Raw genomic sequence first — 55,221 nt, forward strand, 5'->3', positions numbered from 1 at the left:
CTCGCGGCGCTGGTCCGCTCCGTCTACAATGTGGAGCGGGCGGTGGGCGGGGACCCGACCGCGCTCGCGCTCACCGAACAGCTCAACGGGGGCGCCGGACGCTACGGCACCGGCGCCGAGGCCGCCTCGCTCACCCTGGCCGTCGTGCCTGGCTGACCAGCCGTAAGACTGTCGTCGGGCAACTGGAGGATGCGCACGCCGGGCCCGGATCGATCGCTGTCACGGGCGTCGCGGCACCCGCTTCCTCCGCACGTCGGCGACCGCGACGAGACGCGCCCCACAGTCCGGCCGCGCGGGCTCTGATCGATGTCCCGCGATCGGCGGGCAAACGCGCGTGGCATTCGAACGGACGGGCGGATTCGTGTTACCGTGAAGACCCGTGGGTCAAACACGGATTCAGGCGCGAACGGACACGAAGCACATCTTCGTCAGCGGTGGTGTCGCCTCCTCATTGGGTAAAGGTCTTACCGCCTCCAGCCTCGGTCAGCTGCTGACGGCGCGTGGGCTGCGCGTCACGATGCAGAAACTCGACCCGTATCTGAACGTCGATCCCGGCACGATGAACCCCTTCCAGCACGGCGAGGTGTTCGTTACGGAGGACGGCGCGGAGACCGACCTGGACGTCGGCCACTACGAGCGCTTCCTCGATCGGGACCTGTCCCGCGACGCGAACGTGACCACCGGGCAAATCTATTCGTCGGTCATCGCCAAGGAGCGCCGCGGCGAGTATCTCGGCGACACGGTGCAGGTGATCCCGCACATCACCGACGAGATCAAGAGCCGGATCCTCGCGATGCGCGGCCCGGATCTGCAGGGCCAGACGCCGGACGTGGTGATCACCGAGATCGGCGGCACGGTCGGCGACATCGAGTCGCAGCCGTTCCTGGAGGCCGCCCGCCAGATCCGCCACGACGTGGGTCGGGACAACGTCTTCTTCCTGCACGTCTCGCTGGTGCCCTACCTGGCGCCCTCCGGGGAGCTGAAGACCAAGCCGACCCAGCACTCGGTGGCGGCGCTGCGCAATATCGGCATCCAGCCCGACGCGCTGATCCTGCGCTGCGACCGTGAGGTCCCGCAGGGGCTGAAGAGCAAGATCGCGCTGATGTGCGACGTCGAGGTCGATGCCTGCATCTCCACGCCGGACGCGCGGTCGATCTACGACATCCCCCGGGTGCTGCACCGGGAGGGCCTGGACGCCTACGTGGTGCGCAGGCTGGGCCTGCCGTTCCGCGACGTGGACTGGACGGTGTGGGGCGACCTGCTCGACCGGGTGCACTCGCCGCGCGAGACGGTCGAGGTCGCGCTGGTCGGTAAGTACGTCGATCTGCCCGACGCGTACCTCTCGGTCACCGAGGCGCTGCGCGCGGGCGGATTCGCCTCGCGGGCCAAGGTGAACATCCGCTGGGTGCCCTCCGACGAGTGCGAGACTCCCGCGGGCGCGCAGCACGCGCTGCGCGACGTGGACGCCGTGCTGATTCCCGGCGGCTTCGGCATCCGCGGCATCGAGGGCAAGGTCGGCGCGATCCGCTACGCGCGTACCCGCGGCATTCCGCTGCTCGGCTTGTGTCTCGGCTTGCAGTGCGTCGTGATCGAGGCGGCGCGCACGGTAGGGCTGGCGGAGGCCAACTCGGCCGAATTCGAACCGGACACGCCGCACCCCGTCATCTCCACCATGGCCGACCAGGAGCAGGCCGTGGCGGGTGAGGCCGATCTCGGCGGCACCATGCGGCTCGGCGCCTACCCGGCGACCCTGGAGAAGGGTTCGGTCGTCGCCAGGGCATACGGCAGCGAGCACGTCTCCGAGCGTCATCGCCACCGTTACGAAGTGAACAACGCCTATCGCGACAAGGTCGCCGCGAGCGGCTTGAAGTTCAGCGGCACCTCGCCGGACGGGCACCTGGTCGAGTTCGTCGAGCTGCCCGCCGACGTGCATCCGTTCTTCGTCGCCACGCAGGCGCACCCTGAATTGAAGAGCCGGCCGACCCGCCCGCATCCGCTGTTCGCGGCGCTCATCTCGGCGGCGCTGAAATACAAAGCGGCCGAACGACTTCCGGTGGACATTCCGGGCGAAGAACTGGCGGGTGCGGCGGAACAGGCGTAGTGGCATGACCAACGGGGGCGCTGCCGAGCCGGGCAGCCACGACTTCGAGATCGAATCCAGCAAAACCGTCTACAGCGGCGCGATCCTCGCGTTGCGGCTCGACCAGGTGCGGATGCCGGGTGGCCGGGTCGTCGAGCGCGAGGTGATCGAGCACCACGGCGCCGTCGCGGTCGCCGCGATCGACGACGACGGCAACGTGGTGCTGATCAACCAGTACCGCCATCCGATCGGCAGGCGGCTGCTCGAACTGCCCGCCGGGTTGCTCGACGTGCCCGGGGAGGACCCGCTGCTCGCGGCGCGCCGTGAGCTGGCCGAGGAGACCGGGCTGGCCGCCCGGGAATGGGCGGTCCTGGTGGACGTGGCGCTCTCGCCCGGGTTCACCGACGAAGCGTTGCGGATCTACCTGGCTCGCGGGTTGTACGAAACCGATCGACCGGAGCCGGAATTCGAGGAGGCGGACCTGGAAGTGGTCCGCATGCCGGTCGACGCGGCGGTCCGCGCGGCGTTGAGCGGGGAGATCGTCAACGCCACCGCGGTCGCGGGCGTGCTCGCGCTGGCGGCCGCGCGGGCGGGCGGCATCGAACTGCGGCCGCCGGACGCGCCATGGGACGGGCAGCCGACGAATTTCCTCCGCCGCAAGGCGGCCCAGAAGTCCGAAGACTGACCGGAGGTGCTCGGTCGCGAGCTCGACACCTATCTCGACCACCTCACCGTCGAGCGCGGCGTCGCGCCCAACACCCTGAACGCCTACCGGCGTGATCTCGGTCGGTATCTGGACTTCCTGACCGGGCGCGGCATCGGCTCGCTCGACCGGGTCGACGAGTCCGACGTCGCGGAGTTCACCATGGCGCTGCGCTCGGGCGGTCCCGGGCACCCGCCGCTGGCGGCGAGTTCGGTGGCCCGCGCGCTGATCGCGGTGCGCGGCTGGCATCGCTTCGCCGCCGCGGAGGGTTTGACCGACACCGATGTGGCGCACGCGGTGAAGCCGCCCGCGCCGGGGCGCAGGTTGCCCAAGGCGCTGCCCTACGACCAGGTGCTGAAACTGCTGGAGGCGGCGGGCGGCGGCCAAGGCGATCCCGCTGCGGGCGTAGACGGCGGACCGCGCGGCCTGCGTGACCGCGCGCTGCTGGAATTGCTGTACTCCACCGGCGCCAGGATCTCGGAAACGGTCGGGCTGGACGTCGACGATCTCGACATCGAGGAACGGGCGGTCGTCCTGCGCGGCAAGGGCGGGAAACAGCGTCTGGTGCCGATCGGGCGGCCCGCGCTCGCCGCCGTGGACGCGTATCTGGTGCGGGGAAGGCCCGTGCTCGCCGCACGCGGAAAAGCCAACGCGGGAGCCCTGTTCCTGAATGTACGCGGCGCCCGGCTGTCCCGGCAGAGTGCCTGGCAGGTCCTGCACACCGCCGCCGAACGCGCGGGCATCGCGGCGGCGGTGTCGCCGCACACGCTGCGCCACTCCTTCGCCACGCATTTGCTCGACGGCGGCGCCGATGTGCGGGTGGTGCAGGAATTGCTGGGCCACGCCTCGGTGACCACGACCCAGATCTACACCTTGGTGACGGTCAACACCCTGCGCGAAGTCTGGGCCACCGCGCATCCCCGCGCCCGGTAATCCGTTGCGGGTCGGGAACTTCGCGTGCGCGATGCTTCCGCTGCCCGGCGGCGGCTCCTTCCGGCTGTTGGAGGACAGCGAGAACTTCCGAAGGGCTCTTCGGCGCCAATGGCCGCGGGTGCGGACGGCACCCGGCCGCACCATCACACGAAGTCGGCCGAGATCTTCCATGTGCTGGGCGGCACAATGGATTTTCTCGTCGACGGCGCCAGGACCGCGGTGAGCGAAGGTGGCCTGGTGGTGGTTCCGCCGGGCGCGGTGCACGCCTTCGGGGCCACCGCCGACGGACCCGCCGAGTTTCTGGCTGTGCTCACACCCGGTATCGTCCGCTTCGAGTACTTCCGGCAACTCGGCCGGATCGCACGCGGGGAGGCGGACTGGGACAGCATGAACGAGTTGCGCGACCGGTTCGACGTTCATTTCGATGGCGGACCGCAATGGCGCTGACCAGCGCGGCACGAACACGCCGCGCGCAGGCGCGGCACTCGAGTGCCGTCAAGCGGTAGCGTCTATCGAGAGCTGGACCGCACGAAAGCGAGGTCGGCACCGATCGGCCTCGCTACGCTCGGCGAGGCAACCGGCAAGGACGTATAAGGAGCAGCGGATCGTGACGACAGCCGGCGCGGCAGAGCCGCCGATGGGTGCTGGGGCGGAGCCGCTTACGGGCTCGCGACCGGGTCCGTACTCGGACGCCGCGGCGGAAACGCTGTGGGGCCATGGAGTGGAGCCGGTCCCGGAGGACGCGACGCTCGGCCCGACCGGACGGCCGTTGCGGCTGGTGCCGGACCCGCCGCCGGTCGGCCAGCACGGTGACGCGCTGATCGTGGCCATGTGCAATCAGAAGGGCGGCGTCGGCAAGACCACCTCCACCATCAATCTCGGTGCCGCACTGGCCGAATACGGTCGTCGCGTCCTGCTCGTCGACCTGGACCCGCAGGGCGCGCTGTCGGCGGGTCTCGGCGTCGCCCACCACGATCTCGACCTGACCGTGCACAACCTGCTCATCGGTTCCAAGGTGTCGATCGACGACGTGCTGATGCAGACCAGGGTCCCGAACATGGACCTGCTGCCCAGCAATATCGACCTTTCCGCCGCCGAGATCCAGTTGGTCAACGAAGTGGGCCGGGAACAGTCGCTCGGCCGCGCGCTGGAGCCGATCCGCAACCGCTACGACTACATCCTCATCGACTGCCAGCCTTCGCTCGGTCTGCTCACGGTCAACGCCTTGGCCTGCTCGGACGGCGTGATCATCCCGATGGAATGCGAGTACTTCTCGCTGCGCGGGCTCGCGCTGCTCAACGACACCGTCGAGAAGGTGCGGGACCGGTTGAATCCGCGGTTGAGCCTGTACGGAATAGTGGTCACCATGTTCGACTCTCGACTGCTGCATTCCCGCCAGGTCATGGCGCGGGTCGTCGAGGTGTTCGGTGACCTGGTCTACGACACCGCCATCGCGCGCACCGTCCGTTTCCCGGACGCCAGCGTCGCGGGCGAGCCGATCACCACGTGGGCGCCGAAATCCAGTGGCGCCGAGGCGTATCGGTCGATGGCTCGGGAAGTCATCCACCGATCCGGCCGGTGACCGGCCACTCGGACCCTTCGTCTGCGTCCCACCACAACCCGTCCGGCCAGGGGTCTTCCGCGGCCGGACCGACATCCACGCCCGACGACCGCGAGCTTGATACCGGTGGGCCGGACCCAGCCGCACCTGGGCGGGGTCCCGCACTCGGAAACGCGGCCGCCGCTTTCATCGCGGCGGGGCGGGACGCTGCCCCCCGGCGCGCGAACCCGGCCGTCCTCGGAGGCGCTACGCCCCGGCCCGCATCGGAGGCGGAGGCCTCCCCGCCACGGGGCAGCGCGGACGAACCGTCTCCGAAACCATCCACGCAGTCCACCGAGGGTGTCGCGCGGGAGGACTCCGAGGAGGTGGGCGATCGGCCCGCTGACATGCCGGACGCACAGGGCGATCCGTCAGACCTGCCGGATGCAGGTGGCCGTTCGTCGGCTACGCCCGGCGGTTCGGACGCCTCCGGCTTTCCGCCGGACACATCGGACGCATCCGATCCATCGCCCGGCGCGTCGGAGGCGAAAGACCAGCCGACGGCCGAGCCGCAGGCGTCCGGATTCCGGCTGCGACTGAGCAACTTCGAGGGGCCGTTCGACCTGCTGCTCACCCTGATCAGCTCACGCAAGCTGGACGTGACCGAGGTGGCGTTGCACAAGGTCACCGACGAGTTCATCGCCTACACCAAGGCGTTGACCGCGAACATGGCGCGGCAGAACACCTTGCGCGCGGACAAGATCCTGGACCAGACCACGGAATTCCTGGTCGTCGCCGCCACCTTGCTCGATCTGAAGGCGGCGCGCCTGCTGCCGTCCGGGGAGATGACCGACGCCGAGGACCTCGAACTGCTCGAGGCGCGCGACCTGCTGTTCGCCCGGCTGCTGCAGTATCGCGCGTTCAAGCAGGTCGCCGAACTGCTCGGCGAGCTGGAGGCGGCCGCGCTGCGCCGCTATCCGCGCGCGGTCGGCCTGGAGGAGCGCTACGCCGGTCTGCTGCCCGAGGTTAGGCTTGGTGTCGGGGCGGCCGAGTTCGCCGCGATCGCCGCGGCGGCCTTCCGGCCCCGTCCGGTACCCAAGGTCGGGCTCGACCACTTGCACACGCACGCGATCTCGGTGGCCGAGCAGGCGGCACTGGTGCTGGAGCGGCTCAAACAGCGTGGTGCGGGTGCGTGGACATCCTTCGGCGAGCTGGTCGCCGACTGCGAGGTACCGGTCCAGATCGTCGCCCGCTTCCTGGCGCTGCTCGAGCTGTATCGCGGCAAGACGATCGAGTTCGATCAGCCCGATCCGCTCGGTCCCTTGGCGGTCAGCTGGATCGGCGACGAGGCCGCGCAACAGGTGGACACCGTGACTATCGAGGAGGACTACGGGTGAGCGAGCACAGCGCGCGTTCGCGCACGGCGGAGGCGAACTCCGGTGAGGCGCGGTCGTGAGCGAGGCAGTGGTGGAACTCACCCCCGAACCGCTCGCGGACGCCGACTTCCGTTCGGCGCTGGAGGCCATGCTGCTGGTCGTGGACGTTCCCGCGCCGGTAGACCAGCTCGCGGCCGCACTGGGCGACAGCACCGAACGCGTCGAGCGGACCCTGCGCGAGATGTCCGCGGAGTTGTCGGCGCGGTCCAGTGGGATAGATCTGCGTTTCGTCGGTGACGGCTGGCGCTTCTATACTCGCAGCGAGTACGCGCCGTATGTGGAGCGGATGCTGCTCGACGGCTCCCGATCGAAACTGACCCGCGCGGCCTTGGAGACGCTGGCGGTGGTGGCATACCGTCAGCCGGTGACCAGGACCAGGGTCAGCGCGGTGCGCGGCGTGAACGTCGACGGGGTGATGCGCACGCTGCTGGCCAGGGGTCTGATCGCCGAGGCAGGCGTGGACCCGGAGACCAACGGGACGCTGTACCGCACCACCGAGCTGTTCCTGGAACGGATCGGACTCGCTTCGCTGAGCGATCTGCCACCCCTGGCGCCCCTGCTTCCGGGCGTCGACCTGATCGACGAGATCAACGAGAGCCTGGAGACGGATCCCCGGTACACCAGGTTGAGGAAACCCGCCGAGGCCGATTTGGACCTCGGCACCGAAGAATGACAGGACACCATGAATACGCCCGCTCGCCGAGATGGCACACCGGATCGTAGGAAACGCGGCGCACAGCCCGAACGAGGCGGCGCGAGCCGCAACTCGAGCTCACGCGACGCCCGTTCGGCCCAACGGGGTATGGCTGCCCGCGGCGCCCAGCAGGGCGGCGTGGGCCGAGCGGACCGACGCGGATCCACCCCGGCTCCGAACCCGCAGCGGCACGCGGCCGCGGCGAACAAGAAGAAGCCCAAGCCGCAGCGGCAGGTCGCGCCACCGCCGCTGCTGAGTAACGCCAAGCCCGCGCGCCACCAGAACGTGGAGCCGGACTCGTCCGGCGGCCACACCAAGCTCCCGTGGGGCGAAGGGGAGCGGTTGCAGAAGGTTCTCGCCAAGGCGGGCGTGGCCTCGCGCCGGGCCGCCGAGGAGATGATCGCGCAGGGCCGCGTCGAGGTCGACGGCATGATCGTGCGCGAGCAGGGCCTGCGCATCGACCCGCAGCACGCGGTGGTGCGGGTCGACGGCACGCGCGTGGTGGTGCGCGAGGAACTGGTGCACGTCGCGCTGAACAAGCCCAAGGGCTGGCAGTCGACCATGTCCGACGATCTGGGGCGCCCCTGCGTCGGCGACATCGTGGCCGAGCGGATCGCCGCGGGTCAGCGGCTGTTTCACGTCGGGCGACTCGACGCCGACACCGAGGGCCTGCTGCTGCTGACCAACGACGGCGATCTGGCGCATCGGCTGATGCACCCGTCCTTCGAGGTCTCCAAGACCTATCTGGCGACGGTGCAGGGCGAGGTCAACAATCGCGCGGTCGGCAAGCGGTTGAAGGAAGGCCTGGAGCTGGAGGACGGTCCCGCCAAGGTGGACCGTTTCCAGGTGCTCGAACTGGGGGAGGGACGTTCCCTGGTGAAGGTGGTGTTGCACGAAGGGCGCAAGCACATCGTGCGCCGCCTGCTCGACGCGGTGGGTCATCCGGTCATCCGGCTGGTCCGCACTCATATCGGCCCGGTCGCGCTGGGCGACCAACGGCCCGGCACGCTGCGCGTACTCGGCCGCGATGAAATCGGCAAACTCTACGAGGCGGTGTCGTTGTGAACGGTGTGGAGATCCCGGTGCAGGCGCCGGCGCGGTTGGCCGGTCCGAGCCCGCTGGTGGTCGCCATGGACGGGCCGTCGGGTACCGGGAAGTCCAGCGTGTCCCGGCACCTGGCCACCCGGCTCGGCGCCCGGTACCTCGACACCGGCGCGATGTACCGGGTGGCGACGCTGCGCGTGCTGCGGGCGGGCATCGAACTGACCGACTCCGCGGCCATCGGCGCCGCGGTGAAGGAGCTGCCGCTGTCCATCGGCACCGATCCCAGCCGCGAGGTGATCGAGCTGGACGGCGAGGACGTGCGGTCGGAGATTCGCGGCGACGCGGTCACCAAGGCGGTTTCGGCGGTCTCCGCGGTGCCCGAGGTGCGTGAGCTGCTCGTCGCCATGCAGCGCGATATCACGGCGACCGCGGGGCGGATCGTGGTGGAGGGACGCGACATCGGCACCGTCGTGCTGCCCGCCGCCGACGCCAAGATCTACCTGACCGCGTCCGCCGAGGCGCGGGCACACCGGCGCAATCAGCAGAACATCGCCGAGGGCCGGGGCGACGACTACGCGGGCGTGCTCGCCGACGTGCAGCGCCGCGACACCCTCGACTCGACCCGCAAGGTGTCCCCGCTGCGACCCGCCGAGGACGCGGTACCGGTCGACACCAGCGAACTGTCCATGGACGAGGTCATCGACGAGCTGTATCGCGTTGTCGCGCAGCAGGTCTCGACGTGTGGAGCCGGAGGGGACCGATGAGTGGGGACGTACTCGCAGGCGACGGCGTCTGGAGCGACGAAGCCGACTGGGAACTCGCCGACCTGGAGGGCGAATTCGAGGACGCGGCGCACGTCGCGATGCCGACGCTGGCCGTGGTCGGCCGCCCGAACGTGGGCAAGTCGACGCTGGTGAACCGCATCCTCGGCCGCCGCGAGGCGGTCGTGGAGGACATTCCCGGCGTGACCCGCGACCGCGTGTCCTACGAGGCGAACTGGGCGGGTCGGCGGTTCCTGGTCCAGGACACCGGCGGCTGGGAGCCCGACGCGAAGGGCCTGCAGCAATCGGTGGCCCGCCAGGCCGAACTGGCCATGCACACCGCCGACGCGATCCTGCTCGTGGTCGACGCGGTGGTGGGCGCCACCGCCACCGACGAGGCGGCCGTGAGGAAGCTGCGCCGCTCCGCCGTCCCGGTGATCCTGGTCGCCAACAAGGTCGACGACCAGCGGGTGGAAGCGGAAGCGGCGGCGCTGTGGTCGCTGGGACTCGGCGAGCCGCGCATGGTCAGCGCCGCCCACGGCCGTGGCACCGGCGACTTGCTCGACGACGTGCTCGAGGTGCTTCCCGAGACTCCGCGCGAGGGGACCGGCGGCGTAGGCCCGCGTCGCGTGGCGCTGGTCGGCAAGCCGAACGTCGGCAAGTCGAGCCTGCTCAACAAGCTGGCGAACGACGAGCGCTCCGTGGTGCACGATGTCGCGGGCACCACGGTCGACCCGGTCGACTCCCTCGTCGAACTGGGCGGCAAGGTCTGGAAGTTCATCGATACCGCCGGGTTGCGCCGCAAGGTGGCCAATGCCAGCGGCACCGAGTTCTACGCCTCGTTGCGCACCAAGTCGGCGCTGGAGGCATCGGAGGTGGCGATCATGCTGGTCGACGCCTCGCAGCCGATCACAGAACAGGATCTGCGGGTGATCAGCATGGTCGCCGATTCCGGACGAGCGTTGGTGCTGGCGTTCAACAAGTGGGACCTGGTCGACGAGGATCGTCGGCTGCAACTGGAGCGTGAGGTCGACCGCGACCTGGTCCGGGTGCCGTGGGCGCAGCGAGTGAACATCTCCGCGCACACCGGCCGCGCGGTGCAGAAGCTGGTGCCCGCGATGGAGACCGCGCTCGAGTCCTGGGACAAGCGCATTCCGACGGGCAGGCTCAACACCTGGCTGAAGGAAGTGATCGCCGCGACCCCGCCGCCGATGCGCGGCGGCAGGTTGCCCCGCGTACTGTTCGCCACCCAGGCGACCACCCGGCCGCCCACGTTCGTGCTGTTCACCACCGGCTTCCTGGAGGCAGGCTACCGGCGCTTCCTGGAGCGCAGGTTGCGCGAGGAGTTCGGTTTCGACGGCTCGCCGGTCCGCATCTCGGTGCGGGTGCGGGAGAAGCGGGATCGTTCGAAGAAATAGGCGACGACGGTGAGGCCGCGGGATCCCCGTGGCCTCGCCGTACCAACTGCCCGGCAGGCTCGATGTGGCCCGCCTCGCGCGACTCGCGCGGACACCCTGCGCCGGATGTGTACCTCCGGGGCAACCCCTCATTGAGAATGAAAGCTAATTGTTAGCGGACAAACGTATGTGATCGATAATCGGGCCAAAATGCCTAATAAAACGCGATATCTTCTCGTGTAGATGACGATATGGGCAGTGCTACTCACAACTGCGGCAAATAGCTGGCATCATCCGGGCATGGGCATTCCCAGCGTGCTGCCGGAACCGCCGGCCGTCCTGACTCCGTTCGAGACGGGATGGCCCGTGCGCCTCGCCGACACCGATCGTGACCAGCGCCTTCGACTCGACGGTGTCGCGCGCTATCTGCAGGACGTCGGCTACGACCATCTCGAGGTCCTCGAGGACGGCGATATCCATCGCCTGTGGGTGATCCGCAGGACGGTGATCGACGCGCTCAAACCGCTCGGATTCGGTGAGTCGGCGACGTTGCGGCGATGGCCTTCGGCGACGTCGACCCGGTGGTGCACGATGCGGGTCCAGATCGGCGGCAGCGCTGGTGGGCTGGTGGAGACCGAGAGCTTCCTGATCCATTTCGGCACCGAATCGGGCGTACCCGCGCGGATGAGCGACCGGTTCCTCGCCCCCATGCTGGCCTGTACGACCGAGCACCGGCTCCGCTGGAAAGCCGAGCTCACCGATCCCATGCCCGCGGCGGGCGAGCCCGGGGTGCAGATCCGGCCCTTCCCGCTACGGGCCACCGACATAGACCTGCTCGACCATATGAACAACGCGGTCTACCTCACCGCGCTCGAAGAAGTCCTGGCCGATTACGCCGAACTGAAATCGGGTCCGCACCGTGTGGTGGTCGAGTACGGGAAACCGGTGCGATGCGGCGAGGACGTCGAGCTCGTCGCCCGACGGACCGATTCGAGCCTGCACGTGTGGTTCGCCGTCGGCGCGGACTGCCGGGCGGTCGCCCGCGTCACCCCGCGCTAACCGGCCAACTGTTCGACGGTCGCGTGCGCGCCCCTGGTGCGCAGGCTGTCCAGCGCCGCCAGATACGCGGTCACGAACCGGGGGTGGTCGATCAGATCACCGAACAAGGATCGTTCGCCGAGGAAAGCGGTGGGCTGCTCGCGCTGCCGCCGCGCGAGGGGGACCAGCCGGTCGCGAAGCCGGTCCACGATCTCGATCGGGAGCCCGTGCTCGTCCACGCCCTCGGCGTAGCGTGCCCAGCTGGCGACGACCGCCGCCGCGCATTCGATCGGGCCGCCGCTGCCGAGTTGCGCCCGGACAACCGGAAGCAGCCACTTCGGGATCCGGTCCGAGGACTCCGCGCACAGCCGGGCGATGGTGTCGCCGATCGCGGGATTGGCGAACCGGTCGAGCAGCGTCCGCTTGTAGTCGCCCAGGTCGACCCCGGGGACCGCGCGCAGCGTCGGCGTCGCCTCGGCGTCCATGTAGCGGGTCAGGAACCGCCGGAAGACCGGATCCTGTGCCGCTTCGTGCACCAGCCGATAGCCGCTCAGGTACGCGAAGTAGCACAGCGCCTGGTGGCTCGCGTTCAGCAACCGAAGTTTCATCAGTTCGTAGGGGGTGACGTCGGCGACGACCTGCACGCCGACCTCTTCGAAGTCCGGACGGCCGAGTCCGAACGAATCCTCCAGCACCCACTGCGCGAACGGCTCGGTGACCACCGGCCAGCGGTCGGTGAGCCCGTAGCGCCGCTCGATCTCGCCGGTCGCTCCGGGCGGGGTCACCGGGGTGATCCGGTCCACCATGGAATTCGGGAAGCGCACCTGCTCCGTCACCCAGGCTCCGAGCCCAGGATCGCGCAGCGTGGCGAACGCGCCGAACATGCGGCGCGCGACGTTCCCGTTGCCCTCGATGTTGTCGCAGGACAGCACGGTGAACGGCGCGATATCGCGGGATCGGCGGCGGGCCAGCGCCTCGGTGACGAGCCCGAAAACGGTACCGGGCGGAGCGCTCCCGGTCAGATCGGCGCGGATTCCGGGGTCATCCGGGTCGAATTCGCCGGTAGCGGCGGCGATGTGGTAGCCACCCTCGGTAATGGTGAGTGAGACGATCCGGGTCGACGCATCGGCGAGCTTCGCCACGACGGTCTCGGGATCGTCCGGCGCGTACCGGTAGTCGACCAGCGAGCCGATCGCGCGCGTGGTCCACGTGCCGTCCGGCGCGACCGTCGACAGCGTGTACAAGCCGTCCTGCGCCCGCAGCACGTCGCGCATGCGTCGATCGCCGGGCAGCACGCCGACTCCGCAGATGCCCCACTCGTCCCCGAGGCCGCGTTCGAGCAATCGGTCGACGTACATCGCCTGGTGCGCTCGATGGAAGCCGCCGACGCCGAAATGCACTATGCCGGTGGTGATCCGGGATCGGTCGTAGCCCGGCGTCGAGATCCGAGCGGCGAAGTCGGGCATCGTGGCCGCCCGTAAGGGCGTGGCGGTCCGTTCCGGCATACCGCGCCTCCCGTGTTGTGTGGATCACACCATAGTGCAGCAGGTGTCCGGAACCGGTCAGCCCTGCGGGGGCGGCAGCAGCGAATCCATGCCGTGCCGTCGAGCGCCGAGTACTCGGGCACAGTTCGCTCGCTCGAGGTCGGCGGAGAACTGCTCGGTGTCCCGGCGCGCCCGTGCCGGAGTCGGCGTCGCCGATGAAACGGCCGCTACGTCCATGTGCTCTTTCTCGGTCATACCGCACGGTGCCCGGAAATCGGTCAAGCCAGCAACAATAGTTGCCGATATGGCAAAGATCTGTGAGTGATCGCTCATCCCCGGGGCAGGTGACGGTACGCCCTCCGAGCCGGAGGTCACCGCCGTTCTCGTGCTCTTTCTGTCCGCTGCGCGACCGGCGAGGGGCCGGGGCGCACACCCCGTTTCGTCCCGCTGTAGAAGCTACCGGGGGGTTTATCGCCGCAGAGCTGGGTAGACCGTCGGTGTCCCGATCGATGGCAGAAAGGTTCAGCGCGATGTCCCAACCCATCACCAGTACTTTGAACCCGGAGCAGCAGCGCGTCGCGGGAGAAACCCTCCAGGGGACGGTGGTCGACCTGATCGACCTGTCGCTGATCGCGAAGCAGGCGCACTGGAACGTGATCGGCTCCAACTTCCGGTCGGTGCACCTGGCGCTGGATGAATTGGTGACCGTGGCACGGGAGTTCACGGACTCGGCCGCGGAACGCGCTACCGCCGTGGGAGTCAGCCCGGACGGGCGCGCCGCGAGCGTGGCCGAGGATTCCGGCGCGATCGGCATCGGCGAGGGCTGGCAACAGGACACCGACGTCATCGACACGATCGTCGGCAATCTCGCCGCCGTGATCAAGCGGCTGCGTGAACGCATCGCGGCGACCGAGAAGGCCGATCCGGTGACCCAGGATCTGTTCCTGGCGATCGCGGCGCGGCTGGAGCAGTTGCACTGGATGTGGCAAGCGCAACTCGCCACGGTGTGATGCGGGTGATCACGTGCGCGTTCGGCGCGCTCGCCACCGAGACCGCCACGGTCACGGTGCGGATCCCCGCCGACGCGCGACACCTCGCCTTGATCCGCGCGATGACCGACACCGTGTGCCTGGTCGCCGAGGTTCCGCTCGACGCCGCCTCGGACATCCGCTTGTCGATCAACGAGGCTGTCACGATGCTGCTGGCGGACGCCATGCCGGGCTCGATGCTCGGCTGCGCGTTCACCTACGGCCTCGGCCGGATGAGCGTGCGTGTCGACGCCGTCGCCGTGGTCGGCGACGAGTTCCGCAGCGATCCGTTGAGCTGGGAACTCGTGCGCATGCTCACCCGCTCGCTGTCGATTTCCCGTGACCCTTTTGATTCCGAACTCGGCGGGTACCCGACCGTTATCGAATTCAGTTGGGAACGAGGACCATTTGATGACACGTGAGTTCACGACCGACGGAAATGGCACGGCGAGGCGCACCCGGGGTGACAGCTACGACAACATCGAGCCGTGGTTCGAGAAGATGGCCGCGATGGACGAGGGTGATCCGCACCGCGCTGCGCTGCGCGAGGAGGTGACCCGGCGGTGTCTTCCGCTCGCCGAGCACATCGCCAGGAAGTTCTCCGGCCGCGGCGAGAACTATGAGGATCTGCTGCAGATCGCCCGAGTCGGGCTCGTGCTCGCGGTGGACCGTTTCGACGTCTCGCGCGGCAGTTCCTTCCTCGGATTCGCGGTCCCCACCATCATGGGCGAGGTGCGCAGGCACTTCCGCGACAACACGTGGTCGCTGCGAGTGCCGCGCAGGCTCAAGGAGATACAGCTGCGCGTCGGCCCGGTCACCGAGACGTTGTCGCATCGTCTCGGCCGGATGCCGACGGCCAGGGAGATCGCCGAGGAGCTGGACGTCGACCTCGGTGAGGTGACGCAGGCGCTCATCGCGGGCAACGCCTACCAGGCCAATTCGCTGGACGCGGCAGGCCGAGAGGACGGCGACGGTGCGCCGCAGTCGCTCGCCGACACGCTGGGCTCCGAGGAACCGTGCTACGACCTGCTGGAGCAGGCGATGGCCGTGCGTCCGCTCATCGCCGAGTTGCCGCCGCGCGATCGGCAGGTGCTGGTCATGCGCTTCTACGAGTCGCGGACCCAGAGTCAGATCGCCGAAGAGCTTGGTGTGTCCCAGATGCAGGTGTCGCGGATTCTCGCCAGGATTCTCAAAGACCTGCGCGAACGCGCGCTCGGCCCGGAAGAACTCGTTTCGAGCGCGGCCTGAGTTCGCTCACGTGCGTGGACGGGCGGCCGCGCCGGTCATCGGTGTGGCGGAGACCTCGCCTGTCCAGCCGCAGGGCAGGGCGCAGCTGGCGATGATCTTGGTCTCCAGGTCGCCGTTGTCGTAGCGCAGCGTGGTGCTCGCCGCGTAAGCGGGATATCCGCACGCTCGGCATTTGCCGAAGAAATCGAGGATCTCCTCGGCGCGGGCGTGCGCGATTCGTCGTGCGGGCTTGTCGTCCATAACTTCTCCAGCCGGCGTGGGGTCCTGCCGAGCGGGCGTCTGTGACGTTAGGTGGGAGGTCGCCGCCCGGCGGGAGTTCGGAGGATCGTTGGGCTGATTCACAGGTGCCGCGCGAGTGATTTGGGTCGGTTCCCAGGTTCAGGTGAATGCTGCGCAATCGCAGCGTATTTCCTGCGTATCGCTGGTAATGGCGACGAAGCCCTGGCTACTTGACCTCGCTTGTGACTGACGTTACAAAGGAGCTACCCGCCGACCCGAAGTTCTTCGAACCGGCCGACGAGAAGTGCACAAGTTGGTTACCGATGTCATCGACGTAGTCGCCGAATTCGCGATCGCCCGCAAGACCATCTGGGATCTGCTGCTCGAACCGCAGACATATCCGCGCATGTTCACCGGTATCGGCGCGTGCGAGCAGATCCAGTCCGCCGACGGCGATGTGGTCTGGCAGATGCGCGTCGGCACCTACGGGTCGGGCATACGCACTCACCAGATCCGGCTCAGCGTGGGCCGGTGGTACGAGAGCTTCGAGATGCAATACGCCGCACTCGGCAGCTTCGCGTCGGTGCGACTGCACGGAGACGAGGACCGCACCAAGGTCACCGTCACGTATTTCGCGCCGAGCCGGGTACACCCGCGGGTGGGCGAGCTGTCCAATGGGGCGATCGGCGAGTGGACCAAGGCCGGACTGAAGCGGGTGGCCGACGTCGCCAAGGGCGCGCGGACCTCCTTGGTCGTCAACGGCGAGGATTCGCCGATCCGGCGCAACGCGGGTGTGGCGCGGCAGATGGTGGCCACCGGCGTCGTGTTGCCGGTTCGTTTCGATCGGAGTCTCAAACAGCTGCGCTCACTGGCGAAATGGGGTTTCAACCTGGCGGGCGGATACGCCGCGGGCGCGGCGTACGCCCCGGAGCGGACCGCGATCATCGACGACCGCGGCACCCGGTCCTTCGCCGACATGCACGAGCGCACCAACGCGCTGGCCGCGGCGATGGCCGCGCACGACCTCGGCCCGGGCGACGCCATCGGCCTGCTGGCGCGCAACCACGCGGCCATGGTCGAATGCATGGTCGCCGCAGGCAAACTGGGTGTGGACGTGGCACTGCTGAACGCCGGGCTGGCGGGCCGCACCATCGAGGAGATCGTCCAGCGCGACCGTCTGTCGGCGCTGTTCGTCGACGGTGACCTCGAGGAGTTGGTGCGCTATCTGCACGCCGACATCCCGCGCTACAACACCGACGAGCGTCCGCCGGTACCCGACCGGACCACCGTGGACCAACTGGTGGCGGAGGGGCACACGACTTTCCGTACGCCTGCCCAGCCGGGACGGCTCGTCGTGCTCACCTCCGGGACCAGCGGGACGCCCAAGGGCGCGCGCAGGCCGCATCCGAAGGGCTTCGGGTCCATCGCGGCATTGCTGTCGCGCATCCCGATGCAGGTGAACGAGACCATGCTGATCCCGGCGCCGCTGTTCCACACCTGGGGGTTGGCCGGCCTGCAACTGAGCACCGCGCTGCGCGCGACCGTGGTGCTGGCCGAACGGTTCGACGCGGAGGACTGCCTGCGCCGCATCGCCGAGCACCGGGTCAACACGGTGATCGTCGTGCCGACCATGGTGCAGCGCATCCTCGACCTCCCCGCGCACGTGCGTGCTCGCTACGACACCTCCAGCCTGCGGCACATGATCAGCTGCGGTGCGCCACTGGCAGGCGCGACCGTCGAGCGGTTCATGGAAGCCTACGGCGACGTGCTCTACAACGTCTACGGATCCACCGAGGTCTCCTGGGCGACCATCGCGACCCCCGAGGACCTGCACACCTCGCCGACCACGGCGGGACGCCCGCCGCTGGGCACCAAGATCGCCGTGCTCGGGCCGGATCACCGCAGACTCCCGATCGGCGCTACGGGACACATCTTCGTCGGCAACCACATGCTGTTCGACGGCTACGTCAACTCCGCGCCACCGGACGAGGCGCACGGCATGCTCGACACCGGCGACCTCGGCTACCTCGACGCCGCGGGCCGGTTGTTCATCGCGGGACGAGACGACGAGATGATCATCTCCGGTGGCGAGAACGTCTTCCCGCGCCCGGTCGAGGAGGCGCTCGCGCACCTGCCGCAGGTCAGCGACGTCGCCGTGGTCGGTGTGCCGGACCGCGAGTTCGGCCAGCGGCTCGCGGCGTTCGTGGTGAAACGCGAAGGGTCCGGCCTGGATTCGGACATGGTGCGCACCTACATCCGCAACCGCTTGAGCCGCTTCTCGGTGCCGCGCGACGTCACCTTCCTCTCGGCATTGCCGCGCGGCGACACCGGCAAGATACTCAAGCGTCTGCTGGCCGGTCCCGGCGCGGCCGAACCGGAGCTACCGCCGTCGATCAACGGTCTGGGCACCGCGGGATCGCCCTGACCGTCCGGCGGCGGCGCCCGGCGGTCAGTAGACGGTGTCCTCCAGGTCGGTCAACGCGGATTCCAGGTGATCGAGCAGCCTGGCCACGTCCGGCACGCTGCGGCGGCAGGCGACGATGCCGATGTCCAGGCTGTCGGCATTGCTGGTGAGGGTGATGTTCACCGCCTGCCCGTCGAGCGGGATCGACAGCGGATAGCTGGCCGCGACGCGAGCTCCATTCCAGTACTGCGGTTCACGGGGTCCCGGAATATTGGAGATGACGATGTTGAACGGCGGGCTGGTCAGCGCGACCGTGGCGGGAAGCAGCAGTGACAGGGCGAGGGGACTGAGCGTCAGCGCCGACAACGAAACCGCTTGGACGGGGGACAGCGCGCGGTAGATCTCTTTGCTGCGATGCATCGAGGAGCTGATCGCCGCCAGCCGTGCGGCCGGGTCGGGCAGGTCGGTGGCCAGATTGCACAGCAGCGCCGCCACGGCGTTGCCCCCGCCGTCACCGTCGTCGGATTCGGGACGCAGCGAGACCGGCACCATGGCGATCAGCGGCTTGTCCGGCAAGGCGACGTGTTCGAGCAGGTAGGTGCGCAGCGCACCCGCCGACATTGCCAGCACCACGTCGTTGAGCGTGGTGCCGGTCATCTTCTTGACCTGGCGGATCCGGTCCAGCGGCCACGAGCGGGCGGCGCAGCGGCGGGCCCCGCCGATCGGGACGTTGAACATGGTGCGCGGTGCGGCGAAGGGCAGCGTCAACTGCTGCTCGAGCAGCGCGGTACGGGCAAGGCGCAGGGCCGAAGGCGCCGAGCCCGCCGCGGCGAGCAGGGCGCGCGCCCGGGTGCCGAGCGTTTGCCTGTGCGGGGGATTCGGGCGGTGCCCGGTCGAAGGCGGGAGATGCCAGGGCACCAGCGCTTCGCCGGATTCCGGGTCGGTGGTGAGCGTTCGCTGCAACAGGCGCTGGGCGCCGACGCCGTCGATGAGGGCGTGGTGCATCTTCGCGTACAAGCCGACCCGGTCGCCGGCGAGCCCTTCGACCAGATGCGCTTCCCACAGCGGCCGGTGCCGGTCGAGCAGGGTGCTGTGCAATCCCGCGGTCACCTCGGTCAGGGCGTCCAGGCCACCCGCTTCCGGCAGCGCCCACCGCTGGACGTGGTAGTCGAGCTCGACGGCGCTGTCCACGGTCCAGGCCAGCTGGGGAGTGCCGAACAGGCGAGCCGGGCGCTTGCGGAACGTGGGGTGGAAGTTCTGGTCGGCCGCCAGCGTGGCGTACGCGCGCCGGGCGAATTCGGGTCCGGTGCCCTCCACGGGGTCGAAGATGGACAGCGAACCGACGTGCATCGGATGCTCGCGTGATTCCGCGATGAGGAACAGGGCGTCCACCGGCGAGATGAATTCCATGGGCAGTTCCCTCCTGGCGACGCCGCGGCCTCGCCACGGTCTGGTTCCGGACGTGGGGGCGGCCGCCGGACGGCTCATGGCGCCGGGAGATCTACGCCGGTCGAACGACGATCCACCAACCGATGATTCGATGCCGAATCCGGACCGGCTGGGCGGTTCGTCGCGAAATTGTGCGCGCGGGCCTCAGGACAGGCGGCTGACCGGCCAATCCTGCGGCAGTGCGAGGCGTTCGCTGATCATACTGATCGCGCTGTGCAGGGCCTGGATCTCATCGATGCCGCTGGCCAGCGACGCGCCCTGCTTGCTGATATGGAACCGGCACAGGTGTTCGCGCCGGTCGGCCGCGAGATACGGCCTGCCGATGATGATCGACAACGAGCTGTCGGCTTCGTAGAGGGTGCGGGCCGCGATGAGCGCCTGCGGCTCGTAGGCGACCGTCGTGGCGGCGCGCGAGGGACGGGTGGGCGCGGCAGGGAAGCCGGGGTCGGACGGCTCGGTCACCGCGAAGTGCGCGCCGTGGCTGTTCGCCTGCCGCAGCTCTTGGGCGATGTCCTGGAACGCACGGTAGAGCGCGGCGATGGAATCGACGCCGTGCGCCCATCGTTCGCCGATTCCCTGGATGCGGAAACCGCACACCACACCGGTGTCACCCGGTGCCATCTGCGGTTTCCCCACCTCGATGGAGACCTCTCGCGTGGCATCGGAGACGGTTCGGGTGGCGATCACCTCCCTGATCCGCCGCCATCTCATGCTCGCGATCGCACCGCCGTGTTCGGATTCGCGCACTGCGGACGTGGTCGTGTCACCAGTGACCCGCGCCGGTATCGCTCTCATGATGTCTGGAGTACCCAAGTTGGACCCCCGTTTACCCTGCGGTTCGAGGTGAGCTGGAACGCAGTGTGAAGACACGCCGTATCGGCAAAAGGGCTACCGGACGGTTAACGCGCCTCGCGTTTGGCAGGCTGTCGCCGAGGGTGTGATGGTGGGGCCGCGACGATGAGGAGGGGCGGACGAAGTGGTAACGATTGCGCAGTTGCGAGCGGTTCTGTCGATCTTGCGCGTCGACCCGGACGAGGTCGGCGCACGGGCGGGTGAGACAGGTCTGCACGGTCCGGACGCCGAACGTGTCCTACTGATCGGTTTGCTACACCGGATCGCGAGCAGCGAGCTGCGCGACGTCGTCACCACCACGATGGACGACGAGGAGGCCGCACGGGCCGCCGCGGTCAGCACCCTGCCGGTGAACGGAGAGAACCCTACGGAGCAGGCGCGTTTCGACGCGCACTGGCTGCACGACCGTATCGGCGCGCTGGCGGCGGGCATCACCGTGGAACCGGTGCCGGTGCTGCTGGACGCCGCCGCGCGGTCGGCGGACGCGGCCGAGGTCCTGCTGCTGCTCAGCCGCAATCCTCGTGGCCAAGACGCGGACACCAGATGGGAGCGTGCGCTCGACGATCTGGGCCGCGCCTATCACTTGATCAACGACGAGCGCGTGGGTCGCTCGAACACGACGACCGCGCCGCTCTAGCGACGCGGTCGATCGGAAGCCCGCCCGGCGGCGCGCTGCGCCGCCGGGATTCGGCTACTTGGTCTGGACCGGAGCGGTTTGGACGGGCTTGTCGGCGAAGCGGGTGGTGCCGTCGGCCGCCTGCAACGTGGTGAGCAGGTCGACACCCGCCACGACGAGCGTGGGGCCGCCGACCGCGATGGTTCCGAGGATGCCACCGAGGCTCGCGCCGGTCAGCAGACCGGCCACGCAGCCGAGGGCGATGGTGACCAGGCAGCCGATCGTGGCTCCGATCGCGGTGCCGACGAAACCGCCTATGGCGGTGGCGAGCCCGAACTGGCTGGCGAATTCGTCACGGGCGCGCTGGTTCTCGGTCATGGACGCGACCGGCTTGGCCACCAGCGGCTCGGTGATCGCGATGCCCTCCGGCCTGGACGGCTTCAGCTCGAGCACGGTGCTGTCCTTCTTCAGCTCCGGGCGGACCGGAATGGCGGTCCCCGCGATCCGGAAGTCGAGCGGCAACGTCATCGCGACGTGGCCGTCGCGGTCCCGGATGTCGACCACGTCGATCACTTGCGTGATGTCGGCCGGGGCGCCCGCGTGATCGACGAGCACCCCGTCGCGCTCGGTTAGTCGCGCGTTCTCGTCGCCCGCGGGCTGATCGCGCAGTGCCTTGGACAACTGGAAGGTTCCGCCCCGGAGCGCGGCGACCACCGTCCGGTCGATGATCTTGGCCGAGTAGGTGATGTCGGGAGCGGGCTCGCCATGGGCGACGCCCGCGCCGACGGTCAGCGAGCCGATGGCGAGTATCGCTGCCGCAGTGATGCCGCGGAGTTGCATGTTACGTCCATTCCTTCATCGGGTTCACACCTGCGTCCAGCACGGCCGGACCCGCGCACTCCGGCGGCGCAAGGGCAGTCGTCTAGGGTCGCTGAGCAGCCTAGCAGCGCCCACAGCTACCGATGAGCGTTCCGGCTCGACCGGTCGGAGATATCGAAAAATTCTCCGACCGGCCGAGTTTCGGATCCGGCGTTCAGCGCGCCGTGGCCAGTTCGCCTGCCCGCTCGGCGCGCAGGATCGTCGCGCTGGTGCCGGGCGGCCAGTCGAGTCCCGCGTCGAGCCGGTCGAGCACCTCGGTACCGGGCCGCGGATTGCGGGACCGCTCGATCTCGCTGATCACCTTGGCCGGCGGGCCGCCGTTGCCCGCCACATCCGCCTGGGTCCACTTCATCTCGCGCCGCCGCGCACGCACGCGGGTGGCGAGCCCGTCGAGATCGAGCACGATGGCCGTCTCGACCTCGTCCGGGGGCGGCGGCGCCGGTCGCGCCGGTGCGCCGTGCTCTTCCTGCTGGTGCTTCTCCCGCAGCATTCCGGCGGTGATCAGCCTGGACCGTTTCCGCCTACCCATCTTCGCCACACGCTCTCCCATCCTCGGTCGAGTCGATCGATTGCGTCGCACTGCTCCGGCGGGCGGGCGGCGCCCATCGCGCCGGGAACGCTGAACATCATGGGGGAGGGTGGCCGCGGACCTCGCTCGACGCGCCGGGTCAGTGCGGCCGGTCCTCCGGCTGGAGAATGAGAACCGGGATCTCGCGCTCCGTCCAGGATTGATAGGTGTCGAAGTCCGCGTAGAGGGCTACGAGCAAGGGTCACAAGCGATTCTTCTCCTCCCGGCTCGCCACGCGGGCGCGGACGCGTCGATGCTCGGCCCCGACCTGTACCCGGGTGACGGGATGTGCCAGGAGGTTGAAGTACCACTGGGGGTGATTCGGCAACCCGCCTTGCGAGGCGACCACCACCAGGTCGGCGCCGTCGACGAGGTACAGCAGCGGGGCGGTGAACAGCTTGCCCGACCTCCGGCCCCGATGCTCGAGCAGCAAGGTGGGTACCGGCTTGCGGAAGCCGGCGCCGATCCGCCATCGTGCGCCGACGCGCCCTCCGCTGCGGCGGTACGCCCAGGTCTGCGCTCTGGACATGTACTTGATGACGGTCGTGACCAGTGGTGAATCGAGGTGGCGTGGCCGCTTCGGCATCAACGATCACCCCGCTCGGGCCGGGGTGCGGCGGTGAAATCGACGAGTCGCGCTATGTGACCGGTTTGCAGATGTTCGTCGACGGCGGCGCGTCGCTGAAATTGGGCCTGGCCTGAAGTGGCGCGGAATGCGCCGCGTCACTTCAGGATGAGCAGCGCGGACCGCTCGATGCGGTCCGCGATGTCGGAATACGATTCGTAGCCCATCCCGGCGTGGACAAGCGCACCCGCGTAGAGCAATTCGAGGGATTTCAGAATATCCGCGTCGGGATTTCCGGACAGCGCGTGCGCGAGGCGGGTGCGAATTTCCAAGCCGATGCGCGAACGCAAATGCTCGACGTCGGGATCGCGCCCGAGCAGCGCGCTGGTGACCGCGCCGGACAATTCCGGTTCGTCGGCGACCAGCAACGCGATGCTGCGGAGTTCGGCGATCACCCGCACGGTGGTGTCCGGATCCTCGCTCACCGGGGAGGGTTGTGCGCGCAGCCTGCGCCAGAAGATCTCCGCGACCAAGTGCTCCTTGGAGGAGAAATAGGTGTACGCGGTGGCGGTGCCGACCTTGGCGTTGGCGGCCACCATCCGGATGGTCATGCCGGCGAAACCCGCCCGGGAAAGCACTTCCAACGCCGATCGGGTGAGCTTGTCGACGGTGTCGGCCTGCTTTCCGGACAAGCGCCGCCGTGTCGCTTCGACGGTTCTGGAATTGCTTTCGGACATGTGTCTAGATGGTAGTGTCGCTATTTCGTTCGAGCAACTTCCCTGCTCTCGTCCCGGCTCCACAGCGCCCGTATCGCCGCCAGGTATTCGCGCAGCACGGGGCGCCGCTTGTTCGCGGGTACTCCGTGATCGGCGAGTTCGTCGGTGTTCCAGCCGAATCCGGCCCCCAGCACGACCCGGCCACCGGAGAGGTGGTCCAGTGAGGCGATCGTCTTGGCCAGGGTGATCGGGTCGTGCTCCACGGGGAGCGCGACGGCGGTGGCCAGCTCGATGCGTTCGGTGACTGCCGCCGCCATGGACAGTGCGACCCACGGGTCCAGTGTGCGCAGGTAGCGGTCGTCGGATAGCGACGCGTCGCCGGTCTGCGGGTGCGCCGCGTTGCGCACGACCGGGATGTGGGTGTGCTCGGGGACGTAGAAGGAGGCGAACCCCGCCTGCTCGGCCGTTCGGGCCGCCGCGGCGGGAGTGATGCCACGGTCGCTGGTGAACAGGACGATGCCGAATCGCATGGAATCCTTGTCTGGTCGTTCGACGAGCTGCCGTGCGCTCCCCGCGTGACGGCATCGGCGAAGGTGGCCGCTTGCTCCGAACCGACGCGTCTGGACAGCTGTATGGAATCTAGTCCGATCGCTGAACTGTCTACAAGAACGTGTTCTTGGTTCGGGGTGTGCATCGGCCGGGTGATCGGACGGCGGCCTTTCTTCTCCCGAGATGGCTCGTGCGGGATTGTCCTGAAAAACAGTCAGTGGTACCGTCCAGACACATGTCCAGCTATGTGTCTCTACTGAGCGTCGCGCGGACAATCCGTGTTGAGAACTTGTTATCGGTTTGGGAGTGTGGGCGATGACGGCTGTGGTGGGGCCGCTGGTGTTCGACCCGTATGACTATGGGTTGCATGAGGATCCGTATCCGACGTATCGGCGGCTGCGGGAGGAGGCGCCGCTGTATCACAACCCGGGTCTGGGGTTTTGGGCGTTGTCGCGGCATGGGGATGTGGTGGGGGCGTTGCGCGACAGTGTGCGGCTGTCGAGTGCGAATGGGGTGTCGTTGGATCCGGCCGCGTGGGGTCGGCATGCGCATCGGGTGATGTCGTTTCTGGCGATGGACGATCCCCGGCATATGCGGATGCGGCGGTTGGTGTTCAAGGGGTTCACGCCGAAACGTGTCGCGGGGTTGGAGGAGCGGATCCGGGAGTTGACGCTGTCGTATCTGGAGCCCGCGTTGTCCGGTGCCGCCGCCTTCGACTGGATCGATGAGGTGGCGGGCAAGTTGCCGATGGATGTGATCTCGGAGTTGATGGGGGTTGCGGTGGTGGATCGGGTGGAGATTCGGCGGTTGGCGGATCTGGTGGTGCATCGTGAGGACGGTGTGCTGGATGTCCCGATGGCCGCTGTCGAGGCATCGATCGAATTGCTGGGCTACTACACGGAGATGGTGGCCGAGCGTCGGCGCGCCCCGAAAGAGGATCTGACCTCGGCCTTGCTGAGCGCCGAGATCGATGGTGACAGGCTCACCGATGCGGAGATCATCGGTTTCCTGTTCTTGATGGTGGTGGCGGGTAACGAGACCACCACCAAATTGCTGGGTAATGCGCTGTATTGGGGTGCGCGTTATCCGGGGGAGTACGCGAAGGTCGTCGCCGATCCGGATCTGGTGTCCGGCTGGGTGGAGGAGACCCTGCGTTATGACACTTCCAGTCAGATGGTCGCCCGCACCGCGACCGAGGACCTGGCGTATCACGGCGGGGTGATTCCGGCGGGGGCGAAGGTGTTGTTGCTGATCGGTTCGGCCAACCGGGATCCGGCGGTGTTCGGCGATGGTGACAGTTTCCGCCTCGATCGTGCCGACAGGTCCGGGCTGGCCAGTTTCGGGGCGGGTGTGCATTTCTGTCTGGGGGCGCACCTGGCTCGTTTGGAAGCGACGGTGGCGCTACGGGAGTTCGCGTCCCGCGTCGCCGCCTATGACGTCCTCGATTCCGGTATCGCCCGGGTTCATTCGTCCAATGTGCGTGGCTTCGCGCACCTACCCATCACCGTGGAGACCCGATGAGCCGTCCATCCCAACGGATCCGCATGCCGGGAGCGCCGCGCAGGCCCGTGCGGAGCCGGTCATGAGAATCCGCGCCGATCTCGATCTGTGCCAAGGGCACGCGGTCTGCCAAGCCGAGGCACCCGAGGTGTTCACGGTGCCCAGACGCGGGCAGGTCGAAATCCGGCACGACGTACCGGACGCCGAACTCCGGCCCGCCGTAGCGGACGCGATCCGTTATTGCCCCACCCAAGCCCTGTCGATCGCCGACGAAGGCGCGACCGACTCCGCTCCGAAAGGTACCGACTGATGCCGGGTTTCGACCGCGCCGAGCTCGACGAGATGATTCAGCGCTGGATCGTGGAGAACCAGCGCTGCGAGGAGAAGGGCGACTGGAAGCCCCTCGCGCAGATGTACACCGAGGACGCCACCTACGGCTGGAACTACGGACCCACCCAGGAATTCATGGCCGTCGGACGCGACGAGATCCGCGATCTGGCCCTCGGCCAGGAGATGGCCGGGCTGGAGGGCTGGACCTACCCGTACCAGGAATTCGTGGTCGACGACCGCACCGGCACCGTCATCGGGTTCTGGAAGCAGATCAGCGAGGCGACACGTCCGGATGGGCGCAATTACTCGCCCGAGGGCATCGGCGGTAGCTGGTTCCGCTACGGCGGCGACTTCCAATGGTCCTGGCAGCGCGACTTCTTCGACTTCGGCAATGTCTCGGCGCTGTTCGTCGAGATGATCACCGACAAGGCGCTCACCCCGGGGATGCAGAAGCGCATCGAGCGCTCGGTCTCCGGCGCGCCGCTGCCCGGCTGGTATCGCGTCGGCGAATCGCCCGCCTCGCTGTGGTGACCGACATGGCCGGACCACAGAGCCGTTTCGCCGAACTGGACCGCGGCGCCCTGGCCGCGCTGCTGCCCGAACTGCTGCTGTGCGGGCACCTCATCGACCGCTCCGGCATGGCGCACTCGATCGCCGCGTTCGGCCGCGAGGGCATGACCGAGATCGCCATCGAGGAGTGGCAGGTGGCCAGCCCGGTCTACACCCGGCGCATGCAGCGGGCGCTCGGCTTCGCGGGTGACGGCGTGGAGACCATCTTCAAGGGACTGCAACTGGACATCGGCGCTCCACCGCAGTTCATGGACTTCCGTTTCCGGGTCGACGACCACCACCACGGCGAGTTCTGGCTCGACCACTGCGGTGCGCTCGCCGACGTGGAACCGATGGGCGAGGACTTCGTCGTGTCGATGTGCCACGACATCGAGGACCCGACCTTCGACGCGACCGCGCTGGCCACCGATCCGCATGCCCAGGTCCGGCCGATCCACCGCCCGCCCCGCCGTCCGGCCGATCGCAAGCCGGTGTGCGCGTGGACGGTCGTGATCGACCCGGCGCACGTACCGCCGCCGGTGCCCGCCAACGCCGACCTGGTCGCCGGGTCGGTGGCGGCCGGACTGGATCTGGCCGCGATCGACCCCGCCGACGAAGGGCGGCCGGACTACTCCGGCCCCTTGCTCAGCGATGTGCGTTTCGCGGACTTCTCCCGCTCCGCGCTGGTTCGGCTCGCCGACGAGGTATGTCTGCAACATCACCTGCTCACCCTGGGTTTCCTGATCGCGGTGCGCGCTCGGGTGGACGCCGACGTGGCGCTGGAGATCGGACGTAAACAGTTCGCGGGCATCGCCGGGCTCACCAGTGAACGCCTGCGCGATTGTCTCGGTCTCGGTGACGACGCCGCGGCGCTGGCGACGGTACTGCGGTTGCACCCCGCCCTGAATCCCTTGCCGTACACCGGAATCGAGATCGGGGCCGTCGGCGACACGGTCACGGTGACGTTCCCGGCCGCCAGTGGCGCGCACACCGACGGCACGTGGCCTTCGATGCTCGACCCCGAGCACCTGCAGCCGCTGAACGCCCTGGTCCGCGGTGTGAACCCGCGTTTCTCCGCCGAGGTCGTCGCCGCGGGGGAGGAGGGCTGGCATGCCGCGATCACGCTCGGCGACACACCGTTCCGGGAGGCGACGGAGGTCGCGCTGACCCGGTTCAGCACCGGCGCGGCCTTCACCTTCACCGACCGGGGGATACCCCTTCCGCTCACCGTCGTCTGACCGCACCACCCAGAGATGGAACGACATGGCCAACAACTTCGCCGACCTCTTCGAGCACTCCGTGGACGCCATGCCCGAGCGGGTGGCTCTCATCCAGTCCGGCCGTCGCGTGACCTACCGCGAACTCGACATCCGCGCCAATCGGCTCGCGCACCATCTGGCGAGCATCGGTGTGGGCGCGGGAACGCATGTTGGTTTCCAGATGCACAACAGCATCGAGACGATGGAGACGCTGATCGAGTGCTTCAAGCTCGCCGCCGTCCCGATCAACATCAATTACCGGTACGGCGTCGCCGAACTGGCCTACGTCTACGAGAACGCGGATCTCGAAGTGATCGTGCACCACTCCTGTTACGGCGCCGCCGTCCGGGAGGCCGGGCAGCGAACGCCCGGATTGCGGCACATGATTCGCGTCGCCGACGAATCCTCGCCGGACCTGGACGATGTGGCGACGTCGTACGAGTCGGCCCTCGCCGCCGGAGCGACGGACCGTCCGGTGGTCGAACGCAGCGCCGACGACCTGTTCATGATGTACACCGGCGGGACGACCGGCATGCCGAAAGGCGTCATGTGGCGGCAGGAGGACATGTGGCGCGTCCTCGGCGGCGGCATCGACTTCTACACCGGTGAACCGGTCGCCGACGAGTTCCAGCAGTCCAGCACCGGCGCCCGGATCGATCCGAGCGCCTGGCTGGTGCTGCCGCCGCTGATCCACGCCGCCGCCATGATGCCCACCTTCACGGCGCTGTGGTCGGGCAACACCGTGATCTTCGAGTCCCGCTTCGACGCCGGACGCGTCTGGCGGACCGTCGCCGAGCAACGCCCGCAGGTCATGGTGATCACCGGCGACGCCATGGCCAGGCCGCTGATCGAGTCGTATCGGAGTGAACCGGTGGACGCCTCGTCGCTGCTGGCCATCGCCTCCGGCGCCGCGCTGCTGTCGCAACCGGTGAAGAACACGCTGCTGGAGATGTTCTCGTGGGCGGTGGTCTCGGACTCCATCGGATCGTCGGAGACCGGGTTCGGCGGTATCGGGTTCGCCCAGAAGGATGACGATCCGGCGCGCGGCCCCCGCGTGCGGACCGGCCGCGGTGCGGTGGTCGTGGACGACGACGGCCGCCCCGTCGCGCCCGGTTCGGAAGGCTGGCTGGCCAAGACCGGCAACGTGCCGATCGGTTACTACAAGGACCCCGGCAAGACCGAGAAACTGTTCAAGTCCGTCGACGGCGTGCGCATGGTCGTCACCGACGACCGGGCCCGCGCCGAGACCGACGGGTCGATCACGCTGATCGGCCGCGGCAACATGGTGATCAACACCGGCGGCGAGAAGGTGTTCGTCGAAGAGGTCGAAAGCGTGGTGAAAGCCCACGCCGCGATCTTCGACGCGGTGGTGATCGGCGTGCCGCACGAGCGCTGGGGGCATCAGGTCGCCGCGGTGGTGTCGCTGTCCGGGCCGGTCGAATTCACCGACCTGCACGCGCACGTGCGCAAGTTCTTGGCCGGATACAAAGTGCCCAAACAGGTCTGGGTCGCCGACACCATCGTGCGCGCGCCGAGCGGCAAACCCGACTACCGGTGGGCCAAGCAGTACGTGGCCGGTCGAGGGCCCGACCACAAGGCGGACTGACATGATCCGGGTGATCCAATGGGCGACCGGCGGGGTCGGACGGGCCGCCATCGAGGGCATTCTCGACCATCCCGAGCTGGAACTGGCCGGAGCCTGGGTGCACAGCGCGGACAAGGACGGCATGGACCTGGGCGAGCTGGTCGGCCGCCCGCCGGTCGGGGTGCGCGCGACCACCGATGCCGACCGCTTGCTCGCCACGCCGGCCGACTGCGTGCTCTACAGCCCGTTCATGGCCGACGCCACGACGGTGCGCGCGATCCTGCGGTCCGGCAAGAACGTCGTCACACCGCTGGGCTGGTTCCATCCGCGCCGCGCGGAGCGGGAACGGTACGACGAGCTGTGCCGAGCTGCCGGAGTCACCCTGCACGGGACCGGAATACACCCCGGCGGCATCACCGAGAAGATCCCGCTGGTGGTGTCGGCGCTCTCGGGGTCGATCACCGCGGTGCGCGCCGAAGAGTTCTCCGACATCCGCACCTACGGCGCGCCCGAAGTGGTCCGGGACTGGATGCTGTTCGGCGCCACGCCGGAGCGGGCCGCGACCAGCGTCATGGCGAACGTGCTCGCGGGCGGCTACAGCCAGTCGGTGTGGATGATGGCCGAAGCGCTGGGTATCGCGCTCGACGAGCGGTTGCGGGTGACGCACGACATGGCGGTGGCCACCGCGCCGATCGATTCGCCCATCGGCCCGATCGCGCCCGGGCGCGTCGCCGCGCAGCGCTTCCGCTGGGAAGGGACCGTTCGCGGTACTCCGGTGATCACGGCCGCGGTGAACTGGTTCATGGGCACCGAGAACCTCGACCCGCCTTGGACCTTCGGACCCATGGGGGAGCGATACGAGGTCGAGATCGTCGGTGATCCCGGCGCGACGGTGATCTTCACCGGTATGCACGCGCACAGCGCCGCCGCGGGTCTGGTGCGCAACCCCGGCATCGTCGCCACGGCCATGCACTGCGTGAACTCGATCCCCTACGTCGTCGCCGCCGAGCCGGGTGTGCGCACGTATCTCGAATTGCCGCTGGTCGCCGGTCGCGCCGCCGCATGGCTGCGCGACCGTGACGCGGCCTGCGCGTCGCCCGCCGAGGCCGATCCCGACGCCGCGCGGCGCACTTCGCCCCGCTGACCGGCTCGCACGTTTCATCTAGGAGGTAGCAATGGCAGCTCCGGCATTCCCGGTCGGATTCGATTTCACCGACCCGGCGCTGTGGGAGAACCGAAGTCCGGTAGCGGAATTCGCTCAGCTGCGTCGGACCGCCCCGGTGTGGTGGAACGCGCAATCCGATGAGACGTCCGGTGGTTTCCACGACGGCGGCTACTGGGTGGTCAGCAAGCTCGCCGACATCAAGGAGATCTCCAAGCATCCGGAGCTGTTCTCCTCGGAGCGGAAAGGGGCCATCATCCGCCTGCCCGGCGATATCACGCCGGAACAGATGGCGCTCACCGGCGCTCTGCTGGTGAACATGGACCCGCCCAAGCACTCCAAGATCCGGCGGATCATATCCAAGGGCTTCACACCGCGGGCGGTGGAGAACCTGCGCGCCGCGCTCACCGAGCGCGCCGAGCGGATCGTGTACGAGGCCAAGAAGTCCGGCGGCGGCGACTTCGTCGAGCAGGTCGCCTGTGAATTGCCGTTGCAGGCCATCGCCGAGCTGATCGGCGTGCCGCAGGAGGATCGAAAGAAGATCTTCGACTGGTCGAATCAGATGCTCAACTACGACGACCCCGAGTACGGCGATCCCGCGATGGCCTCGGCCGAAATCCTCGGTTACGCCTGGAATATGGCCGAGCAGCGCCGTTCCTGCCCGGTGGGCGACATCGTGAGCCAGCTGGTGCACGCCGACATCGACGGCGAGGCGCTCGGCTCCGACGAGTTCGGTTTCTTCGTCATCCTGCTCGCCGTGGCAGGCAACGAGACCACCCGCAATGCCATCACGCACGGGATGAAGGCGTTCGTCGATCACCCGGAACAGTGGGAGACCTACCGGCAGCAGCGTCCACCTACCGCGCCCGACGAGATCGTGCGATGGGCCACTCCGGTGACCGCCTTCCAGCGCACCGCGATGGAGGACCTGGAACTCGGCGGGCAGCGGATCCGGCAGGGTCAGCGGCTCGGATTGTTCTACAGCTCGGCGAATTTCGACGAGGAGGGCTTCGAGAAGCCGTTCACGTTCGATGTCCTGCGCAATCCGAATCCGCACGTGGGTTTCGGCGGCACCGGCACGCACTACTGCGTCGGCGCGAACCTGGCCCGGCTGGAGATCGATCTGATGTTCGACGCCATCGCCGACGCGATGCCCGGCCTGCGGCAGGTGTCCGATCCGGTGCGGCTGCGGTCCGGGTGGATCAACGGCATCAAGAGCTGGCGGGTGCGCTACGAGTAGCTGCCGGTCGCGGGCTTCCCGTCACGCGACGGGGAGCTCTCGCGTGCCCGGCCACGTCGTCAGCTGTCGTCGTTCTTGCGGCGCCTGCGGTAACGGACGGTGCAGGGCTGCGCGAGCTGCACGACCATCTTGGAGTGGTCGTTGCGGTAGCTGTCCGACGGCTGGACCATCTCGAACTCCCAGTCCCGCAACAGCAGCGAGAAGATCGCCTTCAGCTGCATCAACGCGAACGCCGCGCCGACACAGCGGTGGCGGCCCGCGCCGAACGGAATCCAGGTCCAGCGATTGACGAGGTCGGCTTGGTCGGGATCGATATAACGTCCGGGATCGAAAGCGTCCGGGTCCGGGAAGTCCTCCGGGATCCGGTTCGAGATCGCGGGAGTGGCGGCGACGTGATCGCCGGGCTCGATCCGATGGCCGCAGACGTCGAATTCGCCGCGCGCCACCCGCATCAGGATGATCAGTGGTGGATGCAGGCGCAGCGTCTCCTTGAGCACGGATTCCAGCATCGGGATCTGGCGCAGCGCGCCGAAACTGATGTCCGAGCCGTCGGCGTAGAGCTCGTCGAGTTCGGTGACGACGCGGTCGAGCACCTCGGGGTGGCGCAGCATTTCGATGATCGTCCAGGCCGCCGTGCCGGAGGTGGTGTGATGGCCCGCGAACATCATGGAGATGAAGATGCCGGTGATCTCGCTGGCGCTGAATCGCGGTTCGCCGTTGTCGCCCGGGATCGAGATGAGCACGTCGAGCATGTCTCGGTCGTCCTTGCCGGTCGGCGGGTCGGCGGCCCGGCGATCCATGATCCCCTGGACCAGTTCGACCAGCTCGGCCCGCGCCTGATCGCGGCGGCGGAAACTCTCGATCGGAGCGTAGGGGTCGACATAGGCCAGCGCGTCGGTGCCGCGTTCCAGGTCGTGGTAGAGGTGCGCGAAGCGGTCGTCGAGGTCGTTGCGGAACTTCACGCCGATCAGGCAGGCCGAGGAGGTGTAGATGGTCAGCTCGGCGAAGAAGTCGAGCAGGTCGATCTCGCCCTCGTCACCCCAGCGCGCCAGCATCCGCTCCACCTCACGGGCGATGGTGGCGGCGTGCCCGCGCATGTGTTCGGCGCGCAGCGCCTGGTTGTGCAGCATCTCCTTGCGGCGTTCCGGGCTGGCGTCGAAGACGACGCCCGCGCCGAAGATCGGCTTCATGAAGGGGTAGGCGGCGGCCTGGTCGAGGTCGTCGTCGCCGGAGCGGAAGAAGAACTCGTTGGCCTCCGCGCCCGACAGCAGGATGACCTGGCGCCCGGCGAGGTCGAACGAGCCGACGTCGCCGCACTCCGCGCGGACCCGGCGCATCAGCCCGATCGGGTCGACGCGGAACTCCTCCAGATGACCGTGCTCGTGGTCGCCTCCGGATACCCGCCGTGGTTTCACCAGAGTCATTGGAAATCCTTCCCCAGATAAGTGTCCAAGTTTTATGATGGACACGTGTCTGGACAGTACTACGGTTAGCTGCCCTCCGGCAAGACGCGGACCGCGACCGTCCTCGGCTGTCCGGGCCACAGGCGTGCCGCCGTCTGCGCACAGCCCGTGACGAGAAGCGATCGGTGGTTTCGAGGATGAGTTTCGGCAGCCGAGCCATGCTGACGACGTGGCGGTTACTGCGGTTGAAAGTCGCCGGAGCGGCGCTGATCCTGTTCGTCGTCGCGGTGGTCGCGGTCGCCGCGTCGATGTATGCCGGACGTTTCCGCTCGACGGTGGCCGTCACCGTCGAGACGCCCCGCTCCGGCCTTGTGCTCGACACCGATGCCAAGGTGCGGATGCGCGGCGTGGAACTGGGCAAGGTCAGCGCCGTGGAGTTCCGGGGCGACCGGGCGCGTCTGCGCCTCGCGCTGGATCCCGAACTGCTGCGGCTGGTGCCCGCCAACGCGACCGTGGACATCCGCTCGACCACCGTGTTCGGGGCCAAGTACGTGAATTTCGTGGTGCCGAGCGCTCCTTCGCCGACGCCCTTGCGCCCCGGCTCGACGATCCGCGCGGAATCGGTCACCGTCGAATACAACACGCTGTTCCAGCGTCTGAGCGATGTCCTGGCGAAGGTCGACCCAGCTGAACTCGACGCCACTCTTGCCGCCTTGGGCACGGCGCTACAGGGGCGTGGCGACCGGCTGGGTGACCTGCTCGCTCGCACGGACGACTATCTGCGGCAGATCAACCCGAGCCTGCCCGCGCTGCGCCGGGATCTGTCGTCGACCGCGCAGGTCACCGGGCTCTACGCCGACACCGCTCCCGACCTGCTGCGCGCGGCCGCCGACGTCACCGCGACCGGCGGGACGCTCGCCCAGGGCGCGAAAGACCTGGATGCCGTGCTGCTCGACCTCATCGGCTTGGCCGACACCGCCCGGTCGGCGCTGACGGAGAACGAGCAAGGGCTCACCGCTGTGCTCGAAACCCTGCGACCCACCAGCTCGCTGCTCGATACCTACTCACCCGTGCTGTACTGCGTGGTCACCGGCATCGCGAAAGCTCTTCCCGCGGCCGAGGCCATCATCGGTGGAATCAAACCCGGGGCCATCTTCAACGCGAGCTTCATGTACGGCGCCCAGCCCTACGAGTATCCCGACGACCTGCCGAAGGTGAACGCGACCGGCGGGCCGCGCTGTGCCGGGATCCTCGACCGGGTTCCCGACAGCCACGCCGACTATGTGGTCACGGATACCAACGAAGGCATGCCGTTCACTCCTTCCATGGCGGTCAGACCGAACGCGCCCAGGATCTTCCAGATCCTCTTCGCCGGTATGCCCGGAGTGCCGCGCTAGTCGGCGGCGGCCGCCTCCGGCCGTAGTCGAATTCGCCTTTGCCAGGTGGGGCGGGATTACGCCATGGGCGTTTCAGTGCGGCTGATGGCGCGCGGGATTTCGAGGGCGGCCAGTTTGTCGGGGTTGCGGATGCCGTAGCCGCTGACGATCTGGTCGTCGGCGATGTCGAACACGAGGACGGCTTCCAGTTTGTCGCCGATATAGCACGCGAGTGCCGGTTGACTGTTGCAGTTCACTGTCTCGATGCGTACTTCCGGTCGCCGCTGCGCGTATCTGAAGACCGCCATGAGAATCGCGCCCACTCGTTCGGCGCCGACCATGACCAGCTCCGGCAGTGCGGTCACCTTGCCGCCGCTGTCAGTGGTCCAGGTGATGTCCGGCGCGAGCAGCGACAGCAGGCCTTCCATGTCCCCGGTGGTCGCGGCCGTGATGAAGCGTTCGGTGACCGCGGCGGTTCGGACGGTGTCGACGGGGCCGTAGCGCTTGCGCCGGGAATGGACATGGTTGCGGGCGCGGCGGGCGGTCTGATGCACGGCGTCGACGGACTTTCCTGTTGCGGAGGCAATTTCGTCGTAGTCGAAGCCGAAGACCTCACGCAGCACGAAGACCGCCCGCTCGGTGGGGGTGAGCGTTTCCAGCACGATCAGCATCCCCGTCGAGACCGATTCGGTGAGTACCACATCGCTCGAGGCGTCACCGTCGGTGAGCAGCAGCGGCTCGGGCAGCCACGGTCCGACGTACTCCTCGCGACGACTGGCGCCGGCCCGCAACGCATTCAGTGCCTGCCGCGTGACGAGCTGGGCCAGATAAGATTTCGTATCCCGGACCGTGGCCAGGTCCACCCGCCGCCACCGTAGATAGCTGTCCTGCAGCACGTCGTCGGCTTCGGTTGCCGAGCCCAGGATTTCGTAGACGATGGTGAACAGCAGCGGTCGCAGGTGAACGAAACGCGCGGTGTGCTCGTCGGTGGAGGTCATGGCTTCGGAACTCCCTGCGGCTCGACTGCGCTCAGATCCTTACGCCTGCCCAGGCCCAGGAAGGTCGGGATCGCGCCGGGTTTGCGGGCTTCCTTGCGGATGGTCCCGATCGGGCCCGCGAGACCCACCCGCTCCTTGATCCACCCGGCCACACGCCCGCCGATGTACATCGGCACGGGTGTGTCGTCACGCCGGCTGAATTGCATCGCACCGGCGCGGCTACCCAAACCGACGGTGCAGGCGGTGAAGGCCACGTCCAGCACAGCAGGTTCGTCCCCGGCGATGCGGGCCAGTACATTGTCGGCGGCCTGCGCGCCCAAGGGTTGGGCGGCATAGCAGCTCATCCGCAGCGGGCGGCCCGAGGGCGCGACCGCGTCCCCGGCGGCGACGATGCGTTCGTCATCGATACTGGTCAACGTCTCGTCGGTCAGCAGCCGGCCCAGGTCATCGGTGCGCAGCCCACTGCGTGCCGCCAGTTCGGGCACCCCGAATCCGGCGGTCCAGATCGTGATCGCACCGGGCAGCACTTCGCCGTCGGCCAGGACGACCCCGTCGCGCCGCACCTCGCCCACCCGCGCGTGCTCACGCATCTCTACTCCATTCTCGGACAACCACTTCACCACCGACCGCCGGGCCGGATTCGAGAAGTTCGCCGCCAACTTACCGCCACCCGCCAGTGTCACGGTACGGCCCTGCTCCACGAGTTCGGCGGCGGTCTCGATGCCGGTGAGCCCGCCGCCGACGACGACAATCGGCGCCTGGACCGGCACGTCCGCCAGCGCCGCGCGTAGCCGCTGGGCGTGTTCGAATTCGGCGATCGGGTAGGCGAATTCGGTGGCACCGGGCACCGACGCCGGCACCGCGGCGGTGCTGCCGACCGCGTAGACCACGTAGTCGTAGTCGAGCGCGCGCCCCGAACCCAGTTCCACCCGGCGGGCGGCGGTATCGATGCGGATGGCACGATCGACGATCATCCGCACCCCGGCGCCGAGCAGCGTGTCGTAGTCGATGGCAGCCTCGTGGGTACCGGCCACGAACTGGTGCAACCGCATGCGCTCGACGAACCGCGGACGCGGATTGACCAGTGTGATCTCGACATCGCGACGCAGCCGCAGTCGATTGGCCGCCACGGCACCGGCGTAACCGCCGCCGATCACAACCACTTTGGTGATGGCATTGAAATCAGTCATGCCCTCCAGACACGCCACATCGTCCAGATCTGACACGATGTGACAGCCGTCACGTTCGCAGCCTGTCGCCGGCCCGCCGGGATCGTCGGCTCGTGTACAGGTGGAGTGCACGAAAATCGGCAATCCAGGGTGGCCCGCGGGTCCTCTCAACGCAGGTATCGCGTCGCCGATCTGGAACATGTTCACTCGGAGGATGACGGCTTCCGGCGGCCCCGGCCTCGCCGCAGGGCGGTCCGATGACGGATGCAGAACAACAGACCTCGACACTGCGGTTCGGCGCTGGTCGCCCGGCTGGGGTGCTGTCGAGATTCACGCACGCCAAATCGAGCGGTGGTGAGATTCGCGACCAAGGTGGTGCCGAGATTCGCGACCAGAACCAACTCGACCGGACGCCGCGGCGACAACGCGCGATCCCGCTGGTCGGGGCCCGCTCGACCAGGTAGGGCAGTGGGGAGTCGCGGACCTGCTCCCGGGCTGGTCGCGGATGATCAACAGCCCGAATCTCATCTGGCCCGCGGACCCGGCGTGGTTCGTGGCGACCGACCTGCCCTGGACCGGCATCGCGGGCAGCGCCGCGCTGATCGAGGCCTTGCGGGACGACGCGGAACCGGACGTCGAGGAGACCGTGCCGTCGGGCGATCGGCCCTACTGGCGGGAGGGCACGCGAACGCTTCGTAGCCGTTGAGGCGCGATCCCCGGCACGACCGCCGCTACGGTGGGTTGGCATGGACACTGCTGCGCTCGCCGTGCCGGAGTCGGCGCGCGTTCCTCCGGTGTCGGCGCTGGGCCGCGTCCGGAGGATCGCGAAGACACAACCGGTGGTCGTCGTGGCCGGATGCCTGGTCGTGGTGCAGCTGGCCGTCCGTTGGTGGGTGGCCGACAGCGGCTTCTTCTATTGGGACGATTTCATCCTGGTCGGCCGGGCGGCCCGCTACGGGCTGTGGTCCACCGATCTGCTGCTGTACGACCACGACGGGCACTTCATGCCGTTGGCCTTCGTCACGGCCTGGGCGGTGAACGCGGTGGCGCCGCTGGTCTGGGCGGGACCGGTGACGGTGCTGCTGCTCATGCAGCTGGGTGCGTCGGTAGCCGTGGTGCGCATGCTGCTGCTCATCGTGGGCCCCCGGTGGCCGCTCCTGATTCCGCTGGTCTTCTATCTGTTCTGCCCCCTGACGATCCCGGCGTTCGCTTGGTGGGCCGCCGCTCTCAACGCACTGCCGCTGCAATTCGCCCTCGCCTGGATGATCGGGGACGCGGTGTCGCTGGTCCGGAGCGGTCGCCGCCTATACGCGCTGTCCGGCGTCGCGGTGCTCGTGGTGGCGTTGCTGTTCTTCGAGAAGTCGGCGGTCGTGCCGTTCGTCGCGTTCGTCGTGACGGCGCTGGTCCGCCACGTCGACGGCGGCGAGTCCCCGATTCGTGTGGTGGCGCGGCGGGGCGCGGCGCTGTGGATCGGATCGTCCGCGGTCCTGGGCTTCTGGACCATCGCCTATCTCGCGGTGGTCGCAGGCCCGGGACTGCCCGACGACTGGGACGAGTTGCGCGATCTGCTGCCCGGCGCGGCATCCCTGGGAATCGTGCCCGCGCTGTCCGGCGGTCCGTGGGTGTGGGAGCGGTGGCTGCCGTCGACGCCGTGGGCGGATCCCCCCGGCTGGGCGGTGGTAGCGGCCTGGCTGGCGCTGGGCGCGGTGGTGGCGCTGTCGATGCGCGCCCGGCAGCGGATCGGGGCGGTGTGGCTGACGGCCGCTGTCTACGTCGTGATCGCTCAGCTGGCCGTCGCGTTGGCTCGTGGCGGACCGAACACCGCGGGGGAGTTGATGCAGTCGCTGCGCTACTTCGCCGACTCGGCGGTGATCGCGGCGGCCGCGGGCGCGCTCATGGTGCGGGCTCGCCCCCGGCCGTCCTGGAATCCGCGGCGCATCGGGCTTCCCGTCCGGCAGCTGACGGTCGCGGTGACAGCGGTATTCGTCGCGAGCAGTCTCTGGTCCACCTGGACATTCGTGCGATCGTGGCGGGTCGGTCCGTCCGAAACTTATGTCACCAACGTGAAATCGGCGCTGCGCGCATGGGACGGCGCGCCCCTGCTCGAGCAGGAGGTGCCGTGGAACGTGTTGAATCCGATGGCCTATCCGCAGAATCTGACCAGCAGCGTGCTGGCGTCCGTTGCCGCCCCAGGCACGTTCGCGGTCGCGACACCGCACTTGCGGATGATCACCGACGACGGTGCGATCGTCGACGCGGCGGTCTGGTGGAACCGGGCCGTCCTCCCCGGACCGGAGCCCGGCTGTGGCTACCGCGTCGACGGAACTCGGCCGGTGTTCGCGCGTCTCGACGGCCCCATGCTCGCGAACAAGTGGACCGCGCAACTCAATTACGTGGCCAGTCGTGATGGCCGGATCAGCGTCGCGCTGGAACACGGTGAAGCGGTGTCTGCGCCGGTCCAGAAGGGACTGAACACCGTGTTCGTCCGCCTGGTCGGCAGCGGCTCGGCGCTGCGAATCTCCGCCGAGACGCCGGGCCTCGACCTGTGCCTCGGCGTCGGGCCGGTCGGCGTCGCGTCGTACGACAACTGATTCTCTGACCGGATCGCGGACACCTCCGCCTTTCGATCCACTTCAGCGGCTCAGTAGCCGATCATCTCCGCCAACGGCGATGACTCGGCCGTCTTCCAAGCGGTTCGTCTCTGCGGGTGTACGCCTCGACAGTTGAATCTCTCCACGGTCCTGAGCATTTCCTCATTTACTCTTGACGATGCTTTCGTCGTATCTGATGATTTCATCGCATACCGTCCGGCGGTGCGTAAGGCATCGGCGGACCGGTCCGTTTCCCCGTCTGGACGAGTGAGGACTGCTATGACCGATTCCCGATTCCGCAGAAAGACGAGCAGGCGCCGCGCCTTGGGCGGCGTTGTCGCCGGAACGCTCGGCATCGCCGCTACGGCGGCTAACGCTCGAGCGACCCCGGCTCGTACCGGGCAACCTGCGCCGTCGGGTACCTACCGAATCGACCTGCACGCGCACTTTCTGCCGCCGGACTACCGCGCGGCCCTGCTCGACCACGGTCACCTCACCATCGGCGGATACCCGACGCCGGATTGGTCCCCGGAACAGGCGCTGGCGTTCATGGACTACTACGGCATCCAGGCGCAGGCGCTGTCGGTGTCCGACCCCGGCGTGTCGTTCCTGCGTGGCAAGGAGGCGAACGACCTGGCCCGCTACTGCAACACGTATGCCGCGAAGCTGCTGCAAACGCATCCGAAGCGATTCGGCGCCTTCGCGGTGCTGCCGATGCCCGACGTCGCCGCCTCCGTCGCGGAAGCCGTGTACGCGCTGGACGAACTGCACCTCGACGGTGTGGTGCTGCTGTCCGCCTACGCCGGCGTCTACCTCGGTGATCCGCGTTTCGAGCCATTGCTGATCGCGCTGAACCAACGCAGCGCCTATGTCTTCGTGCATCCGGCCGCCATCCCCGCCGAGGCCAAACCGAAGCTGCCGCTGCCGGACTTCCTCGAAGAATTCACCTTCGACACCACTCGCGCCGCGACCTTCATGATGGCCACCGGCACGACGCAGCGCTACCCGAACATCCGTTTCCAGCTCGCGCACGCGGGTGGGACACTTCCGTTCCTGTCCCACCGCGTCAGCGTCGCGTCGCAAACGGTGCTCGGCGAACTGTGGCCCGATGATCTGCCCAGGCCGTCGGTACTCGACACGCAACGCCAGATCGCGAACTTCTACTACGACACCGCGCTCAGCGGATCGGCCGCGGCGATGGCGAGTGTGCTCGCCGTCGGGAAGCGCGAGCACGTCGTCTTCGGTTCCGACTGGCCCTTCAGCGCGCTCACCCTGCCGCAGACCGGCACGCACGATCCGGCCCCCGGGCTCAGCGACATCTTCGACGCGGATCAGCGGATGGAGGTCGAGCGGATCAATCCGCTGCGGCAGCTGCCCCGCTTGGCCGCGGCGATCGACGCGTGAGCGCCGGCCACTCGCGATCGACGGCGCGCAGGGTTTCCCGGCGAAACTCCGGACCACGATTTCGGGATGTCCGCGCGCACGGGTGAAGATAACCAGCAGTTCGCCGAATACGTCCGCGCCGCCGAGCAGTCTTTTGTCCCGCCGCGAGAGGAGCCGGTTCCATGGCAGCGAAACCCACGCGGATCCGTACCTGGATCCGACCCCTTGTCGTCGTCACGCTGCTCATGGCGTTGCTATCGGTGATGTATCTCGGGTACGTCGTCGACCCCGAGAAGAATCTGCACGACCTGCCGCTCGCCGTCGTGAACCAGGACGCGGGCGACACACTCGCCGGGAAACCGGCCAACGTGGGCAACCAGATCACCGCAGCGCTCACCGCGAACATCCCGGCCGACAAGGTCGACCTGCGCGTCATCGGCATCACCGAAGCGCAGTTGCTGATGCGCGACGGCAAGATCTACGGCGCGATCGTCATCCCGAGTGATTTCACCAAGCGGCTCGCGATCCTCGGCGCCTCCGGTGTGGTATCCGGAAAGGTCGACCGGCCGGTGATCACCGTGCAGACCAATCCGCGCACCGGCACCTACGCCACGCAGATCACGCTGCGTATCGCCGAACAGGCACTGGGCGCGGTCAACACCACGGTCGGACAGCAGCTCACCGCCGCGGTGGACGAACAACTGCGGTCCTCCGGCGGACCCGCGCCGCAGTTGGCCGGAGCCAGCCAGTTGCTGCTGGCCGAGCCGATCGACGTGGTGATCGCGCCGTATCGGCCACTGCCCGAAGGCACCGGCGGCGGGTTGTCGGCCTTCTTCTACACGCTGCTGATCCTGCTGGCCGGATTCACCGGCGCCATGATCATCCACACCATGGTGGACGCTTCGCTCGGATTCACGCCGACCGAGTACGGGCCGTGGTATGTGCACTATCCGCCCACTCCGATCTCCCGGCTGCGCACATTGCTGCTGAAATGGGGCGTGCTCGCCGTCGCCGCGCCGATCGTGTCCGGTGTGTTCCTCGGGGTCGGGACGGCCTTGGACATGCCCATCGACAAAGCCTTGCTGCTGTTCCTCTATTCCGCGTTCGCCATCCTCGCCGTGGGCGTCACCGCGCTGTCGATACTCGCCGCCTTCGGCGCCGCGGGCATGCTCGTCAACCTGATCCTGTTCATCGTGCTGGGGTTGCCCTCGGCAGGCGGAACCGTGCCCATCGAGGCGACGCCTACGTACTTCGCCTGGCTGTCCACATTCGAGCCGATGCATCAGGTCTTCCTCGGCGTCCGCGCGATCCTGTACTTCGAGGCCAGAGCCGCGGCGGGCCTGGAACGCGGTGTCTGGATGGCGTTGCTCGGCCTGGTCATCGGCTTGTGCTCCGGTGCGGCGGTGACGGCGTTCTACGACCGGAAAGGATTGACGCGCACCGCGAATCGCGGCACCGCACCCTAGGGCGGCCGGATCGTCTCCGGCGCTCGCTCAGTTCTCCGCGACGGCGGCCTCGGCCGCGGCCTGGGCGCGGGACAACGCTTCCGGCGCCGGAATCCGGCCGAGATACATTTCGGCGAAAATCGGGTCGACGGCGCGGAGCGCGGCCGAGAAACCCGGTCCGCCACCAGAGGAGATGCGTGGGCCGCGGAGTACGTCGAAGAAGGGGGAGACGTCCACGCCCCTCCCGGCCCAGTAATCGCGATAGCGCTGCTGTTCGGACACGACTGCCGGGATGGTGGCGCCGCCCTCGGCCAGGTAGCGGTTGCCCGCGCCGCTGCCGAGCCAGGCCAGCACCCGGCGCACCGCGTCGGGATGCCGGGTGGCCGCGTTACCCGCGACGCCGATCGCGTTGTTCGTGCTCACCCGCCCCGCCGGTCCCGCGGGCAGCAGCGCGACGCCCCACTCGAAGCGGGCCTGTTCGGAGATTTGCGCGAGATTGAATGTCCCGGACTGCAGCAGCGCCAATTTGCCCTGTAGAAAAGCGTTCTTCGCGAAGTCGGGATTGGTGTTGGTGTCCGCGGGCGATGGCGCGAGTCCGTCGGCGATCAATCGCACCAGATAGTCGAACGCCGCCACGCCCTGCGGGCTGTCGAAGACGAAATTGTCGTGGTCGTCTTGGAAGCGCGCTCCGTTCGAGCCCAGATAGGGCAGTTCGATGGACTGGAAGTCGTGACCCGCGTTGTACGCCCACGGCGCGACCGCCGCCAGTCTGCGCAGCAGTGGGCGCAGGGTGTCGTCCCCGCCGGGACTCCACCGCATCGCGGTCAGCTCCGCGGGATCGATGTGCGCGGCCGCGAGCAGGTCGCGGTTGTAGTACACCGCCGTTCCGGCATCGACGAATTGCGGTACAGCCCAGAGCTTCTCGTCGCGCGTGTACTGTGCGACCGCCGAGGGGTCCCAGGCGCTCGCGGCCTCGGGACCGAGCGTCGCCCCGATGTCGAGCAACCGCCCGGCATCGGCGTAGTCCTCGTACAGATTGGTCCAGAACAGATCGTCGGCGGTGCCACCGGCCACGTCCAAGCGGAGTTTCTGCCGATACGACGACCACGGCACCACCGTGATCCGCACTGCGAGGTCCGGATTCGCCCGCTCGAACTCCGCGAGCGAGGCCTGGTAGGCGGGTACGAGACTCTCGTCCCAGATCCGCAACCCCACCACGGTGCGGCCGGACCCGTCGCCGTCACGGCCGAGCCACAGTGCCGCCGCGACCAGCAGTGCCGCGGCGAGTGCGAGGGCGAGCACCACGCGGGTCGATGTCCTCATTTCACCCCCGTCCACGCGATCGAGCGCAGCACCTGCCGCTGGCAGATCACGAACAGCGCCACCAGCGGCGCGATGGCCAGCGTCGTGGCCGCCATCACCAGGGTCCACTGCGCGTTGTAGCGGGTCTGCAGATTCGCCGTCGCCACCGTCAGCACCTGCCACGAGCGGCCGCTGCTCGCGACCAGCGGCCACATGAAGTTGTTCCACTGCGAGACGATCGTGATGAGCGTCAAGGTAGCCAGCACCGGCCTGCTCATCGGCACCATGACGTGCACGATGATGTCGAGGGTGTTCGCGCCGTCGAGCCGCGCCGCGCCGATCAGTTCCTGCGGAATCGCCCGAAAGTACTGACGCAGCAGGAAGACCGCGTAGGGCGATCCGAACACGAACGGCAGCACCAGCGCCCAGAAGGTGTTCAGCAGGTCCAGGCGCGCGAACATCAGGTACAGCGGGATGAGAGTCACCATCGGCGGCACCATCATGGTGCCCAGATACACCCAGAAGAGCGCGTCGCGGCCTGGGAAATCGGTGCGGGCGAACGCGTATGCCGCCAGCACCGAAGTGACCAATTGGCCGCCGGTGATGAACACCGTCATCAACGCGGTCACCAGCACCGCACGCCCGAACCCGTAGTCCAGTACGGTCCGGAAGTTGTCGGCGGTGACCGGACGCGGCAGGGCCAGCGGCGATCCGGTCGCGAACTGGCCGGGTGTCTTGACGGCGGTGAGCGCGCTGAGCAGCAGGGGCGCCACGGTCAGCAACGCTCCGGCCGAGAGGACCGCGTAGGCGGACGCCGAACGTAGGCGATCAGAACTCATAGGTCGTCCGATCCCGGAAGTAGCGGTGCTGCGCAACGGTGATCGCGAACATGACCGCGAACACCACGAGCGCCATGACGGCGGCGCGGCCGGGCCGTGCGGCGTCGAATGCCTCGGTGAAGATCCGCATCGCGAGCACATCGGTGCGGTCGCCCGGTCCGCCTTTGGTCAACGCGTATACGGTGTCGAAGGTCTGGAACGCGGTCAGTACGCCGGTGACCAGTACGAAGAACATGGTGGGCCGCAGCAGCGGGAGGATCAGCCAGCGGATCCGGCGCCAACCGGTGGCCCCGTCCAGCGCACCGGCGTCGAGGATCTCGCCCGGGATCGCGCGGATTCCGGCCACGAAGAACAGCGCCACGTAACCGAAGTTCGCCCACACGCTCACCGCGGCCACCGACGGCAGCGCCAGCGCCGGATCCGAGAGCCATTCCACCCGCCGGCCGAGCGCGGCGTTGACGGCGCCACCGGTGGGAGCGAACATCCACTGCCACACCACACCCACCGCCACCGGTGCGCACATCCACGGCAGCGCGTACATGACCCGGAGACTCGTCGCGCCGCGCCGCCGGGCCAGCATCGCCGCGACCGCGAAACCCAGCGCCGTCTGCGCGGGCACCACGATCGCGGTCAACGCCAGCGTCACCAGCATGGCGTGGCCGAACGCGGCGTCTCCCAGCACCGACCGCCAGTTGCGCAGTCCGACGAACTCCATCGGTCCCAACAGGTTCCAGCTGTGCAGACTGAGCCAGGCCACCACCACAATCGGCAGCACCAGGAACGCGCCGACACCGAGCAGGCTCGGCAGCAAGAGAATATAGCTCGTCATGCCGCGACGAGCCCCATGCCGATTCATGTGCTGCGACGTTACCGCCCCCGCCCGCCCCGGCACGGCGGGCGGGGGCGGGTCGTCAGTTGGTCGGGCCGCCCGCCACGTAGATCACCTGGCCGGAAACGAAACCCGCGCCCTCGCTCACCAGGAACGAGGCGGTGTGCGCGATGTCCTCGGGTGTGCCGACGCGCTGCACGGGGATCTGTGTGGCGGCGGCCTTCTGGAAGTCCTCGAAGGAAACGCCGACGCGCGCGGCGGTGGCGGCGGTCATGTCGGTGACGATGAACCCGGGAGCGATGGCGTTGGCCGTGACGCCGAACTTGCCCAGCTCGAAAGCGAGGGTCTTGGTGAAGCCCTGCAAACCGGCCTTCGCCGCCGAATAGTTCGCCTGGCCGCGATTGCCGAGCGCCGAAGTGCTGGACATGTTGACGACCCGTCCCCACTTCTGCTCGACCATGTGCTTCTGCACCGCGCGGGTGAGCAGGAAGGCGCCGCGCAGGTGCACGTTCAGCACCGCGTCCCAGTCGTCGACGCTCATCTTGAACAGGAGGTTGTCGCGCAGGATGCCGGCGTTGTTCACCACGACCGTCGGCGCGCCCAGTTCGTTCTCCAGTTGCGCGACGGCGGCGGCGACCGACTCCTCGTTCGACACGTCGGCGCCGAGTGCGACGGCTCGGCCGCCCGCCTCGGTGATCGCGCCGACCGTGTCGGCGCAGGCGGCCGCGTCGAGGTCGAGCACGCCGACCCGAAGCCCGTCCGCCGCCAAGCGCTTGGCGATCGCCGCGCCGATCCCTCGTGCGGCGCCGGACACTACTGCAACTCGCTCGCCCATGAGCGCGTCCCTTCGTCGATCGGATGTCGGATCGGATCAGTCTTACCGCACCGGTCCGCCGTGGCCGGGAGGCGGATCGGTCGCCGGATCGGCGCCGGGGAATTAACACCGGCCTCGAGCGGAAGGCTTGCCCGGCTCTCGACCCGGATGCTTCGATCGGCACGTGACCGAGCAGAACGAGGTTCCCCGTATCGTCCGCGCCAGCCGTGAGATCAACGCGAATCCCGCGGAGATCTTCGAGCTCATCGCCGATCCCGCCGAGCAGCCGCGCTGGGACGGCAACGACAACTTGGCCGAGGCCGCGGCGGGGCAGCGGGTGCGGGAAGCCGGAGCGGTGTTCAGCACCACCCTGACCAACGGGGCTGTGCGCGACAACCACGTGGTGGAGTTCACCGAGGGCAGCCGCATCGCGTGGCATCCGTCGGAGCCGGGCAAGCAGCCGCCCGGCCACCTCTGGCGCTGGGAACTGGAGCCGGTGGGCGAGGGCCGCACCCGGGTCACCCACACCTACGACTGGACGTCGCTCACCGACGAGAAGCGCCAGGTCCGGGCGCGCGCGACCACCGCGGACAAGCTGTCGGCCTCCCTCGACCGGCTCGCCGAACTGGCCGAGCGGCAAGCGGTTTCGTCGCAGCAGTAGTCGGCGTCGTCGTCCGGTCGCCGAATATCGTGGCCTCGGAACACCCACGCCGGACGATCGCGATGCGGCCGGGCTCAGTCGGGCCGGAGCTGCATCGAGTCTCTGTGTGGTGCCTCAACGCTGGTGGGAGCACGCAGATGTGGTGGTTCAGGGCTGCGACACGGCCGGACCGGTGGCCCGGCGCCACTGGCCGCTATCGCGGTAGTCGCCGGGCGCACCTCAGCGTGGTGCCTGCCCCCGGGAAAGCAGCAAGCCGATGAGGCCGACTTCCTGTCCCTGGGTGCTGATCATGTCGCGGGCGATCTGTTCGACCATGCCGCCGTTCAGCCGGCGATCCGCCGCCTGCGCCATCTGGATGCCGCCGTAGTGGTGGCGCTGCATCAGGCGCAGGAAACCGGTCGCCGCCTCGGCGCCGCGCGCGGCGGCGAGCGCGTCGAGTTCGTCCTGGCTCGCCATGCCGGGCATCGTCGCGTGCGCGGCGGTGGCGTGGTGCTCGTGGTCGGCGTCCGCGTGCATCCACGCCATCGGGTGCGGATTGGTCACCGCGAGCCGAGCCATGCGCAGCCAGCCGAGCATCATGCCGATCTCGGTGCGCTGGGTGTCGGCGATCTGCTGTGCCAGCGCCCGCACCGCCGGGTCGGCGCCGCCGTCGAGTCGCTGGACCAGGAGCAGCGCCTGATTGTGGTGAGCGATCATGTCCTGGACGAAACCGGTTTCGGTGCTGTCCAGCAGCGGTGCGGCGGTGCTGTCCGCGCCGACCACCAACGGCCGCAGCGCCGCGCCCGCCACCAGCAGCAGCACCGCGAAGGCGGCGAGCGTGGCCGCCCCGAGCCATCGGCGGCGGATCATGATCCCGTGGCCGAATGCTGGTCGGCGGGTGGCGTGTACACGTTCTGGTCCACTTCCAGCGCCAAGAAGCCGTTGTCGGCGCACGTGGTCCAGAGTTGGTTGCCCCGCCATTCCGGCGGCGAGAAGCACCAGTCCGTGGAGAGATCACCGAAGGCGAGCATGCCGCTTCGTTCGCTCGTCGCCTGTGTGAGATCGAACTGGCCTTGCAGCACCGCCTGCACCACCGCCGGACCGGCCAGCACCGGCGGGCCGATGATCGACGCGAGCGCGTGCGGTGAATTCCAGAGCTCGGTGTTCCGGCCGGTGCGCGCGGGCGGGTTGTAGTAGGCGATCTCCCGGACGGCCGACGGATCCCGGACATCGAACACACGGATGCCCGAGGAGGTCCAGCTGCACGCCAGCGCCGTGGGATCGGCCGCCCGGTCCGCGGCGCAGTAATGCGTGTCGTAGGCGAACAGCGACCCGCCCGCGGCGGAAGCCATTGCGGTGTCCTGATTCTCCGGCAGGTTGATCTCGAGTTTGATGGTCTCGACGATGCGCGGCCGGGTGGGCTCGGCGACATCGATGATCTTGACGCCGCCGGATCCGGCCTCGTTGGTGGCGAACACGTACGGCCTGCCGCCATAGGTCACGGGGATGTTGTGCTGGCTGGCCCAGCCGTCGGTCCAGGTGAGGTGCGACAATTCGCGCACCTGCGGGCCGGGATCGCGGCGCTGCACCGCGCCGACGTCCAGAATCATCAGCCCGCCCATGTTGTTCGCCAGGTACATGAGGTTGCCGTCGGGGCTGAACCCGAATCCGTGCATGGACAGACCGGGCAGGCCCTGCCACACCACGTGGGGAGCGGCGGGGTCGGTGAGGTCGACGGCGCTGACCAGGCCGGGTGCGACGCCGGAACTCCAGTAGGTGTTGCCGTCGGGGGAGAACCCGCCCTCATGGGCCGTGATCGGCAACGGCATCGCCAGGTCGGTTCCCGGGCCGGGGTTGAGCAGGCGCGGATGCGCGCAATCGGTGAGGTCATAGACCGACAGCAGGCCCACACCGGTCAAAGCGGGCACCCCGGTGCCGACGAGCAGTTTTCTCGTCTCGTTGACCTTCAGGCTCTCCCAGGTGCCTGCCAGCATGGCCGGTTCGGTGAGCGTGGCGGTGCGGACGGGGTTCGCGGGATCGGCGACATCCACCACCTGGACGCCCTCTTCGGGCCCGAGCAGGTCGCCCGGGAAGAACGTGCCGATGTAGGCGCAGTGGTCGAAGGTCACCGAGTTGATGCCGCCGCCGCGGCCGCCATAGGCGCCGAGCCGGATGACGTTGCAGCTGTAGCCCTGGCCGCTGCGGCCGCCGTCACGGTCGGCGGCGGGAACATCCCCTTGCAAACCTGTTTCGGGGGCCGAACCTGGATTGCAGACGGCGCGTGCGGCCGCGGTCGCGGCTATGGCGCCGACCTCGCGAACCTGCCCGGAGGGATCGGAATCCGTTTGGGCGGCGACGATGCCGATGGGCAGGAGAACCGCTGCGGCGCCGACGGTCACGAAGAAGCGCCGGCCCCAGCTGGTGATGGACGAAGTCATGGACGTACCGGCCCTCGGCGGCGAGGGCGCCTTTCCCGTGTGCTCGGTTACAAGTCCGGATGCGGTCTCGGACGGCTGTTGGTCGATCCCGAGCGCGTGCGGTGCGGCCGCCGCGGTGACGGCAGCGTCATCGTGTATCCGGACCACCCGATGCGGCATGGTGGCGTCGAACGAGTGTCGAATCCGGCCTGGCGCAACGGCGTCCCTACTCGCCGAGCCGGGCCGAGCCGACCCTCTCGCCATGCCGGACTGTGTTGTCCGGTTACTCGGTCAGTGTGCGTGAGATCACCGCGCCGCGTCAATACGGCGCGGCTGTATCCGGTCGGATTCCGGCATCCGTGCCGGGCCATCCGGCGTGCTGCGGGGCGGTCGGCGATGGTCCGGTAGCCTTGCCCGAATGACCTCGCCACGCCGTGTGAACAGGGGGCCGAAGGCGGCGGCCGGCAATCGGGCGGCCTTGATCCAGGCGGCGCGAGAGGTTTTCGCGGACAGTGGCTTCGACGCGCCGTTCAGCTCCATCGCGCGGGTCGCCGGCGTGGGGCAGGGCGTGCTCTACCGGCACTTCCCGACCCGGGAGAGCATCGCGCTCGCGGTGTTCGAGGAGAACATCGAGGGCATCGAGGCGCTGGCGGACGATCCCGCGGTCACCGTGGACGATCTGCTGGCGATCATGGTCGATCAGATCACCACCTCGGCGGCGTTCATCGCGATGATCCATCCCACCAACACCGACGACATGCGCCTGTTCGAGGTGGCGCGGCGGCTGATCACCCTCATCGCGGAGAAGCTGGAGGATCCGCGTCAGCGCGGCACGATCAGCGCCGACATCACCACCGCGGACGTGGTCCTGGCGCTGGCGATGCTGGCGGCCGTGCTGTCGAAGACCGATGCGCAGTCCAAGAAGGAGACCGCCCGGCAGGCATGGGCGTTGCTGGACCGCGCTCTGCGCGGCTGAAGGGGGCGCGTCCGTCGCATGTCACGCCGCGCGATCGATCGACGCCAGTGTGTCGGCGACGCGGTCGAGCGAACGGATCATGTGCGGGAGCCCAATCGCATCCGTTCGCCGGTACCGCATGTGCGGTGACCTCAGATGCAGAAGCTGATGCTGGCCGGGCCCAGTGGGATATTGAGGCACACCGTGACCGAGCCGAGGGCGTCGTTCGTCGGTACTGGTGAAGCCGGTGCTGCGGAGGCTGCCGGGGCGAAAAGGGCCCCGATGGTGAGTGTGAGAGCGGCTGCGATGATCGCTTGCGTGGCTTTGGTGATCATGGTGATTTCCTTGGCTGAGCGATAGGGCGATCCGAACCCGGCCCGGCAACGTGGATCCGAGTCCGGGGTGACTCTGATCAGATCATCCGCCGGTGAGGTGGTGTAGACAAGCCCTCCGGGCTGCCGTGCCCCCATTGGGAAGCTCGAATTTTGAAGTTAGCCTAACCTTATGAACACGACCGTGGTGGTGCGCGAGCCTGGCAAGCGGATCGTCGGATCATCGAAGCGATCCCGGAAACCGATACGGCGCAGGCTGATCTCGATCCATCGCTGGTCGGCGCTGATTCTCGGCTCGGTCTTGGTGATCCAGTCGACCTCGGGCGCGATCCTGCTCTACCACGCGGAATTGTTCCGAGCTCGACACGCATCGTTCTATCGCCACACGGACGCGCCGGCGGTGATCGACGCCGAGCAGGCCGTCGCCATGGTGCGTGCCACCGATCCCGGCTTCGACGTCGGCTGGGTCGGTAGAGACGGCGGCGTGATCGCGATCGGGAACACGAAGTACACCGCCGCCTACTCCGTCGATCCCGGCACCGGACGAATCAACGAGCGGGTGAACCTGACCGACGGCGTTCTCGGCTGGCTGACCAACCTGCACAACTGCGCGTTCGGCTGTGCGCGCTACTCCGGCGCGATCCCGATGCTGGAGAATCAGGCTCCGCTCCTCGGCATCAAATGGGGCGCGGTGATTCTCGGCGCGCTCGGCGTCCTGCTGGTTTCGCTCGCGGTGTCCGGCGCCGGCATCTGGTGGCCGTCACTCGCACGGCTGCGCCACGGATTCCGGGTCCGGCTGCGGAAGGGACGCTTCGCCCGGGACCGCGACCTGCACGGCGTCATCGGTATTCTCGCGGTGCCGTTCCTGTTGGTGTGGGGCATCACCGGCACCACCATCGAATGGCCTGCGGTGCAACGGGCTTGGCTCGTGGCGACCGGCGGCACCACGACCCTCGAACGAACCGAGAGGTCTTTCGTGCCGCGGTCGAGCGATGCCCCCCGCCCCCCGCTGTCCATCGGCGAGGCCACGGCGATCGCGGATCGGGCCGCGCCGGGCCGACTCGCCTACCTGTTGCTGCCCACGGACGCCGCCCCGTACTACCGCGCCGTCGTCGCCGGGGCCTACTCCCCGCGCGAGCACCGCCTCTTCTACAGCGGTGACGTCATGGTCTACGTGAACGCCCATGACGCTTCCGACATCAAGGTGGTCGACGCGAGCCGCGACCGGCCGCTGGCGAACACCTTCTACGCCAAAGTCTTCGAGCCCGCTCACTTCGGCTGGCTGGTGAACGGCTGGTGGCGACTGATCTGGCTGGCCTTCGGCCTGACACCGCTCGCGCTGGCGATCACCGGCCTGTCGACCTGGCTGTTGCGGCGCCGGACCCGGCGCCGCCGCGCTCACGCGACGACGTAGCCGCCGCCGACCACGGTTACGACGGGAAGTGGATCACCTGGCGGGAGAAGAGCGCTTCGGGCTCGGCGATGTGATTCGCCGCCGCGACGACTCCCACTCTGGTGTCCAGATCCGCGGGACCGTACTGGTCCTCGCACATCGAGCGCAGCGTGTCGCCCGCGACGCCACGGCGGCGGTTCAGGCCGGGCACGACGAGCACGTGGCCCGGAGCCGGTTCGGTGCCCGAGGGCAAGTGGTTGGCCAGTTCGATCACCAGGGCGAGATTCGCGTCGCCGTACCAGCGCTCGGCGAGTATCGCCAGGGTTTCGTTTTCGGTCACCGTGTGGTGACCGACATCGGCGAGCTCCGGAATGTGCAGCCACGCGCCGGGCTGGATGGCACGCTGCGCCACGCCGTTGACGACTTCCCAGATCAGCTGGACGCCGGTGTCCTCGGTTCCGTAGTAGCGCTGGGTGATCTGCTTGCGCACCGCGGTGGAGTCGGGCGTGGTGAGGAGGTGGCGCCGCGTGATGTAGGGGATCAGGAGCTGTTGTCCGACGTCGATCGAATTCGGATCGGCGAGATGGTTCTGGCGCGCGATCGCCGGGAACAGGCTGCCGTCTCCGTACTCCCGATGCGCGATCGCGGAGAGGGTGTCGCCGGGTTGGACTTCGTACTTCTTCATCTCTTCGGCCTTTCTGCACTGCGGACAGCCGGTGCCGCGGACCCCGATTCCGGCTTGTCTCGCACGCGCACCTGCCGTCCACGAACGGTTGTGGCGCTACCGAATGCTCGTCGCGATCGGCCGCGCGATCGTGCGTAGGCGACTACTCGTTTCCGGCGGCGCTCGCCGCGATCCCGCCGGGGCGGCGTCCCGATTACCCGGTCGGTCTCGCCGGATACGCAGGTGGCGCCCAGCCGGTGTGGCCCGGTCGGACGCCGCGACCAGCTTCTCGGGGCGGCTCGTATAAGCCGTTTCCGGGCAGTTCTTTTCGATCGTGTGAAGAAGCTCCGAGGCTGATTCGAGCACTGGGTCAGGGGTAGCACGAAGACGTGGCGCCAAGAGCCACAGTCGGTTTCATCCGCTACCGAAAGGAGCAAGTGATGGCAGACCAGAAGAACCCGGGCCAGTTCGGCAACCGTTCCGACACCGAGGAGCAGGCGCGTCGCGGCGGCCAGGCCAGCACCGGCAGCTTCGGCGAGCGTAACTCGGCCGATCCGAGTGCGGCCGGACGCAAGGGCGCCGAAGCGCAGCCCAACGAAGCGAAGGTGCGCGGCGGACAGCACAGCCACGCCGGTCGCTGACGTCGACCGAACACGGGCCGGGCGGTACAACCGCCCGGCCCGTTTCGTTGTGCGGCGGTCATGCTCCGCGGCGGCACGGCAGCGAGAAGACTGCGTGACCAACTGTCTATGTGACTAGTTATTAGCGACTGATTCAGGTGGTGATAGGCGGGGAGATCCTGATGGCACGCCGGATGCCGTTCTAACGGGAAGCAGCTGGTCAAGTGTTCAAATTCGGCGAATGTCCTGATCATATGGGGTGTTCTACCGGGGCTGCGCGAGTTTCGACCATGGTGCGACCGGTGTCGGCAAGTTGCGGAAAAATCGAGACAATGAGCGCCAAGCTTGCTAAGTTAATCACTGTTCTTATCGTTGCGACGGCGATGTGGAGTGCTGCCGGTCTTTCGTCGCATCATCACGGCGGCGCTCGGCTCAATGAGGAGTGGCGCAGACATGGATGGACTCAGCAGGCGCAACGCGTTGAAAGCCGGTGGGGTGTTGGGCGCGCTCGGCGCGCTGGCCATGGCGACCCCCGCGCGCGCGGAGCCGTGGACGTGGTCCCCGCAGGGTTCGGTGGCCGGCTCCGGTGAAGGGGCCGACCCGCTCACCGTCTGGGATCCCGAGGCGGATCAGTTGGTCGCCTCGCTGATCGACCGGGGGGAGGTGCCGAGGGTCAACGAGTTGTTGCGCACCTGGACCGCGAACGGGCAGCCTTTGCCGGACGGATTGCCGCCGGATCTGCGCGACTTCATGGAGTACGCACGTCAGCTGCCGCCCTGGGCTGATCGCGGAAAGCTGGCCACCGCCGTCGAGTTCAACAAGAAGCGCGGGCTGTATCTCGGCGTGCTCTACGGGCTGGCCAGCGGCATGATGAGCACGGTCATTCCCAAGGAGGCGCGCGCGGTCTACTACTCCAAGGGCGGTCACGACCTGAAGGACCGCATCTTGAAGACCGCCAAGCTCGGTTACGACATCGGGACCGCGAATGCCTACGCGCCCGCTGGTGAGATGGTCGTGACCTGCGTGAAGACCCGGCTGGTTCATGCCGCTGTGCGTCACTTGCTGCCGCAGTCCCCGCACTGGGTGTACTCCGCCGAGGAGGACATCCCGATCAGCCAGAACGACCTGATGGTCACCTGGCACAGCCTGCCGACCACCGTGATGAAGCATCTGACCGCGTGGCAGGTGCCGATGCCCGTCGCGGAGTCGGAGGCGTTCCTGCATTCGTGGCAGGTGGGCGCGCACATGCTCGGCATCCGTGACGAATACATTCCCAACTCCTGGGCGGAGGCCGACTCGCAGGCCGCGCAGGTGCTGGATCCGATCCTGGCGCCGACCCCGGAGGGCGCCAAGCTGGCCGACCGGCTGCTGCGCCTCGGGGCGAACCTCGACTTCGCCGTCCTCACCAAACCGGTGCTCGGCGCCTTCACCCGCTTCCTGCTCGGCGACAAGATCGCCGACGGGCTGGCCATCCCCAGGGAGCCGGTCTGGGACCCGCTGCTGCGGGTGAGCTGGGGGCCTTTCATCGCCGTGCGCGAAGGTCTGCTGCCCGTGGTGCCGCTCGCGCCGGACGCCTACTGGCTGTTCGACGAATTCCTCCGCAGGGCGGCGCTGCTCTATCTGGCGGAACTGCGGATGCCGATCAGCATCGAGATCCCCACCATGAACCGGGACATGAGTCAGCCGCCGCGCTGAGCCCTTCCGGGCGCCGATGCGCTCTCGAAGCCCCCTGGAGTGCATCGGCGATAGCTGGTAAGTTACTGACTGTTCTTCACAGTAGATCGCCGAGATGAACCGTAACCTCGCCATAAACGCGCTGAGGGGCGCGCGATCGAAGGGTTGAGCTCGGCCTAAGTTATGAGGAGTTCGGGAACATGAGCCATAGGACGCTCGGTCCTCCGCATGGCTCGGCCGCGCTGCGATCGTTGTCTGGAGGTGGCGCGGAGCAAGCCGTACCGACAACACACCGGACAGTGCGGTGGACATGACGAACCCGCAGCACATCCGGCACATCCACATCGAATCCGGCGCCCTTGTCCTGGACTACCGGGCGTGCGCGGAACAGGCCCGGAGTCTGGCCGCCGACTTGGCGCACAGTCATCCGGACCTGATCGTCACGATCGATGACGATGTCCACGTCGAGTTGCCCGAGCTGCCCTGTGGCGGTCTGTGGCGGTGATCGGCGCCCGGGCTCGAGTAGATTGACGATGATCTGACCCACGA

55 protein-coding genes and 2 pseudogenes are annotated in these 55,221 nt (G+C 68.2%); 36 read left to right on the forward strand and 21 right to left on the reverse strand.

The genetic code is table 11. The annotated features are described in order from the left end of the window. Positions 1–9 precede the first annotated feature (9 nt). From ACWEH3_RS27315 to ACWEH3_RS27370, 12 genes are all read left to right on the forward strand, one after another. The gene (locus ACWEH3_RS27315) at positions 10–156 is read left to right on the forward strand and encodes a copper transporter (protein WP_452358410.1); all 147 of its coding nucleotides are present in this window, start codon (positions 10–12) and stop codon (positions 154–156) included. A 223-nt stretch (positions 157–379) separates the two neighbouring features. Then, positions 380–2,101, forward strand: coding sequence for a CTP synthase (locus ACWEH3_RS27320; RefSeq protein WP_450021338.1), 1,722 nt, complete (start codon positions 380–382; stop codon positions 2,099–2,101). 4 nt (positions 2,102–2,105) lie between these two features. After that, positions 2,106–2,765, forward strand: coding sequence for an NUDIX domain-containing protein (locus ACWEH3_RS27325; protein ID WP_450021340.1), 660 nt, complete (start codon positions 2,106–2,108; stop codon positions 2,763–2,765). A 6-nt stretch (positions 2,766–2,771) separates the two neighbouring features. Then, entirely contained in the window at positions 2,772–3,716 is a 945-nt protein-coding gene (gene xerD, locus ACWEH3_RS27330; protein ID WP_355080735.1) for a site-specific tyrosine recombinase XerD, read from the forward strand. A 108-nt stretch (positions 3,717–3,824) separates the two neighbouring features. Then, complete coding sequence (locus ACWEH3_RS27335; RefSeq protein WP_450021343.1) at positions 3,825–4,163, forward strand: cupin domain-containing protein; 339 nt, start codon at positions 3,825–3,827, stop codon at positions 4,161–4,163. 190 nt (positions 4,164–4,353) lie between these two features. Next, positions 4,354–5,298 carry a ParA family protein gene (locus ACWEH3_RS27340; protein WP_379256306.1) on the forward strand — a complete coding sequence of 315 codons (945 nt, stop codon included), beginning with the start codon at positions 4,354–4,356 and terminating at the stop codon, positions 5,296–5,298. A gap of 365 nt (positions 5,299–5,663) precedes the next feature. Beyond that, entirely contained in the window at positions 5,664–6,653 is a 990-nt protein-coding gene (locus ACWEH3_RS27345) for a segregation and condensation protein A (protein WP_450021345.1), read from the forward strand. 55 nt (positions 6,654–6,708) lie between these two features. After that, positions 6,709–7,365: an SMC-Scp complex subunit ScpB gene (gene scpB, locus ACWEH3_RS27350; protein WP_355080740.1), complete on the forward strand. Its 657-nt coding sequence runs from the start codon at positions 6,709–6,711 to the stop codon at positions 7,363–7,365. Positions 7,366–7,374: 9 nt separating this feature from the next. Then, the gene (locus ACWEH3_RS27355; RefSeq protein ID WP_450021347.1) at positions 7,375–8,451 is read left to right on the forward strand and encodes a pseudouridine synthase; all 1,077 of its coding nucleotides are present in this window, start codon (positions 7,375–7,377) and stop codon (positions 8,449–8,451) included. Positions 8,452–8,516: 65 nt separating this feature from the next. After that, positions 8,517–9,194, forward strand: coding sequence for a (d)CMP kinase (gene cmk / locus ACWEH3_RS27360; RefSeq protein ID WP_450021446.1), 678 nt, complete (start codon positions 8,517–8,519; stop codon positions 9,192–9,194). Next, positions 9,191–10,609, forward strand: a complete 1,419-nt coding sequence (der, locus tag ACWEH3_RS27365) for a ribosome biogenesis GTPase Der (RefSeq protein ID WP_450021349.1) — start codon at positions 9,191–9,193, stop codon at positions 10,607–10,609. Before cmk ends, der begins: the two co-directional genes overlap by 4 nt. A gap of 279 nt (positions 10,610–10,888) precedes the next feature. Then, a complete protein-coding gene (locus ACWEH3_RS27370; RefSeq protein WP_450021351.1) occupies positions 10,889–11,647 on the forward strand; it encodes an acyl-[acyl-carrier-protein] thioesterase in 759 nt (252 codons plus the stop codon). Here ACWEH3_RS27370 and ACWEH3_RS27375 read toward each other — a convergent pair. Continuing rightward, positions 11,644–13,092, reverse strand: coding sequence for a mannitol dehydrogenase family protein (locus tag ACWEH3_RS27375; protein WP_450021448.1), 1,449 nt, complete (start codon positions 13,090–13,092; stop codon positions 11,644–11,646). The genes ACWEH3_RS27370 and ACWEH3_RS27375 overlap by 4 nt on opposite strands. 96 nt (positions 13,093–13,188) lie before the next feature. After that, positions 13,189–13,392, reverse strand: coding sequence for a hypothetical protein (locus ACWEH3_RS27380; protein ID WP_450021353.1), 204 nt, complete (start codon positions 13,390–13,392; stop codon positions 13,189–13,191). Between the two features lie 248 nt (positions 13,393–13,640). Here ACWEH3_RS27380 and ACWEH3_RS27385 point away from each other — a divergent pair, with 248 nt between their 5' ends. Genes ACWEH3_RS27385 through ACWEH3_RS27395 form a run of 3 tightly spaced genes read left to right on the forward strand, consistent with a single transcriptional unit; the run spans position 13,641 to position 15,386 of the window. Beyond that, a complete protein-coding gene (locus tag ACWEH3_RS27385; protein ID WP_450021355.1) occupies positions 13,641–14,120 on the forward strand; it encodes a Dps family protein in 480 nt (159 codons plus the stop codon). Then, positions 14,120–14,560 (forward strand): anti-sigma factor, encoded by a 441-nt coding sequence (locus tag ACWEH3_RS27390; protein WP_450021357.1) that lies wholly within the window; start codon positions 14,120–14,122, stop codon positions 14,558–14,560. The genes ACWEH3_RS27385 and ACWEH3_RS27390 overlap by 1 nt, the downstream gene beginning before the upstream one ends. Continuing rightward, positions 14,550–15,386 carry an RNA polymerase sigma factor SigF gene (locus ACWEH3_RS27395; RefSeq protein ID WP_450021359.1) on the forward strand — a complete coding sequence of 279 codons (837 nt, stop codon included), beginning with the start codon at positions 14,550–14,552 and terminating at the stop codon, positions 15,384–15,386. The genes ACWEH3_RS27390 and ACWEH3_RS27395 overlap by 11 nt, the downstream gene beginning before the upstream one ends. A 6-nt stretch (positions 15,387–15,392) precedes the next feature. Here the strand turns inward: ACWEH3_RS27395 and ACWEH3_RS27400 are convergent, their stop codons facing one another. Then, on the reverse strand, positions 15,393–15,626 hold the full coding sequence (locus ACWEH3_RS27400; RefSeq protein ID WP_450021361.1) for a hypothetical protein: 234 nt from the start codon (positions 15,624–15,626) through the stop codon (positions 15,393–15,395). Positions 15,627–15,918: 292 nt separating this feature from the next. Here ACWEH3_RS27400 and ACWEH3_RS27405 point away from each other — a divergent pair, with 292 nt between their 5' ends. Then, positions 15,919–18,030: an AMP-binding protein gene (locus ACWEH3_RS27405; RefSeq protein ID WP_450021450.1), complete on the forward strand. Its 2,112-nt coding sequence runs from the start codon at positions 15,919–15,921 to the stop codon at positions 18,028–18,030. Between the two features lie 24 nt (positions 18,031–18,054). Here the strand turns inward: ACWEH3_RS27405 and ACWEH3_RS27410 are convergent, their stop codons facing one another. Then, positions 18,055–19,419 carry a WS/DGAT/MGAT family O-acyltransferase gene (locus tag ACWEH3_RS27410; protein WP_450021363.1) on the reverse strand — a complete coding sequence of 455 codons (1,365 nt, stop codon included), beginning with the start codon at positions 19,417–19,419 and terminating at the stop codon, positions 18,055–18,057. Positions 19,420–19,602: 183 nt separating this feature from the next. Further along, a complete protein-coding gene (locus tag ACWEH3_RS27415) occupies positions 19,603–20,253 on the reverse strand; it encodes a DUF6968 family protein (RefSeq protein WP_450021365.1) in 651 nt (216 codons plus the stop codon). 181 nt (positions 20,254–20,434) lie between these two features. Here ACWEH3_RS27415 and ACWEH3_RS27420 point away from each other — a divergent pair, with 181 nt between their 5' ends. Then, positions 20,435–20,947 carry a hypothetical protein gene (locus ACWEH3_RS27420; protein WP_452358409.1) on the forward strand — a complete coding sequence of 171 codons (513 nt, stop codon included), beginning with the start codon at positions 20,435–20,437 and terminating at the stop codon, positions 20,945–20,947. Positions 20,948–21,001: 54 nt separating this feature from the next. Here the strand turns inward: ACWEH3_RS27420 and ACWEH3_RS27425 are convergent, their stop codons facing one another. The 3 genes and pseudogenes from ACWEH3_RS27425 to ACWEH3_RS27435 form a co-directional block, all read right to left on the reverse strand. Further along, positions 21,002–21,766, reverse strand: coding sequence for a hypothetical protein (locus ACWEH3_RS27425; protein WP_450021367.1), 765 nt, complete (start codon positions 21,764–21,766; stop codon positions 21,002–21,004). A 193-nt stretch (positions 21,767–21,959) separates the two neighbouring features. Beyond that, on the reverse strand, positions 21,960–22,343 hold the full coding sequence (locus ACWEH3_RS27430; protein ID WP_450021369.1) for a hypothetical protein: 384 nt from the start codon (positions 22,341–22,343) through the stop codon (positions 21,960–21,962). Positions 22,344–22,473: 130 nt separating this feature from the next. Beyond that, a pseudogene (locus ACWEH3_RS27435) lies at positions 22,474–22,959 on the reverse strand (nitroreductase family deazaflavin-dependent oxidoreductase). Between ACWEH3_RS27435 and ACWEH3_RS27440 the strand changes: the two are divergent. Then, complete coding sequence (locus ACWEH3_RS27440; RefSeq protein ID WP_450021371.1) at positions 22,944–23,075, forward strand: hypothetical protein; 132 nt, start codon at positions 22,944–22,946, stop codon at positions 23,073–23,075. The pseudogene ACWEH3_RS27435 and the gene ACWEH3_RS27440 overlap by 16 nt on opposite strands. A gap of 21 nt (positions 23,076–23,096) precedes the next feature. On the opposite strand, the gene ACWEH3_RS27445 is transcribed toward ACWEH3_RS27440, so the two are convergent. Both ACWEH3_RS27445 and ACWEH3_RS27450 read right to left on the reverse strand, forming a co-directional pair. After that, positions 23,097–23,675, reverse strand: coding sequence for a TetR/AcrR family transcriptional regulator (locus tag ACWEH3_RS27445; protein WP_450021373.1), 579 nt, complete (start codon positions 23,673–23,675; stop codon positions 23,097–23,099). A 44-nt stretch (positions 23,676–23,719) separates the two neighbouring features. Beyond that, positions 23,720–24,184 (reverse strand): annotated as a pseudogene (locus tag ACWEH3_RS27450) (LLM class flavin-dependent oxidoreductase); the annotation flags it as partial. A gap of 334 nt (positions 24,185–24,518) precedes the next feature. On the opposite strand from ACWEH3_RS27450, the gene ACWEH3_RS27455 reads away from it, so the two are divergent. The 7 genes from ACWEH3_RS27455 (at position 24,519) to ACWEH3_RS27485 (ending at position 31,828) form a co-directional block, all read left to right on the forward strand. Continuing rightward, entirely contained in the window at positions 24,519–25,724 is a 1,206-nt protein-coding gene (locus ACWEH3_RS27455; protein WP_450021375.1) for a cytochrome P450, read from the forward strand. Positions 25,725–25,785: 61 nt separating this feature from the next. Further along, the gene (locus tag ACWEH3_RS27460; RefSeq protein ID WP_450021377.1) at positions 25,786–26,013 is read left to right on the forward strand and encodes a ferredoxin; all 228 of its coding nucleotides are present in this window, start codon (positions 25,786–25,788) and stop codon (positions 26,011–26,013) included. Continuing rightward, a complete protein-coding gene (locus ACWEH3_RS27465) occupies positions 26,013–26,564 on the forward strand; it encodes a nuclear transport factor 2 family protein (protein ID WP_450021379.1) in 552 nt (183 codons plus the stop codon). The genes ACWEH3_RS27460 and ACWEH3_RS27465 overlap by 1 nt, the downstream gene beginning before the upstream one ends. Positions 26,565–26,569: 5 nt before the next feature. Further along, the gene (locus tag ACWEH3_RS27470) at positions 26,570–27,820 is read left to right on the forward strand and encodes a hypothetical protein (RefSeq protein WP_450021381.1); all 1,251 of its coding nucleotides are present in this window, start codon (positions 26,570–26,572) and stop codon (positions 27,818–27,820) included. A gap of 25 nt (positions 27,821–27,845) precedes the next feature. Continuing rightward, the gene (locus tag ACWEH3_RS27475; protein WP_450021383.1) at positions 27,846–29,447 is read left to right on the forward strand and encodes an acyl-CoA synthetase; all 1,602 of its coding nucleotides are present in this window, start codon (positions 27,846–27,848) and stop codon (positions 29,445–29,447) included. A 1-nt stretch (position 29,448) separates the two neighbouring features. Further along, positions 29,449–30,570, forward strand: coding sequence for an NAD(P)H-dependent amine dehydrogenase family protein (locus ACWEH3_RS27480; RefSeq protein ID WP_450021385.1), 1,122 nt, complete (start codon positions 29,449–29,451; stop codon positions 30,568–30,570). Between the two features lie 31 nt (positions 30,571–30,601). Continuing rightward, positions 30,602–31,828 (forward strand): cytochrome P450, encoded by a 1,227-nt coding sequence (locus tag ACWEH3_RS27485; RefSeq protein ID WP_450021387.1) that lies wholly within the window; start codon positions 30,602–30,604, stop codon positions 31,826–31,828. A gap of 59 nt (positions 31,829–31,887) precedes the next feature. On the opposite strand, the gene ACWEH3_RS27490 is transcribed toward ACWEH3_RS27485, so the two are convergent. After that, positions 31,888–33,252 carry a cytochrome P450 gene (locus ACWEH3_RS27490; protein WP_450021389.1) on the reverse strand — a complete coding sequence of 455 codons (1,365 nt, stop codon included), beginning with the start codon at positions 33,250–33,252 and terminating at the stop codon, positions 31,888–31,890. A gap of 176 nt (positions 33,253–33,428) precedes the next feature. Between ACWEH3_RS27490 and ACWEH3_RS27495 the strand changes: the two genes are divergently transcribed. Continuing rightward, on the forward strand, positions 33,429–34,628 hold the full coding sequence (locus tag ACWEH3_RS27495; protein WP_450021391.1) for an MCE family protein: 1,200 nt from the start codon (positions 33,429–33,431) through the stop codon (positions 34,626–34,628). 56 nt (positions 34,629–34,684) lie between these two features. On the opposite strand, the gene sigJ is transcribed toward ACWEH3_RS27495, so the two are convergent. After that, the gene (gene sigJ / locus ACWEH3_RS27500) at positions 34,685–35,605 is read right to left on the reverse strand and encodes an RNA polymerase sigma factor SigJ (RefSeq protein WP_450021393.1); all 921 of its coding nucleotides are present in this window, start codon (positions 35,603–35,605) and stop codon (positions 34,685–34,687) included. Then, entirely contained in the window at positions 35,602–36,795 is a 1,194-nt protein-coding gene (locus ACWEH3_RS27505; RefSeq protein ID WP_450021395.1) for an NAD(P)/FAD-dependent oxidoreductase, read from the reverse strand. The genes sigJ and ACWEH3_RS27505 overlap by 4 nt, the downstream gene beginning before the upstream one ends. A gap of 484 nt (positions 36,796–37,279) precedes the next feature. On the opposite strand from ACWEH3_RS27505, the gene ACWEH3_RS27510 reads away from it, so the two are divergent. The 4 genes from ACWEH3_RS27510 (at position 37,280) to ACWEH3_RS27525 (ending at position 42,214) form a co-directional block, all read left to right on the forward strand. Next, positions 37,280–37,480: a hypothetical protein gene (locus tag ACWEH3_RS27510; protein WP_450021397.1), complete on the forward strand. Its 201-nt coding sequence runs from the start codon at positions 37,280–37,282 to the stop codon at positions 37,478–37,480. A 40-nt stretch (positions 37,481–37,520) separates the two neighbouring features. Beyond that, complete coding sequence (locus ACWEH3_RS27515) at positions 37,521–39,365, forward strand: hypothetical protein (protein ID WP_450021399.1); 1,845 nt, start codon at positions 37,521–37,523, stop codon at positions 39,363–39,365. A 279-nt stretch (positions 39,366–39,644) separates the two neighbouring features. After that, on the forward strand, positions 39,645–40,769 hold the full coding sequence (locus ACWEH3_RS27520; protein ID WP_450021401.1) for an amidohydrolase family protein: 1,125 nt from the start codon (positions 39,645–39,647) through the stop codon (positions 40,767–40,769). A 161-nt stretch (positions 40,770–40,930) separates the two neighbouring features. After that, positions 40,931–42,214: a YhgE/Pip domain-containing protein gene (locus ACWEH3_RS27525; RefSeq protein ID WP_450021403.1), complete on the forward strand. Its 1,284-nt coding sequence runs from the start codon at positions 40,931–40,933 to the stop codon at positions 42,212–42,214. Between the two features lie 27 nt (positions 42,215–42,241). Here the strand turns inward: ACWEH3_RS27525 and ACWEH3_RS27530 are convergent, their stop codons facing one another. From ACWEH3_RS27530 to fabG, 4 genes are read right to left on the reverse strand one after another with little or no spacing between them, the layout of a single operon-like run. Continuing rightward, the gene (locus tag ACWEH3_RS27530) at positions 42,242–43,516 is read right to left on the reverse strand and encodes an ABC transporter substrate-binding protein (RefSeq protein WP_450021405.1); all 1,275 of its coding nucleotides are present in this window, start codon (positions 43,514–43,516) and stop codon (positions 42,242–42,244) included. After that, positions 43,513–44,334: a carbohydrate ABC transporter permease gene (locus ACWEH3_RS27535; RefSeq protein WP_450021407.1), complete on the reverse strand. Its 822-nt coding sequence runs from the start codon at positions 44,332–44,334 to the stop codon at positions 43,513–43,515. Before ACWEH3_RS27535 ends, ACWEH3_RS27530 begins: the two co-directional genes overlap by 4 nt. Continuing rightward, positions 44,324–45,190: a carbohydrate ABC transporter permease gene (locus tag ACWEH3_RS27540; RefSeq protein ID WP_450021409.1), complete on the reverse strand. Its 867-nt coding sequence runs from the start codon at positions 45,188–45,190 to the stop codon at positions 44,324–44,326. Before ACWEH3_RS27540 ends, ACWEH3_RS27535 begins: the two co-directional genes overlap by 11 nt. A 55-nt stretch (positions 45,191–45,245) precedes the next feature. Further along, the gene (fabG, locus tag ACWEH3_RS27545; protein WP_450021411.1) at positions 45,246–45,998 is read right to left on the reverse strand and encodes a 3-oxoacyl-ACP reductase FabG; all 753 of its coding nucleotides are present in this window, start codon (positions 45,996–45,998) and stop codon (positions 45,246–45,248) included. Between the two features lie 163 nt (positions 45,999–46,161). Here fabG and ACWEH3_RS27550 point away from each other — a divergent pair, with 163 nt between their 5' ends. After that, the gene (locus ACWEH3_RS27550) at positions 46,162–46,638 is read left to right on the forward strand and encodes an SRPBCC family protein (RefSeq protein ID WP_450021413.1); all 477 of its coding nucleotides are present in this window, start codon (positions 46,162–46,164) and stop codon (positions 46,636–46,638) included. 219 nt (positions 46,639–46,857) lie between these two features. On the opposite strand, the gene ACWEH3_RS27555 is transcribed toward ACWEH3_RS27550, so the two are convergent. Next, a complete protein-coding gene (locus ACWEH3_RS27555) occupies positions 46,858–47,487 on the reverse strand; it encodes a DUF305 domain-containing protein (RefSeq protein WP_450021415.1) in 630 nt (209 codons plus the stop codon). After that, the gene (locus tag ACWEH3_RS27560; protein ID WP_450021417.1) at positions 47,484–49,055 is read right to left on the reverse strand and encodes an LVIVD repeat-containing protein; all 1,572 of its coding nucleotides are present in this window, start codon (positions 49,053–49,055) and stop codon (positions 47,484–47,486) included. The genes ACWEH3_RS27555 and ACWEH3_RS27560 overlap by 4 nt, the downstream gene beginning before the upstream one ends. A 397-nt stretch (positions 49,056–49,452) precedes the next feature. Here ACWEH3_RS27560 and ACWEH3_RS27565 point away from each other — a divergent pair, with 397 nt between their 5' ends. Continuing rightward, entirely contained in the window at positions 49,453–50,010 is a 558-nt protein-coding gene (locus ACWEH3_RS27565; RefSeq protein ID WP_450021419.1) for a TetR/AcrR family transcriptional regulator, read from the forward strand. Positions 50,011–50,141: 131 nt separating this feature from the next. Here ACWEH3_RS27565 and ACWEH3_RS27570 read toward each other — a convergent pair whose 3' ends face one another. Beyond that, positions 50,142–50,324 carry a hypothetical protein gene (locus ACWEH3_RS27570; protein WP_450021421.1) on the reverse strand — a complete coding sequence of 61 codons (183 nt, stop codon included), beginning with the start codon at positions 50,322–50,324 and terminating at the stop codon, positions 50,142–50,144. Positions 50,325–50,493: 169 nt separating this feature from the next. Between ACWEH3_RS27570 and ACWEH3_RS27575 the strand changes: the two genes are divergently transcribed. Then, complete coding sequence (locus tag ACWEH3_RS27575; protein ID WP_450021423.1) at positions 50,494–51,735, forward strand: PepSY-associated TM helix domain-containing protein; 1,242 nt, start codon at positions 50,494–50,496, stop codon at positions 51,733–51,735. A gap of 16 nt (positions 51,736–51,751) precedes the next feature. On the opposite strand, the gene ACWEH3_RS27580 is transcribed toward ACWEH3_RS27575, so the two are convergent. After that, positions 51,752–52,399 (reverse strand): LysM peptidoglycan-binding domain-containing protein, encoded by a 648-nt coding sequence (locus ACWEH3_RS27580; RefSeq protein ID WP_450021425.1) that lies wholly within the window; start codon positions 52,397–52,399, stop codon positions 51,752–51,754. A gap of 419 nt (positions 52,400–52,818) precedes the next feature. On the opposite strand from ACWEH3_RS27580, the gene ACWEH3_RS27585 reads away from it, so the two are divergent. The 3 genes from ACWEH3_RS27585 (at position 52,819) to ACWEH3_RS27595 (ending at position 55,177) form a co-directional block, all read left to right on the forward strand. Then, the gene (locus tag ACWEH3_RS27585; RefSeq protein WP_355080113.1) at positions 52,819–53,019 is read left to right on the forward strand and encodes a hypothetical protein; all 201 of its coding nucleotides are present in this window, start codon (positions 52,819–52,821) and stop codon (positions 53,017–53,019) included. A 432-nt stretch (positions 53,020–53,451) separates the two neighbouring features. Beyond that, a complete protein-coding gene (locus tag ACWEH3_RS27590) occupies positions 53,452–54,693 on the forward strand; it encodes an oxygenase MpaB family protein (protein ID WP_450021427.1) in 1,242 nt (413 codons plus the stop codon). Positions 54,694–54,982: 289 nt separating this feature from the next. Continuing rightward, on the forward strand, positions 54,983–55,177 hold the full coding sequence (locus ACWEH3_RS27595) for a hypothetical protein (RefSeq protein WP_355080109.1): 195 nt from the start codon (positions 54,983–54,985) through the stop codon (positions 55,175–55,177). Positions 55,178–55,221: the final 44 nt, after the last annotated feature.

This window comes from Nocardia sp. NPDC004718 (genome assembly GCF_053601535.1).

Excerpts from the sequence above, each read along its gene's own strand:
- ACWEH3_RS27325 (WP_450021340.1), top strand. The coding sequence starts at position 2,106 with ATGACCAACGGGGGCGCTGCCGAGCCGGGCAGCCACGACTTCGAGATC.
- ACWEH3_RS27335 (WP_450021343.1), top strand. The coding sequence starts at position 3,825 with ATGGCCGCGGGTGCGGACGGCACCCGGCCGCACCATCACACGAAGTCG.
- ACWEH3_RS27340 (WP_379256306.1), top strand. The coding sequence starts at position 4,354 with ATGGGTGCTGGGGCGGAGCCGCTTACGGGCTCGCGACCGGGTCCGTAC.
- ACWEH3_RS27345 (WP_450021345.1), top strand. The coding sequence starts at position 5,664 with ATGCCGGACGCACAGGGCGATCCGTCAGACCTGCCGGATGCAGGTGGC.
- ACWEH3_RS27355 (WP_450021347.1), top strand. The coding sequence starts at position 7,375 with ATGAATACGCCCGCTCGCCGAGATGGCACACCGGATCGTAGGAAACGC.
- cmk (WP_450021446.1), top strand. The coding sequence starts at position 8,517 with ATGGACGGGCCGTCGGGTACCGGGAAGTCCAGCGTGTCCCGGCACCTG.
- der (WP_450021349.1), top strand. The coding sequence starts at position 9,191 with ATGAGTGGGGACGTACTCGCAGGCGACGGCGTCTGGAGCGACGAAGCC.
- ACWEH3_RS27370 (WP_450021351.1), top strand. The coding sequence starts at position 10,889 with ATGGGCATTCCCAGCGTGCTGCCGGAACCGCCGGCCGTCCTGACTCCG.
- ACWEH3_RS27375 (WP_450021448.1), bottom strand. The coding sequence starts at position 13,092 with ATGCCCGACTTCGCCGCTCGGATCTCGACGCCGGGCTACGACCGATCC.
- ACWEH3_RS27385 (WP_450021355.1), top strand. The coding sequence starts at position 13,641 with ATGTCCCAACCCATCACCAGTACTTTGAACCCGGAGCAGCAGCGCGTC.
- ACWEH3_RS27390 (WP_450021357.1), top strand. The coding sequence starts at position 14,120 with ATGCGGGTGATCACGTGCGCGTTCGGCGCGCTCGCCACCGAGACCGCC.
- ACWEH3_RS27395 (WP_450021359.1), top strand. The coding sequence starts at position 14,550 with ATGACACGTGAGTTCACGACCGACGGAAATGGCACGGCGAGGCGCACC.
- ACWEH3_RS27400 (WP_450021361.1), bottom strand. The coding sequence starts at position 15,626 with ATGGACGACAAGCCCGCACGACGAATCGCGCACGCCCGCGCCGAGGAG.
- ACWEH3_RS27410 (WP_450021363.1), bottom strand. The coding sequence starts at position 19,419 with ATGGAATTCATCTCGCCGGTGGACGCCCTGTTCCTCATCGCGGAATCA.
- ACWEH3_RS27415 (WP_450021365.1), bottom strand. The coding sequence starts at position 20,253 with ATGAGAGCGATACCGGCGCGGGTCACTGGTGACACGACCACGTCCGCA.
- ACWEH3_RS27425 (WP_450021367.1), bottom strand. The coding sequence starts at position 21,766 with ATGCAACTCCGCGGCATCACTGCGGCAGCGATACTCGCCATCGGCTCG.
- ACWEH3_RS27445 (WP_450021373.1), bottom strand. The coding sequence starts at position 23,675 with ATGTCCGAAAGCAATTCCAGAACCGTCGAAGCGACACGGCGGCGCTTG.
- ACWEH3_RS27455 (WP_450021375.1), top strand. The coding sequence starts at position 24,519 with ATGACGGCTGTGGTGGGGCCGCTGGTGTTCGACCCGTATGACTATGGG.
- ACWEH3_RS27460 (WP_450021377.1), top strand. The coding sequence starts at position 25,786 with ATGAGAATCCGCGCCGATCTCGATCTGTGCCAAGGGCACGCGGTCTGC.
- ACWEH3_RS27465 (WP_450021379.1), top strand. The coding sequence starts at position 26,013 with ATGCCGGGTTTCGACCGCGCCGAGCTCGACGAGATGATTCAGCGCTGG.
- ACWEH3_RS27470 (WP_450021381.1), top strand. The coding sequence starts at position 26,570 with ATGGCCGGACCACAGAGCCGTTTCGCCGAACTGGACCGCGGCGCCCTG.
- ACWEH3_RS27475 (WP_450021383.1), top strand. The coding sequence starts at position 27,846 with ATGGCCAACAACTTCGCCGACCTCTTCGAGCACTCCGTGGACGCCATG.
- ACWEH3_RS27480 (WP_450021385.1), top strand. The coding sequence starts at position 29,449 with ATGATCCGGGTGATCCAATGGGCGACCGGCGGGGTCGGACGGGCCGCC.
- ACWEH3_RS27485 (WP_450021387.1), top strand. The coding sequence starts at position 30,602 with ATGGCAGCTCCGGCATTCCCGGTCGGATTCGATTTCACCGACCCGGCG.
- ACWEH3_RS27490 (WP_450021389.1), bottom strand. The coding sequence starts at position 33,252 with ATGACTCTGGTGAAACCACGGCGGGTATCCGGAGGCGACCACGAGCAC.
- ACWEH3_RS27495 (WP_450021391.1), top strand. The coding sequence starts at position 33,429 with ATGAGTTTCGGCAGCCGAGCCATGCTGACGACGTGGCGGTTACTGCGG.
- sigJ (WP_450021393.1), bottom strand. The coding sequence starts at position 35,605 with ATGACCTCCACCGACGAGCACACCGCGCGTTTCGTTCACCTGCGACCG.
- ACWEH3_RS27505 (WP_450021395.1), bottom strand. The coding sequence starts at position 36,795 with ATGACTGATTTCAATGCCATCACCAAAGTGGTTGTGATCGGCGGCGGT.
- ACWEH3_RS27510 (WP_450021397.1), top strand. The coding sequence starts at position 37,280 with ATGATCAACAGCCCGAATCTCATCTGGCCCGCGGACCCGGCGTGGTTC.
- ACWEH3_RS27515 (WP_450021399.1), top strand. The coding sequence starts at position 37,521 with ATGGACACTGCTGCGCTCGCCGTGCCGGAGTCGGCGCGCGTTCCTCCG.
- ACWEH3_RS27520 (WP_450021401.1), top strand. The coding sequence starts at position 39,645 with ATGACCGATTCCCGATTCCGCAGAAAGACGAGCAGGCGCCGCGCCTTG.
- ACWEH3_RS27525 (WP_450021403.1), top strand. The coding sequence starts at position 40,931 with ATGGCAGCGAAACCCACGCGGATCCGTACCTGGATCCGACCCCTTGTC.
- ACWEH3_RS27530 (WP_450021405.1), bottom strand. The coding sequence starts at position 43,516 with ATGAGGACATCGACCCGCGTGGTGCTCGCCCTCGCACTCGCCGCGGCA.
- ACWEH3_RS27535 (WP_450021407.1), bottom strand. The coding sequence starts at position 44,334 with ATGAGTTCTGATCGCCTACGTTCGGCGTCCGCCTACGCGGTCCTCTCG.
- ACWEH3_RS27540 (WP_450021409.1), bottom strand. The coding sequence starts at position 45,190 with ATGAATCGGCATGGGGCTCGTCGCGGCATGACGAGCTATATTCTCTTG.
- fabG (WP_450021411.1), bottom strand. The coding sequence starts at position 45,998 with ATGGGCGAGCGAGTTGCAGTAGTGTCCGGCGCCGCACGAGGGATCGGC.
- ACWEH3_RS27555 (WP_450021415.1), bottom strand. The coding sequence starts at position 47,487 with ATGATCCGCCGCCGATGGCTCGGGGCGGCCACGCTCGCCGCCTTCGCG.
- ACWEH3_RS27560 (WP_450021417.1), bottom strand. The coding sequence starts at position 49,055 with ATGACTTCGTCCATCACCAGCTGGGGCCGGCGCTTCTTCGTGACCGTC.
- ACWEH3_RS27565 (WP_450021419.1), top strand. The coding sequence starts at position 49,453 with ATGACCTCGCCACGCCGTGTGAACAGGGGGCCGAAGGCGGCGGCCGGC.
- ACWEH3_RS27570 (WP_450021421.1), bottom strand. The coding sequence starts at position 50,324 with ATGATCACCAAAGCCACGCAAGCGATCATCGCAGCCGCTCTCACACTC.
- ACWEH3_RS27575 (WP_450021423.1), top strand. The coding sequence starts at position 50,494 with ATGAACACGACCGTGGTGGTGCGCGAGCCTGGCAAGCGGATCGTCGGA.
- ACWEH3_RS27580 (WP_450021425.1), bottom strand. The coding sequence starts at position 52,399 with ATGAAGAAGTACGAAGTCCAACCCGGCGACACCCTCTCCGCGATCGCG.
- ACWEH3_RS27585 (WP_355080113.1), top strand. The coding sequence starts at position 52,819 with ATGGCAGACCAGAAGAACCCGGGCCAGTTCGGCAACCGTTCCGACACC.
- ACWEH3_RS27590 (WP_450021427.1), top strand. The coding sequence starts at position 53,452 with ATGGATGGACTCAGCAGGCGCAACGCGTTGAAAGCCGGTGGGGTGTTG.
- ACWEH3_RS27595 (WP_355080109.1), top strand. The coding sequence starts at position 54,983 with ATGACGAACCCGCAGCACATCCGGCACATCCACATCGAATCCGGCGCC.